General features: G+C 47.2%; 63 protein-coding genes and 1 pseudogene (2 of these 64 only partly in view). 29 read left to right on the top strand and 35 right to left on the bottom strand.

All coding sequences use genetic code 11. The features are described from left to right. From H8705_RS08220 to H8705_RS08210, 3 genes are all read left to right on the top strand, one after another. Window positions 1–435, top strand: the 3' portion of a protein-coding gene (locus H8705_RS08220; RefSeq protein WP_262395357.1) for an iron ABC transporter ATP-binding protein. 318 nt of this gene lie to the left of the window's left edge; 435 of the gene's 753 nt are visible here — the last part of the coding sequence; its start codon lies beyond the left edge, outside the window; its stop codon occupies window positions 433–435. A 46-nt stretch (window positions 436–481) separates the two neighbouring features. Then, complete coding sequence (locus H8705_RS08215; RefSeq protein ID WP_262395408.1) at window positions 482–1,501, top strand: siderophore ABC transporter substrate-binding protein; 1,020 nt, start codon at window positions 482–484, stop codon at window positions 1,499–1,501. Window positions 1,502–1,592: 91 nt separating this feature from the next. Next, on the top strand, window positions 1,593–2,264 hold the full coding sequence (locus tag H8705_RS08210) for a peroxiredoxin (RefSeq protein WP_262395356.1): 672 nt from the start codon (window positions 1,593–1,595) through the stop codon (window positions 2,262–2,264). A 227-nt stretch (window positions 2,265–2,491) separates the two neighbouring features. Here the strand turns inward: H8705_RS08210 and H8705_RS08205 are convergent, their stop codons facing one another. Further along, window positions 2,492–2,722 (bottom strand): helix-turn-helix domain-containing protein, encoded by a 231-nt coding sequence (locus H8705_RS08205; RefSeq protein WP_262395355.1) that lies wholly within the window; start codon window positions 2,720–2,722, stop codon window positions 2,492–2,494. A 622-nt stretch (window positions 2,723–3,344) separates the two neighbouring features. Here H8705_RS08205 and H8705_RS08200 point away from each other — a divergent pair. From H8705_RS08200 to H8705_RS08140, 14 genes and pseudogenes are all read left to right on the top strand, one after another. Beyond that, entirely contained in the window at window positions 3,345–3,632 is a 288-nt protein-coding gene (locus tag H8705_RS08200; protein ID WP_262395354.1) for a helix-turn-helix domain-containing protein, read from the top strand. 684 nt (window positions 3,633–4,316) lie between these two features. Continuing rightward, window positions 4,317–4,457, top strand: coding sequence for a hypothetical protein (locus tag H8705_RS08195; protein WP_156417376.1), 141 nt, complete (start codon window positions 4,317–4,319; stop codon window positions 4,455–4,457). A gap of 75 nt (window positions 4,458–4,532) precedes the next feature. Then, window positions 4,533–6,137 carry a recombinase family protein gene (locus tag H8705_RS08190; protein ID WP_262395353.1) on the top strand — a complete coding sequence of 535 codons (1,605 nt, stop codon included), beginning with the start codon at window positions 4,533–4,535 and terminating at the stop codon, window positions 6,135–6,137. Then, on the top strand, window positions 6,137–6,880 hold the full coding sequence (locus tag H8705_RS08185; RefSeq protein WP_262395352.1) for a recombinase family protein: 744 nt from the start codon (window positions 6,137–6,139) through the stop codon (window positions 6,878–6,880). Before H8705_RS08190 ends, H8705_RS08185 begins: the two co-directional genes overlap by 1 nt. Before the next feature lie 6 nt (window positions 6,881–6,886). Beyond that, a complete protein-coding gene (locus H8705_RS08180; protein WP_262395351.1) occupies window positions 6,887–8,512 on the top strand; it encodes a recombinase family protein in 1,626 nt (541 codons plus the stop codon). Window positions 8,513–8,535: 23 nt separating this feature from the next. Beyond that, window positions 8,536–9,282 carry a metallophosphoesterase family protein gene (locus H8705_RS08175; protein WP_262395350.1) on the top strand — a complete coding sequence of 249 codons (747 nt, stop codon included), beginning with the start codon at window positions 8,536–8,538 and terminating at the stop codon, window positions 9,280–9,282. 89 nt (window positions 9,283–9,371) lie between these two features. Continuing rightward, a pseudogene (locus H8705_RS13695) lies at window positions 9,372–9,764 on the top strand (DUF1016 N-terminal domain-containing protein); the annotation flags it as partial. A gap of 88 nt (window positions 9,765–9,852) precedes the next feature. Beyond that, window positions 9,853–10,317: a low molecular weight protein-tyrosine-phosphatase gene (locus H8705_RS08170; RefSeq protein WP_262395407.1), complete on the top strand. Its 465-nt coding sequence runs from the start codon at window positions 9,853–9,855 to the stop codon at window positions 10,315–10,317. A gap of 3 nt (window positions 10,318–10,320) precedes the next feature. Then, a complete protein-coding gene (locus H8705_RS08165; RefSeq protein WP_262395349.1) occupies window positions 10,321–11,163 on the top strand; it encodes a hypothetical protein in 843 nt (280 codons plus the stop codon). 620 nt (window positions 11,164–11,783) lie between these two features. Further along, complete coding sequence (locus H8705_RS08160; RefSeq protein WP_262395348.1) at window positions 11,784–12,620, top strand: anti-sigma-I factor RsgI family protein; 837 nt, start codon at window positions 11,784–11,786, stop codon at window positions 12,618–12,620. 148 nt (window positions 12,621–12,768) lie between these two features. Next, on the top strand, window positions 12,769–13,359 hold the full coding sequence (locus tag H8705_RS08155) for an RNA polymerase sigma factor (protein ID WP_262395347.1): 591 nt from the start codon (window positions 12,769–12,771) through the stop codon (window positions 13,357–13,359). Next, window positions 13,356–14,465, top strand: coding sequence for an anti-sigma-I factor RsgI family protein (locus tag H8705_RS08150; protein ID WP_262395346.1), 1,110 nt, complete (start codon window positions 13,356–13,358; stop codon window positions 14,463–14,465). The genes H8705_RS08155 and H8705_RS08150 overlap by 4 nt, the downstream gene beginning before the upstream one ends. 181 nt (window positions 14,466–14,646) lie before the next feature. Further along, window positions 14,647–14,808 (top strand): hypothetical protein, encoded by a 162-nt coding sequence (locus tag H8705_RS08145; protein ID WP_262395345.1) that lies wholly within the window; start codon window positions 14,647–14,649, stop codon window positions 14,806–14,808. Window positions 14,809–14,939: 131 nt separating this feature from the next. Continuing rightward, entirely contained in the window at window positions 14,940–15,458 is a 519-nt protein-coding gene (locus tag H8705_RS08140) for a ferritin-like domain-containing protein (RefSeq protein ID WP_262395344.1), read from the top strand. On the opposite strand, the gene H8705_RS08135 is transcribed toward H8705_RS08140, so the two are convergent. From H8705_RS08135 to H8705_RS08125, 3 genes are all read right to left on the bottom strand, one after another. After that, window positions 15,459–15,614, bottom strand: coding sequence for a hypothetical protein (locus H8705_RS08135; protein ID WP_262395343.1), 156 nt, complete (start codon window positions 15,612–15,614; stop codon window positions 15,459–15,461). A 13-nt stretch (window positions 15,615–15,627) separates the two neighbouring features. Beyond that, window positions 15,628–16,779, bottom strand: a complete 1,152-nt coding sequence (locus H8705_RS08130; protein ID WP_262395342.1) for a sodium ion-translocating decarboxylase subunit beta — start codon at window positions 16,777–16,779, stop codon at window positions 15,628–15,630. A 231-nt stretch (window positions 16,780–17,010) separates the two neighbouring features. Beyond that, window positions 17,011–17,355: a helix-turn-helix domain-containing protein gene (locus H8705_RS08125; protein ID WP_262395341.1), complete on the bottom strand. Its 345-nt coding sequence runs from the start codon at window positions 17,353–17,355 to the stop codon at window positions 17,011–17,013. A 156-nt stretch (window positions 17,356–17,511) separates the two neighbouring features. On the opposite strand from H8705_RS08125, the gene H8705_RS08120 reads away from it, so the two are divergent. From H8705_RS08120 to H8705_RS08105, 4 genes are all read left to right on the top strand, one after another. Further along, window positions 17,512–17,850 carry a hypothetical protein gene (locus tag H8705_RS08120; RefSeq protein ID WP_262395340.1) on the top strand — a complete coding sequence of 113 codons (339 nt, stop codon included), beginning with the start codon at window positions 17,512–17,514 and terminating at the stop codon, window positions 17,848–17,850. Further along, on the top strand, window positions 17,837–18,169 hold the full coding sequence (locus H8705_RS08115; protein ID WP_262395339.1) for a hypothetical protein: 333 nt from the start codon (window positions 17,837–17,839) through the stop codon (window positions 18,167–18,169). Before H8705_RS08120 ends, H8705_RS08115 begins: the two co-directional genes overlap by 14 nt. 53 nt (window positions 18,170–18,222) lie before the next feature. Then, entirely contained in the window at window positions 18,223–18,510 is a 288-nt protein-coding gene (locus H8705_RS08110; RefSeq protein ID WP_262395338.1) for a phage holin family protein, read from the top strand. Between the two features lie 100 nt (window positions 18,511–18,610). Then, window positions 18,611–18,751 carry a hypothetical protein gene (locus tag H8705_RS08105; protein ID WP_262395337.1) on the top strand — a complete coding sequence of 47 codons (141 nt, stop codon included), beginning with the start codon at window positions 18,611–18,613 and terminating at the stop codon, window positions 18,749–18,751. A gap of 35 nt (window positions 18,752–18,786) precedes the next feature. Here H8705_RS08105 and H8705_RS08100 read toward each other — a convergent pair whose 3' ends face one another. From H8705_RS08100 to H8705_RS08065, 8 genes are all read right to left on the bottom strand, one after another. Next, entirely contained in the window at window positions 18,787–19,305 is a 519-nt protein-coding gene (locus tag H8705_RS08100; RefSeq protein ID WP_262395336.1) for a YgjV family protein, read from the bottom strand. A 151-nt stretch (window positions 19,306–19,456) separates the two neighbouring features. After that, window positions 19,457–20,269, bottom strand: a complete 813-nt coding sequence (locus tag H8705_RS08095) for an RnfABCDGE type electron transport complex subunit B (RefSeq protein WP_262395335.1) — start codon at window positions 20,267–20,269, stop codon at window positions 19,457–19,459. Window positions 20,270–20,287: 18 nt separating this feature from the next. Further along, window positions 20,288–20,887 carry an electron transport complex protein RnfA gene (locus H8705_RS08090; RefSeq protein ID WP_262395334.1) on the bottom strand — a complete coding sequence of 200 codons (600 nt, stop codon included), beginning with the start codon at window positions 20,885–20,887 and terminating at the stop codon, window positions 20,288–20,290. Window positions 20,888–20,889: 2 nt separating this feature from the next. After that, window positions 20,890–21,558, bottom strand: coding sequence for an electron transport complex subunit RsxE (gene rsxE, locus H8705_RS08085; protein WP_392392081.1), 669 nt, complete (start codon window positions 21,556–21,558; stop codon window positions 20,890–20,892). Window positions 21,559–21,583: 25 nt separating this feature from the next. Continuing rightward, entirely contained in the window at window positions 21,584–22,150 is a 567-nt protein-coding gene (locus H8705_RS08080) for an RnfABCDGE type electron transport complex subunit G (RefSeq protein ID WP_262395332.1), read from the bottom strand. Next, the gene (locus tag H8705_RS08075) at window positions 22,147–23,085 is read right to left on the bottom strand and encodes an RnfABCDGE type electron transport complex subunit D (RefSeq protein WP_262395331.1); all 939 of its coding nucleotides are present in this window, start codon (window positions 23,083–23,085) and stop codon (window positions 22,147–22,149) included. The genes H8705_RS08080 and H8705_RS08075 overlap by 4 nt, the downstream gene beginning before the upstream one ends. 16 nt (window positions 23,086–23,101) lie before the next feature. Further along, complete coding sequence (gene rsxC, locus H8705_RS08070) at window positions 23,102–24,394, bottom strand: electron transport complex subunit RsxC (protein WP_262395406.1); 1,293 nt, start codon at window positions 24,392–24,394, stop codon at window positions 23,102–23,104. A gap of 243 nt (window positions 24,395–24,637) precedes the next feature. Further along, window positions 24,638–25,720, bottom strand: a complete 1,083-nt coding sequence (locus H8705_RS08065) for an FAD:protein FMN transferase (RefSeq protein ID WP_262395330.1) — start codon at window positions 25,718–25,720, stop codon at window positions 24,638–24,640. A gap of 260 nt (window positions 25,721–25,980) precedes the next feature. Here H8705_RS08065 and H8705_RS08060 point away from each other — a divergent pair, with 260 nt between their 5' ends. The 3 genes from H8705_RS08060 (at window position 25,981) to H8705_RS08050 (ending at window position 27,500) form a co-directional block, all read left to right on the top strand. Continuing rightward, window positions 25,981–26,418: an FMN-binding protein gene (locus H8705_RS08060; RefSeq protein ID WP_262395329.1), complete on the top strand. Its 438-nt coding sequence runs from the start codon at window positions 25,981–25,983 to the stop codon at window positions 26,416–26,418. A 98-nt stretch (window positions 26,419–26,516) separates the two neighbouring features. After that, entirely contained in the window at window positions 26,517–26,876 is a 360-nt protein-coding gene (locus H8705_RS08055) for a DUF1622 domain-containing protein (protein ID WP_262395328.1), read from the top strand. Then, window positions 26,877–27,500: a glycerol-3-phosphate acyltransferase gene (locus H8705_RS08050; protein WP_262395327.1), complete on the top strand. Its 624-nt coding sequence runs from the start codon at window positions 26,877–26,879 to the stop codon at window positions 27,498–27,500. A gap of 54 nt (window positions 27,501–27,554) precedes the next feature. Here the strand turns inward: H8705_RS08050 and H8705_RS08045 are convergent, their stop codons facing one another. Further along, window positions 27,555–28,553, bottom strand: coding sequence for a LacI family DNA-binding transcriptional regulator (locus tag H8705_RS08045; protein WP_262395326.1), 999 nt, complete (start codon window positions 28,551–28,553; stop codon window positions 27,555–27,557). A gap of 357 nt (window positions 28,554–28,910) precedes the next feature. On the opposite strand from H8705_RS08045, the gene H8705_RS08040 reads away from it, so the two are divergent. Both H8705_RS08040 and H8705_RS08035 read left to right on the top strand, forming a co-directional pair. Beyond that, complete coding sequence (locus H8705_RS08040; protein ID WP_262395325.1) at window positions 28,911–29,669, top strand: cupin domain-containing protein; 759 nt, start codon at window positions 28,911–28,913, stop codon at window positions 29,667–29,669. Between the two features lie 20 nt (window positions 29,670–29,689). After that, a complete protein-coding gene (locus H8705_RS08035) occupies window positions 29,690–30,433 on the top strand; it encodes a hypothetical protein (protein WP_262395324.1) in 744 nt (247 codons plus the stop codon). Window positions 30,434–30,486: 53 nt separating this feature from the next. Here H8705_RS08035 and spoIID read toward each other — a convergent pair whose 3' ends face one another. Then, window positions 30,487–31,551, bottom strand: a complete 1,065-nt coding sequence (gene spoIID / locus H8705_RS08030) for a stage II sporulation protein D (RefSeq protein WP_262395323.1) — start codon at window positions 31,549–31,551, stop codon at window positions 30,487–30,489. Window positions 31,552–31,711: 160 nt separating this feature from the next. Between spoIID and H8705_RS08025 the strand changes: the two genes are divergently transcribed. Together H8705_RS08025 and H8705_RS08020 are read left to right on the top strand one after the other, a co-directional pair. Continuing rightward, window positions 31,712–33,100, top strand: a complete 1,389-nt coding sequence (locus tag H8705_RS08025; protein WP_262395322.1) for a citrate/2-methylcitrate synthase — start codon at window positions 31,712–31,714, stop codon at window positions 33,098–33,100. Between the two features lie 95 nt (window positions 33,101–33,195). Further along, window positions 33,196–34,005: a hypothetical protein gene (locus tag H8705_RS08020; protein ID WP_262395321.1), complete on the top strand. Its 810-nt coding sequence runs from the start codon at window positions 33,196–33,198 to the stop codon at window positions 34,003–34,005. Between the two features lie 106 nt (window positions 34,006–34,111). Here H8705_RS08020 and H8705_RS08015 read toward each other — a convergent pair whose 3' ends face one another. The 12 genes from H8705_RS08015 to H8705_RS07960 all read right to left on the bottom strand — a co-directional run bounded on the left by H8705_RS08015 (window position 34,112) and on the right by H8705_RS07960 (window position 45,220). After that, window positions 34,112–34,384, bottom strand: coding sequence for an HPr family phosphocarrier protein (locus H8705_RS08015; protein WP_262395320.1), 273 nt, complete (start codon window positions 34,382–34,384; stop codon window positions 34,112–34,114). A gap of 29 nt (window positions 34,385–34,413) precedes the next feature. Continuing rightward, complete coding sequence (gene ptsP / locus H8705_RS08010; protein ID WP_262395319.1) at window positions 34,414–36,138, bottom strand: phosphoenolpyruvate--protein phosphotransferase; 1,725 nt, start codon at window positions 36,136–36,138, stop codon at window positions 34,414–34,416. After that, the gene (locus tag H8705_RS08005) at window positions 36,135–36,800 is read right to left on the bottom strand and encodes an HAD family hydrolase (protein WP_262395318.1); all 666 of its coding nucleotides are present in this window, start codon (window positions 36,798–36,800) and stop codon (window positions 36,135–36,137) included. Before H8705_RS08005 ends, ptsP begins: the two co-directional genes overlap by 4 nt. Beyond that, window positions 36,801–37,154 carry a hypothetical protein gene (locus H8705_RS08000; RefSeq protein ID WP_262395317.1) on the bottom strand — a complete coding sequence of 118 codons (354 nt, stop codon included), beginning with the start codon at window positions 37,152–37,154 and terminating at the stop codon, window positions 36,801–36,803. It abuts the gene before it with no gap. A gap of 13 nt (window positions 37,155–37,167) precedes the next feature. Then, entirely contained in the window at window positions 37,168–37,821 is a 654-nt protein-coding gene (locus H8705_RS07995) for a hypothetical protein (RefSeq protein ID WP_262395316.1), read from the bottom strand. Window positions 37,822–37,850: 29 nt separating this feature from the next. Next, window positions 37,851–39,005: an iron-containing alcohol dehydrogenase gene (locus H8705_RS07990; RefSeq protein WP_262395315.1), complete on the bottom strand. Its 1,155-nt coding sequence runs from the start codon at window positions 39,003–39,005 to the stop codon at window positions 37,851–37,853. A gap of 13 nt (window positions 39,006–39,018) precedes the next feature. Beyond that, window positions 39,019–39,672, bottom strand: a complete 654-nt coding sequence (locus tag H8705_RS07985; RefSeq protein WP_262395314.1) for an L-fuculose-phosphate aldolase — start codon at window positions 39,670–39,672, stop codon at window positions 39,019–39,021. Between the two features lie 9 nt (window positions 39,673–39,681). After that, window positions 39,682–40,761: a 2-hydroxyacid dehydrogenase gene (locus H8705_RS07980; protein WP_262395313.1), complete on the bottom strand. Its 1,080-nt coding sequence runs from the start codon at window positions 40,759–40,761 to the stop codon at window positions 39,682–39,684. Between the two features lie 72 nt (window positions 40,762–40,833). Continuing rightward, complete coding sequence (locus H8705_RS07975) at window positions 40,834–42,249, bottom strand: PTS galactitol transporter subunit IIC (protein WP_262395312.1); 1,416 nt, start codon at window positions 42,247–42,249, stop codon at window positions 40,834–40,836. A gap of 34 nt (window positions 42,250–42,283) precedes the next feature. After that, window positions 42,284–42,580: a PTS fructose transporter subunit IIB gene (locus tag H8705_RS07970; protein ID WP_262395311.1), complete on the bottom strand. Its 297-nt coding sequence runs from the start codon at window positions 42,578–42,580 to the stop codon at window positions 42,284–42,286. Between the two features lie 65 nt (window positions 42,581–42,645). After that, entirely contained in the window at window positions 42,646–43,116 is a 471-nt protein-coding gene (locus tag H8705_RS07965; protein WP_262395310.1) for a PTS sugar transporter subunit IIA, read from the bottom strand. After that, entirely contained in the window at window positions 43,109–45,220 is a 2,112-nt protein-coding gene (locus tag H8705_RS07960) for a BglG family transcription antiterminator (protein WP_262395309.1), read from the bottom strand. The genes H8705_RS07965 and H8705_RS07960 overlap by 8 nt, the downstream gene beginning before the upstream one ends. Window positions 45,221–45,618: 398 nt before the next feature. On the opposite strand from H8705_RS07960, the gene H8705_RS07955 reads away from it, so the two are divergent. Beyond that, window positions 45,619–46,980, top strand: coding sequence for an MATE family efflux transporter (locus H8705_RS07955; protein WP_262395308.1), 1,362 nt, complete (start codon window positions 45,619–45,621; stop codon window positions 46,978–46,980). 48 nt (window positions 46,981–47,028) lie between these two features. Here the strand turns inward: H8705_RS07955 and H8705_RS07950 are convergent, their stop codons facing one another. The 9 genes from H8705_RS07950 to H8705_RS07910 form a co-directional block, all read right to left on the bottom strand. Then, the gene (locus H8705_RS07950; protein WP_262395307.1) at window positions 47,029–47,775 is read right to left on the bottom strand and encodes a hypothetical protein; all 747 of its coding nucleotides are present in this window, start codon (window positions 47,773–47,775) and stop codon (window positions 47,029–47,031) included. Window positions 47,776–47,817: 42 nt separating this feature from the next. Beyond that, window positions 47,818–49,062 carry a glutamate-5-semialdehyde dehydrogenase gene (locus H8705_RS07945; protein ID WP_262395306.1) on the bottom strand — a complete coding sequence of 415 codons (1,245 nt, stop codon included), beginning with the start codon at window positions 49,060–49,062 and terminating at the stop codon, window positions 47,818–47,820. Window positions 49,063–49,080: 18 nt separating this feature from the next. Further along, window positions 49,081–49,878: a glutamate 5-kinase gene (gene proB, locus H8705_RS07940; protein ID WP_262395305.1), complete on the bottom strand. Its 798-nt coding sequence runs from the start codon at window positions 49,876–49,878 to the stop codon at window positions 49,081–49,083. Continuing rightward, entirely contained in the window at window positions 49,871–51,175 is a 1,305-nt protein-coding gene (locus H8705_RS07935) for a hemolysin family protein (protein ID WP_262395304.1), read from the bottom strand. Before H8705_RS07935 ends, proB begins: the two co-directional genes overlap by 8 nt. A 234-nt stretch (window positions 51,176–51,409) precedes the next feature. Next, on the bottom strand, window positions 51,410–53,539 hold the full coding sequence (locus H8705_RS07930) for a polyribonucleotide nucleotidyltransferase (RefSeq protein WP_262395303.1): 2,130 nt from the start codon (window positions 53,537–53,539) through the stop codon (window positions 51,410–51,412). 174 nt (window positions 53,540–53,713) lie between these two features. Next, on the bottom strand, window positions 53,714–53,980 hold the full coding sequence (gene rpsO, locus H8705_RS07925) for a 30S ribosomal protein S15 (protein ID WP_262395302.1): 267 nt from the start codon (window positions 53,978–53,980) through the stop codon (window positions 53,714–53,716). 169 nt (window positions 53,981–54,149) lie between these two features. Continuing rightward, on the bottom strand, window positions 54,150–55,091 hold the full coding sequence (ribF, locus tag H8705_RS07920) for a riboflavin biosynthesis protein RibF (RefSeq protein WP_262395301.1): 942 nt from the start codon (window positions 55,089–55,091) through the stop codon (window positions 54,150–54,152). Between the two features lie 124 nt (window positions 55,092–55,215). Next, entirely contained in the window at window positions 55,216–55,965 is a 750-nt protein-coding gene (locus H8705_RS07915) for a cupin domain-containing protein (protein ID WP_262395300.1), read from the bottom strand. 107 nt (window positions 55,966–56,072) lie between these two features. Beyond that, a protein-coding gene (locus H8705_RS07910) for a hypothetical protein (RefSeq protein ID WP_262395299.1) crosses the window boundary here: on the bottom strand, window positions 56,073–56,428 show its final stretch. It continues 418 nt past the right edge of the window; the window shows 356 of its 774 coding nt (coding positions 419–774); its start codon lies beyond the right edge, outside the window; its stop codon occupies window positions 56,073–56,075.

Raw genomic sequence — 56,428 nt, 5'->3', positions numbered from 1 at the left:
GTCACCCCAGAGGATCAGAAGATCATCGACCGGGCTATTCACTACATGGAACTGGAGGAGTTCCAGGATCGCTTCATCGACGAACTCTCCGGTGGCCAGCGGCAGCGGGCGCTGATTGCCATGGTCATCGCCCAGGACACCGAGTATGTGCTGCTGGATGAGCCCACCAACAACCTGGATATCTATCACGCCACCAACATGATGAAAATCGTCCGCCGCCTCTGCGACGAGCTGGGGAAGACGGTGATTTTGGTGCTGCATGAGATCAACTATGCGGCATTCTATTCCGACTATATCTGTGCCTTCAAGGACGGAAAAATCGCTAAGTTTGGCACTGTGGAGGAGGTGATGACGAAAGAGAACCTGTCGCAGATCTATCAGGTGGACTTCGAGATCCTGACCATTGCGGGCAAACCCCTGTCCATCTACTATTGACCCTTATTTTCAGTACTTTTTAGAAAAGGAGTATCCAAAAATGAACATGAAAAAGATGCTTTCTCTTGCCCTGGCCGGTGTGATGGCCCTGAGCCTCATGGCCTGCTCCGCTCAAAATGGCGGCGATTCTTCCGAGAATACCTCCTCGCCCAGCAGCAGCCAGTCCAGTGAGGAAACCCAGAACAACGAAACCCCTGAGTCTGTGACCATTACCAGCCTCAATGCCAACAAGGAGGCGGCGGAGCTGGAGGTGCCGTATGATCCCCAGCGCATTGCCATTCTGGATATGGCTTCCCTGGACATTCTGGACGCCCTGGGTGTGGGTGACCGGGTAGTGGGCACCGCCGATACCAGCCTTGAGTACCTCCAGGATTACATCAACGACGACATTGCCAACCTGGGCACCATCAAGGAGGCCGATTTGGAAGCAGTCATGGCCTGTGAGCCGGATGTCATCTTTATCGGTGGCCGTCTGGCTTCCAGTTATGACGTCCTCAGCGAAATCGCTCCTGTAGTCTATCTGGCCACGGATACCGAGCTTGGGGTCGTGGAGAGCGTGCGGCAGAATGCCACTACCATCGCCTCCATGTTTGGTCTGGAGGACAAGGTAGACGAGTTGATGGCTGACTTCGATGCCCGCATTACCGCCCTGTCCGAATTTGCCGCCGGTAAGACCGCCATCGTAGGACTGGTCACCAGCGGCAGCTACAATGTGCTGGGCAATGACGGCCGCTGCTCCATGATTGGACGCGAAATTGGTTTCGAAAATATTGGCGTGGACGCCAACATCGACACCTCCACCCATGGCAACGAAGCATCCTTTGAGTTCATCGTGGAGAAGGCACCCGACTATATCTTCGTTCTGGATCGTGATGCCGCCATCGGCACCGACGGGGCAAAGCTGGCCCAGGAGATCATGGAAAACGAGTTGGTGATGGGAACTGATGCCTACAAGAACGGCAACATCGTCTATCTGGCTCACCCCGCCGTGTGGTACACCGCCGAGGGCGGTATCTCCGCACTGGACATCATGCTGCAGGATCTGGAGAGCGAGCTGCTGGGTTAACGCTGTTTCAGATGGAGTATTACGGCCTTTCTCCAAAGAACCCATATATCATATTCATCGAACTTGACTACTAACGAAAGGAGCGCTTACCATGGATCAGGAAAACAGAATGCCTCTTATTGGCGACAAGGCCCCGTCCTTCGAGGCTGTCACCACCCAGGGCTCTATCAAATTCCCGGAGGATTACGCAGGCAAATGGGTGATCCTCTTCTCCCATCCTGCGGATTTCACCCCGGTCTGCACCACGGAGTTTATGACCTTCGGCTCCATGATCGACGAGTTCAAGGCTCTCAATACTGAGCTGGTGGGCCTTTCAGTGGACTCCATCTACTCCCACATCGCCTGGCTGCGGAAGATCCAGGAGCTGGAGTGGAACGGTAAGAAACACATCAATGTGACCTTCCCCCTCATCGAGGATATCCGCATGGAGGTGGCCAACAAGTACGGCATGATCCAGCCGGGACAGTCCAACACCCAGGCGGTACGGGCGGTGTTTGTCATCGACCCCAACGGCGTGGTGAGAACCATCTTGTACTATCCGTTGTCCACGGGCCGCAACTTTGACGAGATCAAGCGCATCATCCTGGCGCTCCAGAAAGCGGACGCCGATGCCTGCGCCACTCCGGCCGACTGGCGACCCGGCGATGATGTCATCGTACCCACCGCTGGCAGCTGCGGCGTAGCCAAGGAGCGGATGGACAACCAGAGCGAGAATCAGTATTGCCTGGATTGGTTCATGTGTTTCCGCAAAGAGGCGAAGTAATACTAAGTTAATTCCCCAATAACAGAAAACCGGTCGAGATTTCATGCACGAGATCTCGACCGGTTCTTTTTTGTTGTATTTCGGTGATTTTGCAAAGACTCTCGGTGATAACCAATAGAAAATGAGCTTCAGAATTTGCAACTGCGTTTATAATTAATTTGCCGTTCCCATTTGAAATGCCGACCGTCCAATATGCTGGAAAAGTATTGCTATGCCTCCTGCGAGCCTCATTTTTCTATCTTTTCTAGTGGTATAAATTCTAATAGATCGCCGATCCCACAATTCAACACCGTACAAAGCCTTGCGAGGACATCTATATCTAAACGAGTAATTTGGTTTTTACAATAATTGTTGATCTGCGTCCGCTGCATCTCAGCTCGATGGCTCAGCATGTTCTTGCTAAGACCAGATGCCTTCAACAGCTCGTCCAGCTTAATCCGAATCGTTCCATATTCCACTTGCCAACCCTCCGACCACAAGAAATATGTTGACAAGTTTAGTGTACCCTTGGTAGAATAGAAAAATAAGATATAGAAAGTCTTGTCAGACTAATTGCACATATATAATGCACAGTTTTGGCTTGTGCTTTTTAGCCAATATGAATATATAATAATACAAAAAGAGGATAATCTTCAAATTTCAGCAAAACTGCCTAAAACCTAAGCGATTTCTAAGAAACCCCTAAAAATTCCCTATTATAATACCCCCATCGAAACGGTGAGGGGAAACGCACTTTTTGTCTGTTATCCCCGCAAGGGGAGAATATGGCAGGAAATCGTATAGGGAGCAATGAACACCCGCCGGGGGTCAGGGAAAAAAGAACAACATTACATACCGCAATCCTCCAAGGGGTTGCGGTTCTTTTTTATTCGACACCATTTGTCCTTACTCACTATATACCGCTAAAGCTCGGCAAATATTTCTCTTCGTATGCACTCACCGCACGGTGGGTGCATTTTTTGTTTGTCGAAAAATGGCGCCCTCTGCTCAGCGTCCGGTGTGTCCGGTCGCTCCATTGCCGCGACCCACCGCTCCGAAATTTGGTTCGCATCCAAATTTCAGAAGACGGAGTAAATCACCATGTACTTTAATAGAGAGGACTATGGTTCAAGGATCAGGAGCTTGCGAAAAAAGCGTGGGCTCACACAGGAGCAGTTGGCAGAGAAGATGAATGTCAGCACTCCATACATCGCAAAAATCGAAACTGGAAAGCAGCCTGGCCCAGTCGAGCTGGCCGTAGAGTTTGCAGCATTCTTTGATGTTTCTCTGGATTATCTCCTGGTGGGAAAAGGAGATTTTGCAGAGGAACAGAAGCGCGGACTGCGGATGGCCATCGCTCTGCTGTCTGAATTGGAGGCATCCCTCTAAAAACTTTCCATTTTGGGTTGGTAAACTTTCCATTCTGTTTCTGTTGGAAGAATACGCTCGGAGTTACAATCTTCGTGAGATCAAAACATCTCAGCGGACCTTGAAAAACACCGCCCCAGGCGGTCATATCCGGCAACTTGAATACCTTAGCTGATCGGGAGAGCGTCAGACCGAGTGCGCGAAGACCACCTGTGCGGAGCATATCCGCATCAAAGGACGGCCAAATAAGGTGCAGAGCGACACCCACTCAGGCCAAGACAGCCTTGGCAAGCTGTCCCCGCCATGACCCCATCAGCCTACAATGATACTTCTGTTTACGCAGCTCGGAGAGATCCTCGGAGGGGTGAGAGTCCCATGATGTGCGCCAGCACAGTTCAAGTTGCCGCCCTGCCTGGGGAAGTAGTGTCGAATACAGGCGACTAAGCAGCATCAAGAAACAAAGGGCCGCTCCAGACTCGGAGCCTACACTCGCTCACCTGACCTTTGGGAGCGGCCCTCTGTTTTTCTTTTGATAGCAGAAATATGGGATCTGATCACAGTACATTCTCTTCTTCTCCTCAACCTCCGTTCCTCTGAGTTCTTCATCTTTCCCCCTCTACACTCCTCTTCCTTTTCTCCTCAAACTCCCTGATTGGGTCCCATATTTCTGTTATCAAAACAAATCCACGAAAGCGAGGAACCGAGATGACAAATATCGATTTGTGCGGCATTGCCCAACTGCTCCGCACGCTGATAGAGCAGAAGAAAACCACAGAAAGAGAGGCCCGCAAAATTTTGGCCAGAATTGCCGCACAGACCGGTGCGGACATTATCCTTTCTTTCTGAAATCGCATTCTTTTCAATAGCTATTTCAAAGGTGTTGTGGTATTGTTTGTGTTGCAAAAAAGGAGGTGAACTGACATGGCGGAAAAGCTGATGACCGACGGCAGCATGGCACTTCGAGAAAAGCAATACCGGGTCATCACCATTGAGGCAACTGAAAAGCCCCAAAACGCAAAATTGCGGGTTGCGGCATACGCCCGTGTCAGCTCCGCCTCTGATGACCAGCTCAACTCCTTCGCCGCCCAGAACCGTCACTACAGCGACCTGATCTCCAGCAAGGAAAACTGGAGAATGGTAGACATATACGCAGATGAGGGTATCACTGGGACATCGGCTGAAAAGCGTGAGGACTTCCAGCGGCTCCTGGCAGATTGCCGCAGAGGGCTGATCGACAGGGTGCTGGTAAAATCCATCTCCCGCTTTGCCCGCAATACCAAGGAATGCCTGGAAACCATCAGAGAGCTGAAATCGCTCGGTGTCGGCGTCTACTTCGAGAAAGAGAACATTGACACTGCGACGATGTCCGGCGAAATGATGACTGCGCTCTTCGCATCCTTCGCCCAGGCCGAGAGCGAATCCATTTCCGGCAATATGCGATGGAGCTATCAGAAGCGAATGCAAAGCGGAACATTCCTTCCATCATCCGTACCTTACGGTTACATCGTTCATAATCGGCAAATAGAAGTTGATGAACAAGAAGCACAAATCGTCCGCAAAATTTTCCGAGAGTATCTTGCGGGACAGAATATGGCTACAATTGCAGATTCACTTAATCTCGCAGGTATCCCTAAACGCAAAGGAAATTCAGCTATCAAATGGCACAAAACTTCTATTCGATACATTCTAACCAACGAGCGATATATCGGAGATTCCCTGTGGCAAAAAACATATATGACGGATGCATTTCCACCAATAATGGTACGCAACCATGGAGAAAAAGAAATGTATTATGCGGAATCCACGCATCCAGCTATTATTTCCAAGGAGGAATTCGATTCAGTACAAGTGCTTCTCCATCGTCGCGCCAAACGAGAAATCTCCAAGAGCCATGATTCGCCATTTGATCAAAAAATATTTTGTGGGCAATGCGGAACTTCATTTCGGAAAAAAGTCAGCCACGAAAAAATGTTCTGGAGCTGTAGAAAGCATAGCCAGAATACACAAAGTTGCCCTGTAACACAGGTGCTGGATTCCGAAATTCGAGAGACATTCGTGAGATTTTATTTCAAACTAAAGCAAAACAATGAGGATATTCTCTCGCAAATGCTTTTATCCCTCCAGGCCATCCGCAACCGCCGGATGCTCTGGAGCCTGGATGTCATTGAACTCAACATGCAAATATCCGATCTTACCAGTCAGAATCAAATGTTGGCCACGCTGAAACAACAGGGCCTCATTGATCCTGACATTTTTATATCCCAGAGCAATGAGTTGACCGAGCAGCTCCGCGCTGTAAAGCTGAAAAAGGAGCGTCTTCTGGCCGTCGATGGCGACAACACCATCGCCCAAACAAGAGAGCTGATGGAAATCTTGAATGATGGCCCGGACTTCCTTGACAGCTTTGACGCAGAGCTGTTCGGTGAGCTCGTTGAAACAATCATCGTGGAAAGCAATGAGCGAATCCGCTTCCGCCTGAAAAACGGGCTGGAGCTGACCGAAACCATAGAAAGGACGGTGCGCTGATGGGCAATCGGAAGCAGCCGTTTGGCTACAGGGTGGTTATGGGAGAAATTGCCCTCCATCCGCAGGAATCAAAGCTGGTAGAGTACATCTTCCAACAATACCTTGCTGGTGCCACCTACAACACCTTGGTAGAGGAGCTTCGGGAACAGGCAATTCCCTATGACGAGGGAAAGCTATGGAACAAAAACATGGTTGCCCGAATTCTGGAAGACAGCCGCTATACGGGAGAGCGCGGCTATCCGCCGGTCATTGATCGAGAAGCCCTGGAGAAAGCACTGGAAAAACGAAACACAAAACAGACGGCAGCTCCCAAAACGGACACGCAGAAGCTCCTCCGCCGCTTCAGCGGGCGGCCATCGACAGCGCGCATGGAGCGGCAGGTGCTGGATCTGCTCAACAGCCTGATCGTATCGCCGGAACAGCTCCGGCTTCCGGCAACAGCGCCGCCTGATCGATCCACTGAGCTGAATCTGCAGCATAAGCTGGACAGAGTGATGGAGTGCCAGCCAATCGATGAGGATGCCGCAAAGGTGTTGATCCTGTCCATCGCTGCGGCTCAGTACGGCGCCGTCGACTCCCGCGAATATGAAACGGTTCGTTTGCGCAGAGTGTTTTCCGGGCGTCAGCCCATGACTGCGTTGGATGCAGAACTGCTTCAAAGCGCAGTATCCGCCATCCATTGTCATAACGATGGAAGTCTGAATATCAAGCTGAAAAACGGTCAAGTAATTGGGAAGGAGTGAAACAGCATGAGAAAAAGCCCGCCCAAAGTCATCACCATACCCGCAAAGCCGGAGGTCGCAAGCCGGCAGGCGATCCAGCGCCAGCTTCGCGTGGCTGCCTACTGCCGGGTATCCACTGATGACGAGGAGCAGCTCACCAGCTATGAGGCGCAGCAGAACTACTACACCGACAAGATCATGACCAACTGGGAGTGGACCATGGCCGGGATCTTCGCAGACGAGGGCATCACAGGGACATCGGCTCGGAAGCGGCCCGAATTCCTGAAGATGATCCGGCTGTGCAAGCAGAAGAAGATCGACATCGTCCTGACCAAATCCATCTCCCGCTTCGCCAGAAATACGGTGGACTGCCTGAATTACATCCGGGCCCTGCGGGAATTGGGCATTGCGGTCATCTTCGAAAAGGAGAACATCAACACGCTGGAAGCCGACAGCGAGATCCTCATCACCATGCTTGGAGCCTTCGCTCAGGCAGAAAGCGAGAGCATCAGTGCCAATGTTCGCTGGGGTAAGCGGCAGGCCATGCGCGAGGGAAAGACAATCATACAGTATAACCGGCTGTACGCCTATGAAAAAGGCGAGGACGGCAAGCCGAAAATCATCCGGGAGCAAGCAGATGTGGTTCGTTCGATCTATGACCAGTATTTGAGCGGAGCCAGCCTTCGGATGATCAAAGACAGGCTGGAAGCGGAGCAGATCCCCAATGTGACCGGCGGCTCCCAATGGACGATCACGGCGATCCGAAGCATCCTGACCAATGAGAAGTATTGCGGAGATGTCCTCCTCCAGAAGACCTACATCAGCGACTGCATCAGCCGCAAGGTCATCCGCAACACGGGGCAGCTCCCCATGTATCTGGTGCAGAACCATCATGAGGGCATCGTGGAGCGCAAAACCTTCGATGCGGTACAGGCAGAGATGGCGCGGCGCAGTGCCGGGAAAAGCCCTTCCAAAAAGAATGCCCCCACGGGGATGACATCCTATGCCAGCAAATACGCCTTGTCGGAGCGCCTTATCTGCGGCGAATGCGGCACCCTGTACCGCCGCTGCACCTGGTCCAAGCAAGGCAGGAAGCGCATCGTGTGGCGCTGTGTCAGCCGGTTGGACTACGGCACCAAGTACTGCCACAACTCACCAACGCTGGACGAGGAACCGCTCCAGAAGGCAATCCTCGCCGCAATCAACTCCGTCATGAGTCAAAAGAGTACGCTGATCCGGCAAATCACCTCCGCCATGGAAATGGAGCTGGCTCCGGTTCCCGGCGAGAGCATGAGTCTTGCCGATATTGAAAGGCGGCTGGGCGAGCTGAACGACCAGACCCGTGAGCTGGTGGCAGAATCCGCCCGAGCTGAGGATGCCACCGCCTGCACCGCCCAACTGAGAGCTATCATGAATGAGGCTGCCGTACTAAAAGAAAAGCGAGCCCTGATTGAAGAACAGCGTCAGAGCAACGCTCAGGCTGTACGGCGCATTGAAGATGCGGCTGCCGCGATGGCTCAGGCGTCCACCCACATCAGCGAATGGGATGAAGCTCTCATCCGGCAGCTGGTGGATACGGTCAAGGTCAACTCAGCGGAGAAAATCACGGTGTTCCTCCGCGGCGGCATCCAGGTGGAACAGGATATGATATAATAGGCAAAAGAAGGTGAACCGAAATGATCTACGCAACCGGCGATACCCACGGCAACTTCCAGCGGTTTGCACCCGAACACTTCCCCGAGCAGGCCGGAATGACCAAGGAAGACCATATGATCATCTGCGGAGATTTTGGCGGCGTATGGGATGGGGGCAAGAAGGAGGAGCGGAATCTGGACTGGCTGGAGGATCTGCCCTTTACCACGCTGTTCATCAGCGGCAACCATGAAAACTTCGACCTGCTGAGAAAATACCCGACAGAGGAATGGAACGGCGGAAAGATTCAGCGAATCCGGCCTCATGTGATCCACCTGATGCGCGGGCAGGTCTTTGACCTGCAAGGATACTCCTTCTTTACCATGGGCGGTGCCAGAAGCCATGATATCGAGGACGGTATTCTGAACCCCAAAGCACCCGATTACGAAGAACAATACTGGGCCCTTCGCAGAATGGGCGCCCGATTCCGGGTCAACCACCACTCCTGGTGGAAACAAGAGCTTCCCGATAAATCCGAGTATGAGGAAGCTCGGCACAGCTTGGAAAGCATTCACTATGAGATGGACTATGTGATCACACACTGCGCCCCAAACAGCATCGTGGACATACTGGGAAACGGTGGATATGTTCACGACCACCTGACCGGCTTCCTGGAGGAAGTCAAAGAACGAGCCAAGTTCCACTACTGGCTGTTCGGACATTACCACGACAACAAAATCATCGACGACCGCTTCGTCCTGCTCTGGGAGCAGATGGTACAAGTGGTGTGAACAGGCCAAAGAGAAACGCAGGAGGCGCCTCCTGTGCTTCTCTTTGGCCTGTTTCTAAATAAGGCAGGTTCTGCCGGAAAGGAGAAGCCATGAACATCCGCAAAAATATCGATTATTCCGCCATGTTTGCAGCCCTGGACGCCGCGCTGAACGCTGAGCTGCCCCAGATGAAACTCTGCTGCGAACTGGGCCGCATTGTCTGTTCCCGGCCTGAGAAAGGCGCGGCTGTGGCCGCAGCCGAACACCTGCACAGCCGTTTCCCCGATGCTTCCGGCTTCTCCCCGCGCAACCTTCGCCGGATGCGGGAGTTCTATCGGATGTATGAGAACACCCCCGAATTGCTGGCCCTGGCCATGGAGATCAGTTGGACCCAGAATGTAGTCATTTTGGAAGCAGACATGGAGCCGGATGAGCGGCGCTGGTATCTTCGTGCCGCTGACCGTTTCGGCTGGTCAAAGGCAGAACTCCAGAGAAAAATCGATTCTGCCGCCCATCTGGAAATCCAACTCGACGAATCTGAGGTTCCGTGCTATACTGAGTGCGATAGTAATGAGTTGGAGTGTACGGAGCATGATCAGGATACTTTTTCTCTGCCACGGCAATATTTGCAGAAGCCCGATGGCCGAGTTTATCATGAAGGATCTGGTGAAGAAAGCCGGTCTGGAGCAGAGCATTCAAATCGAGTCGGCGGCTACCAGCACCGAGGAGATTGGCAATCCGGTGTATCCGCCGGCTCGCCGCAAGCTGTCCGAGCATGGCATCGACTGTTCCGGAAAACGAGCCCGGCAGCTTCTGAACAGCGATTACGAGAAGTACGACCTTCTGATTGGCATGGATCGAGCCAACCTGCGGAGTATGTACCGGATCTGCGGCGGCGATTTTGCCGACAAGATGCACCTGCTGATGGACTTTACCGACCGCCCCGGCGAGGTGGCCGATCCGTGGTATACCGACGATTTCGACACGACCTGGCGGGATGTGGAGGAAGGCTGCCGGGGACTTCTGCAGAAAATTATCAAGAAGGCAGTGGTGTAATTTATGAACGATAACTGTTGGGGAAATCCGGATGCTTTTTCAATGGTGTTGCGCTGTACAAAAATGCGATATGCGCGCACATTTTTGAACTGCGGCCAGATCAAATTTAGTACACCGAGTTCATGGGTTGAGTATGAAGAAAAATACGGTGATGGCAGAGGCGATCGCCTTGAAGGAACAATGGCGACTTTCAATATTTGGGATTTTGAGAATTCACTTCCTATTTTAAGAAAATACAGCTATTACACTGATCTTTTAAAGATTCAGAATGGCAATAGGATCTATTTAAAAAGAAGACGGGATATGCACTTGCCCTGCTTTTGCTTATATTATTTAAAAAACAGTATGTTCATATGTCCGAAAGAACCAGGTATTCAAAAGTTGAAAACATCTATTCCATACTCATATTTTAGAGACTTTGCTGATAATATGTCTCCAGAAGAAGTTCAAAAGTTGCCCGAAGATGAGAGACCAGTCCTCATTGTTATTGAAGACTACCCGGAGTTTAAGCGAAGATTAGTCCATAAACTTATAGAAATCGGTTTGCTTGACCGCGAAATTATAGAAACTAAAGTTAGTTATTTTGATTTTGATCAGTATGGTGAATTTGGTTGGTGGGACTTTGGGCAGAAAAGCCCTATGGAATTAGCTGTAAAACATATTCGGTTCAAAGACCAGAACGAAGGACGTTTTATCATTAATACAGATAACCAGAGAATCCTTCAATTATTGGACAAACCAATTGAGATTGGGCCCTTAGATGATATATGTATTTTGTGTGACCACTATTTGTATGATGGCATGGATATTGTTATGACAGCAAAAGTAGAACAAATAGAGGAATAAATAATTGAATTATGATTTGTGTTCTGGCACATGCTTAAAGAAAAGCGGCATCTATAGTGTTGCGATGTTCCACGTCGGAGCAAGCTCTGTATCGCTTGCTCCGACTTTTTTTACAAAAGTCAGAGCGCGCTCACGCCGCTGCTCCTCCTTTCCAAATCGAACCCGCTTCGCTGGGCTTCGATTTGGTTTTGGGTGCAAACCTGGAAGTTTCGGCATCCATAGTGTTACGATGTTCCACGTTGGAGCAAGCGATGTATCGCTTGCTCCAACTTTTTTTAGTTAGAGCGTGCTCACAACCCTTCGGCTTGCTCCCAACTTTTTGCAGGCACAACAGTATCTTTTATATATGGAATGTATTCTTTAAAAAAGGGACCGCCTAATAGACGGTCCCTTTTCTGTGGTATGAGACAAGATATAAAATCGATGCTAGTAAGTTTGAACACTTTGATCTATGGTTTCGCATCAAATGACAGCTATCCCCAAGTTTCCCCCGAATACAAAATACTGTTTTACAATTTTTTTATAAATTTTTATTTTTTGTGCGATAAAATCTTTTTTTCATGTGTTATATAAGTGTAAGGGCCCAAATCAATATCATTTTTATAGAGGAGTTTTGACTTATGACACATGTTATCACCACAAATAAAAAGCTTATTATCGCCATATCTGTTGTTTTAGGGGCTGTAATTTTGGCGGCTGGCATCGCCTGGTTTTATCTTTCGCCTTCCAATTATGTATCGTTGGATGTTAATCCAAGCTTTGAGTTAGAAACCAACCGTCTGGACAAGGTAGTTTCTATCACCGCTTCCAATGACGACGCCGCTAAAATATTGGAAAACTACCGGCCTGATGACAGGGATCTGGATGACGTCATTGAGGATTTGGTCGATCGTATGATCTTCGGCGGATATCTCACTGGAGAAAAGGATAATGATATCCTTATAACAGTCAGCGACAAAAATGTTTCCCAGGATACCCTTGATAAAGTAAACCACAGAATCGCCTCTTATTTGGACCAATGTAAAATTAAGGCAAATGTCATAGGCCAAGATATCCACATTGATGACAACCTGCGCAAATCCGCTAAGGAAAACCATATTTCCACAGGTAAAATGGCAATGATTGAACAGCTTTTGCTTGGAGATCAATCCCTGACGGCACAACAGTTGGCAGAGATGCGCGTCAGTGATTTGATAGATTATGCCAAAGAGCATAATCTATCTTTGGAAGCGTTGGAAGAGCAGCTGGATGATCTGGATGATATGTACCAAGACCCCCGTTATGAACAGCTGGAAGACCAACTGGATGATTATAATGACCAATATGACGATGACGACCGGTTCGACGATGATGACCGGTTCGACGATGACGATCGGTACGACGATGACGACCGGTACGACGATGATGACGACCGGTACGACGACGATGACGACCAGTACGATGATCACGATGATTGAGACAATAGCGACAATGGCTGCGTTTTTCTGAATGTAAAATTTAAGTAAAATATCGTGTCGCATCTTGAAAAATCAGGCCGCTTGCGCCATTATTAAAAGGATGGTTTCCTACGCTAAATTTTCCTGAAAACGGAAAGGATTGAAAAATATGCTATTCTTTATGGTGGCAGAGCAGGCCGCTCCTCCTGATCGTACAAGGCAACTTAAAATCGACGAAACCCTACTGCAGAAAATCGGGGAAGCAGATGACCCTCAGGCCTTCGAACAGCTTTATCTGTTAACAGAACGGGCGGTGTATTCCTATGTGCTTTCTATTGTAAAAAATCCGGAAGATACCCTGGATATCGTACAGGAAACATATTTGAAAGTTCGTTCGGCCGCCCACCTTTATAAACCTCTGGGAAAACCCTTGGCATGGATTTTTACAATTGCCAAAAATCTTTCCCGTAATTTTCTAAGACAAAAAAATCATTCGATTGTTACAGATGATTTTCTGGCAGTGGAAGAGGACGAGTTTCATTATGTTACTGACCGCACCGATCGAATGATACTGGAAGCGGCACTTGATATTTTGGAGGAAGAGGATCGCCAAATACTTCTTCTCCATGCAGTTTCCGGACTGCGTCATCGGGAGATTGCCGCCAGTCTTGGAGTTCCTCTTTCTACTGCCTTATCACGGTATCATCGAGCTTTAAAAAAACTAAAAATATATCTATTGGGACAGGGGGTGTCTTTATGAAGCAAAAAATAGAACAATCCTTAAAGCATTCAATAGAGCAGCTCCCCCATTCTTCCTTTGAGCAGCTGGCGCATCAGCCAGTAAACAAAATGACAGAACATGATTATATCACCCGTCAAGAGCTTCCCTCCCGAAGAAAAACTCAGAGCCGAATAGCAAAACTAACAATCGCTTTTGCCGCAGTGGTTCTTATGGCGGGAATCGGTTGGTTTATGCAGTATGGCATGATCGACAGCATTATCGCGTTGGATGTCAATCCCAGTTTTGAGATCACTTCCAACCGTCATGAACAGGTATTACAGGTAAAAGGGCTTAATGATGATGCCATTGCGCTTCTAGAAGGACGGAAATACCGGGGGTGGAATTTGGACGACGCTTTAAGCTCCCTTTTTTCCGATATGGCCAACGACGGATATATCAGCGCCCAGAACAAAGCGGTTTTACTCTCTGTCAACTGTCGGGATAACGTGCGGGGCGATCAGCTGAAAATCCGGCTCTCAGAAAGTATCAATAATACTTTGCTTGCCAAAGATATTCATCCCCGGATTGTGCATCAAAATCTCACAGTGGACGAAGCTTCCCGTCAGCGAGCGGCCCAGTATAGTGTTTCTGCGGGAAAGATGCAGCTGGTAGATTCTCTTTTGGAAAAAGAACCTTCCTTTTCGGAAAAATCTCTGAGTGAAATGCCGCTAGAAGATATCTTGACCATAGCCGCAAAACAGGGCCTTGTTTTTGATGAGCTAGATGATTTAGATGACCTGGAAGATGTAATCGAAGACGCTTTCGAGGGTGATGACGACGACGATGACTATGACGACTATGATGACGATGATGATCGCCAACAGCAGACCATGGCAGGAATAGCATCTTCCTTACCATCCACCTTGGTAAAGGAGAGCAGAGACGATGATCGTTTGAACGGCAATTATGATAGCGACGACGATGATCAAGATGACAATGACTGGGATGACGATGACCAGAATGACGACGACCAAGATGACGATAACCAGAATGACGATGACCAAGATGACGATGACCAAGATGACGATGACCAAGATGACGACCAAGATGATGACCAAGATGATGACCAAGATGACGACGATTAGAACGAGGATTGAGACCATGATAATAAAAAGGGAGACGGATGAAAAATTCATCCGTCTCTTTTTTTAAATAAAATTTACCAATTCATGGATAGCTAAACTTATCTTTTTTCGTTGATAAATTTGTAAATTCTCCCTGGAATAATTGCCGGTTTTCTACACACACTGTCAGCGAGGTGATAGTATGTCTGATGTTAATACTTTTTCTCAGAATTTGGATAGCAACCCCTTTTTTCAATCTCTGCCTATCTATGTACAGGAAAATATTAAACAAAGCGGTGTGAAGATTTCAAACGAGACAGACCTGCGTAAATGCGCCGAAAATCTTATGAATAGCGGCTGTTAAGCTATCCTCAGTATGAAAAAGGACGGAAACAGGATTTTTCCTGTTTCCGTCCTTTTTTGTGCTTTCTTAGTGCTATAGCCTTGCTGTATCGCATATAAATAAAGGTACTATCATCCGAAGGAGGTCATTTTATGCTGAGTTTTAATCCAGATTCCATTGCTGTCGCCCTTAAGGATCCTTATCCCCCTATTGCCGCTACCCGGCCAAACTCCGCTTACGCTCAAATGATGTCAAACAATTTGGCTGCAATAAACAGCGAAATGACAGCGATCAACCAGTATCTTTATCAAAGCTGGATTTTAAAGGAAAGCTGTCCCCAGCTCTCGACCCTTCTTCTGCGAATTTCCCAGGTGGAAATGAGACATTTTAATACATTCGGACAGCTGGTCTTCCTGCTGGGAAAGCTCCCAAAGTATCAAGTAAGCCAAAACTGCCAATGTGCTCCTTGGAATGCTAATATGATAAATTATACCCAGGATTTGCACAGTCTGCTGCATGCAAATTTATCCGCGGAAAAACACGCGGTGGAGATATATACCAAACAGGCTCAGTCTGTCCAAGACCCCTGTGTCAGCGCTTCCCTTGCTCGGATTGTTAAGGATGAGCAGCTTCATGTAAAAATTTTTGAGGACATCCTCTGTTCTCTTTGATTATTCCATTTGAGACGCTTTCTTATTCACTCCGCCGACCTTTGTCAGCAGTACTACCACCAGGGTGATGACCAGGATAACTACAAAGATGCCCAACATTCCTTTTCCCATTAATTCTAAGGCTTTATAAAAATTTTCCATTACTTGTGCACTCATTGTCATTTCCTCCTCACATCATCATCGGCACTAGGTACAGGATAATTCCCCCCGCTACTACCGATGCAATCTGGCCAGATACATTGGCGCCCACCGCATGCATCAGCAGGTGGTTCTGGCGGTCCTCTTTCTGCGCCATCTTCTGGATTACTCGAGCGGACATAGGAAAGGCTGAAATTCCTGCCGCACCGATCATCGGATTGATCTTTTCTTTCAGGAACAGGTTCATCAATTTGGCAAACAGCACGCCGCCAACAGAATCCATAACAAAAGCTACCAATCCCAGACACATAATCATAACTGTTTCCACCGCAACAAATTGTTCCGCCCTCATGCTGAAGGAAATGGTAATTCCCAAAAGGAGGGTAATCAGATTTGCAAGTTCATTTTGTGCAGTTTCAGAAAGCCGGGTTAAACAGCCGCATTCCCGCAGCAGATTTCCAAACATCAAAAATCCTACCAAGGACACGGACATAGGCGCCACTAATCCGGCAATAATAGAAACAATAATCGGGAATAAAATCCGGGTTGTTTTGCTTACGCTTTTAGGATTGTAAGGCATCCGGATCATCCGTTCTTTTTTGGTTGTCACCAGTTTAATCGCAAGGGGCTGGATAATTGGCACCAGCGCCATATACGAATAAGCGGCTACTGCAATCGCTCCCACATATTTTGATCCAAAAATTTGGGAAACCAAAATAGAAGTGGGGCCGTCCGCCGCGCCAATAATACCAATGGATGCCGCATCCTGCAAATCAAATCCGCACAGGGTAGCCGCCGCAATGGCAAAGAAGATACCGAACTGCGCCGCAGCGCCGAAAATAAACATTTTTGGATTGGAAAGCAAAGGCCCAAAATCGATCATCGCTCCAATACCGATAAACAACAAAATTGGCAGCGCCTCTGACGCTTCGATCCCCACTTCGAAAAGCCATTGGATAATCCCGTGAGCCTCCCCTATGGTTTCTCCCGTGGCAGAAACCATCAGCTGATCCAACACCCCAGACATGGGAAGATTGACTAAAATCGCCCCAAAGCCCATGGGCATCAGCAATGCCGGTTCAAAATCCTTGCAGATCGCAAGATAAATCAAAATTCCGCCGATTACATACATTACGATCTGCTGCCATGTAATCGACATGATACCGCTTAACAGAAACTCCATCTGTCATACTCCCTCTACTCAATTTTTACTTAATATCATTAAAAAACAAGGCCTGTGTTCCCCCAAAGAACACAGGTCTTGTCATTTAAAGCTAAACCAGGGCGGACATCCCACCGGGTAATGTTGATTTAACTGCTCGCAACGAGCCGACTACTCCCCCACGTTACACGGTCATGCTATCATATTCTTTATAGGTTTGTCAACCTTTCCCCACCCTTTCTTAACGAAACCTTAGCTCCCTTTGCGTCTGGCGAGCGAAAGCCCGGTCTCAACTGCGTCTAAAACGCTTTTTCTCTCCTGAGGCGTCATTGGAACCCCATCAAATAAAAGTCCTTCCACTGAAAGAAGGTCTTTTAAATCCGCTTTTGCAAAGGCGAGCACCGCCTCATTTCCCAAAAGATAATCGGTGCTTACCTCGAAATAATTTGCCATTTTTTTGAGCAGTTCCGGGTCCGGCTCTCTGCGGCCGGTTTCATAATGATTGTACCGTTTATACCCAAGTCCCAACTCCTGGGCAACCTGAGCCTGGCTCTTACCCTTTTCTCTGCGAAGCGCGCGCAGACGTTCTGAAATCATGTAACTTCCCCCTTTGGCATAATCCCTTTATCACAATCTACAAAATGTAGCAATTTAATAATATCTACAATTAGTCGAAAAGTCAATTGACAATCTACAATTTGTAGTTTACTTTTGAAGTAAGAGCACCCCATATTCCATAAAAGGAGGAAGTCTATGTTTCAAATTATTGCGGGCAGCGCCATGGAACTTACCCGTGGGGATACCGGCAGATTTACCGTTTCTGTGCAAAACCAGGACGGAAGTCCCTATTCCCCCGCATCTGGGGACGTTATGGTATTCAGCGTAAAAAAATCGGTGACCGATACAGAGTACCTCATCCACAAGACAATCACCGGCGGCCAGGTGATTATTGAGCCTGAGGATACTCAGAGCCTTCCCTTTGGAAATTATGTATACGATATCCAGCTGACACTGGAAAACGGGGATGTAAACACTATTGTTCCCCCGAGTACATTTACCGTTTGCGGCGAGGTGAGCTATGGAGAAGCTTAGTGGGGTTTTGCACTCGTGCGGACAGCTTTCCGCCCAGCTCAACAGCAGCGTTGTGCGTATCGGCGGAAGCGACAGTTCCAGTTTCTATGTAAAGACCTTTTCTCCCTCTGATTTTTCCCAAAATGGACTTCGTTTCCAGCTGCATCTACCCGCCGCAGCACATAATTTAGGATATCAGTGGATTGTTGCTGAAGTTGTAAGGGAGAAACAAGGCAAATACGGCACTATCGACTATCAGATCCACCGCCTTCCCAACGGGGACGCCCTTATGTATTCTCATGACGCTTTCCGTGGGCAAATCGTACTGCAGAGTATTTAAAAAAAACTTCTGCTCATATATATTTGACAGATGTGTGTTAAAGGGGGATTATTTTGAATATACAGGATTATATCAAACCGGAACTGCTTGTGCTGATTCCTGTCCTCTACATCACCGGACTGGCAGTAAAAGCCTCTAAGATCAAAGATAGCCTGATCCCTTCTATTTTAGGAGCAGTGAGCATTACCCTCGCGGCATTATGGGTATTCGCAACCACTCCGATGCGGCTGCCCCAGGATCTGGCAATGGGAATTTTTATTTCTATTACCCAAGGTATTCTGGCTGCCGGCGCCAGTGTTTTTTTCAACCAACTCAAAAAACAGGCTCAAAAGAATGACTAGCAACGCAAAAAGCGCCGTAAATTTACGGCGCTTTTTGGTTTTTCCTCATATTCCTGGTAAAACTAATCTCAAGAACCTAATTTTGTAAGAGGTGGTAAGTATGACACTGCGCAAACTGACAATTGGGCTTATCGCCATCCTTTTACTTACTAGCTCTCTGCTGGTAAACGCTGACACCCAGGGAAAAAACTCTCTTCGCCCAGCTTTGGCCGAAAGAGGGGAACCCATGAATGCAAAATAAAAAAGGCGGATACAAATACAGTCCGCCTTTTCGTTTTATTCTTCACTGAGCAGAGCCTTTTCACTGTGGTGCATCTTTACAATAGCCGCCAGATCTACTATCAGGATAATGGAATCGCTGATAGCTGTGGAGAAGTCTAAAATTAAAAATGAGTAAACAATCCAGATAGCCATGTTCACAAAGATACTGCATCTTATCGCTTTTATCCCGGTGATGTAGTAACAGCAGATGGTATATTCCACCGTAGCGATTACCGGCATTAGCCCCAATAACCCCCGGCTGTTAGCCAGGATACCGGCAACTATGGTAAGTACTAGGAATATGTACATCATTTGCTTGGTATAGCGCTCCCTTGCTACTATTAAATTGCGCACCGCACTAAGCAATAAGGTAGTCGTTCCCGCCAGAGATCCAAAAAGTACCGAAGAGATAGCCAGCAGGACGCATTCCATAAACTGGCAAAGAAAAATTCCCCGCTTGTTTTTAACAAGACAACTGGCGGCCAGAAACAATGCAGCGACAAGCGATATAATATTGCCAATAATAATCCTCACGCCCAAATCTCTCCTGCTTTATTTTTGTTCATTCCTCTAACAATCTTAATCACTATCTATTATAGCGTTTTCCCTATTTTCTGTGATCTTTTCCCTTAAGATAAAACCCCCGGAAGAAAAATTTCTTCCGGGGGTTTTTCAGCCTCTGTACTTATCTGCTTTCACAGGTGGGATGGAAATGGTCGATAACATGTACCGGGCACACTTCCATACATTTCCCACAGGAAATACATTTTTCCGGATCAATATAAGCCAGGTTGTCCTCTACTTTAACTGCTTCCGTAGGACATACGGAAACACATTTTCTGCACGCAATACAGCCATTGGTACAAACCTTGCGGGTTTTTGCACCCTTGTCCTTATTGCGGCAAGAAACATGGATTGGTTTTGTCAAAGGATATACCGAAATCAAACTCTTAGGGCAAACCTTTACGCAGATGGAGCAGCCGATACACTTTTCCGGACGCACCACCGCCACGCCATTGACTACATCAATCGCATGACTGGGGCAAGCCTGGGCACAGTCCCCATAACCAAGACAGCCATAACCACAGCTGGTTTCCCCGCCGAAGAGCTGGCTGGCGGCACGGCAGGTTTGTATCCCCTGATAATCCATTTTATCGCTGGTGACATCGCAATATCCTTTGCAGGCCACAAACGCCACTTTTTCCTCTACGTCCTGATAAGCTACGCCCAACACCTCGCTGATTTTGCGGGAGGTTTCGTCGCCGCCAGGAACACAGCGGTTGGTTTTCGCTCCGTCCTCAACAATCGCTTTTGCATACTGGTCACAGCCCGCATAGCCGCATACGCCGCAGTTTACTCCGGGCAGGCAGCCACGGACCTGCTCCAGTTTCTCATTTACCGGAACGCTCATAAATTTCGACGCCAGCGCCAGCATAATGCCGGCGGCCAGGCCGATACCTGTCAGTATAAGGACAGGGAGTATAATATCATTAAACATTCTTCTTCCCCGCCTTTCTTATTTGAAGATTCCATCGATTACGCCGCCAAATCCCAAAAAGGACAACGCCACAATCGACGCGGAAATCAAAGTGATGGGAAGGCCTTCAAACGCCTTGCGGATTTTACAGCCTTCAATACGGGTACGCACCCCGGCAAACAGAACCATAGCCAGTAAAAAGCCAAGTCCGCCGCCCAATGCGTTAACCAAGGATGCGATATAATCATGGCCGTCTTTGATGTTAAGCAAAGTAACGCCCAAAATCGCACAGTTGGTAGTAATCAGCGGCAGATAAACCCCTAAAGTATTGTACAGCACTGGAATATATCTTTTCAGTGCAAACTCCACCAACTGTACAAACGCCGCAATTACCAGGATAAAGGTGATCGTATCCAGATAGCCAAGCCCGTTAGGCGCCAGCAGGTAAGTATATACCGGCCAGGTAACCGCAGTGGCCATGACCATTACAAACGTTACCGCGCAGCTCATGCCGAAAGCAGAGCTAAGCTTTTTGGAGACCCCCAAAAAAGGGCAGATCCCCATAAATTTAGAAAGTACAAAGTTATCTACCAAGATAGCGCTGAACAATACAATACATAAATTTTTTGCAAGTTCCATAGTCAGCAGCCCTCCTGTCTGTTCTGGCAGGTACCCGCCGCCGGGCAGGAACCGCAGCCAAAGGATTTTCTCGGGGTTTTGCCCTGTTTTCTCAGCAAAATACCTACGAGGGCAATCAAAATACCAAAGACAAAGAATCCGCCCGCAGGAGTGGTAAAGAAACCGATAGGGTCAAACAGATTGGCTGTAACGGTAATTCCCATCCAAGTGCCCGCTCCCAGCAGTTCGCGTACGCTGCTGATAGCAAGCAGGGAAAGGGTGAAGCCAAGTCCCATACCAAGACCGTCAAAGAAGGACGCTCCTACGGTATTTTTACTGGCGAACACTTCCGCGCGTCCCAACAAAATACAGTTTACCACAATAAGGTCCAAAAACACACCCAAAGCTACGTACAGCGGCTGAACATACGCCATCATCAGCTGTTTGATAATCGTAACGAATCCCGCGATTACCACAATATAACACGGAATACGCACTGTCTTAGGGATAACGTTTTTAATCAGGGAGATTACTACATTGGAACCAATAAGCACAAAGGTCGTTGCCAGCCCCATGCCGATAGCGTTGCTTGCCATGGTAGTGACCGCCAAAGACGGGCAGGTTCCCAGCAGCAAAACCATTACCGGATTTTCTTTAATAATACCGTTGAGTAAAATGGATAAATTAGACATTTTCTGTGTGCCGTTCTTACTCATCTTACTGCGCCCCCTTTACTAAATTGACCGCTTCGAGAGCACAGTTCGCCGCGTTTGTCATAGCGGTGGAAGAGATTGTCGCCCCGGTCAGCGCAACAATATCATTCTCTCCCGACGCGCTCCCCTTTACCAGGTTTAGCGAACCGCTTTTTCCGATGAACTGGCCTTTAAAATCCACTGTGGCAATCCGGTCGCCCAGTCCCTGGGTTTCTCCATGCTCCAGCACTTCAACGCCTACGATCGCGCCTTCATTGTCAATGCCAAACATCACGGAAATATCCCCGCCATAACCAGAGGTTACTGCGGTAACAGCATACCCTGCGCCGTTATCCGCCTGATAAATCTCGGAAATCCCCAGTTCGCTCATAGCCATGCCTTCATAGACAACCTGAGTAAAACTATCCCCTTCAGGCAGCACTACCCGGCGGGATTCGTTGGCTTTTTCTACGGCCGCCTGAGCAATAATAGGGGCGGTAAAATAGTTGGTTACCGCCAATAAAGAAGTAACAATCAAACATACTAGTCCTAATACCACAACTGGCATCACAATTTCTTTTGTCTTACTCATGACTGTACTTCACCTCCCAACACCTTCGGGAAGGTAGCTTTTTCAATATACGGGGTCACAATATTCATCAAAAGAATGGAGAAAGAGACTCCTTCCGCATAAGAACCGAACAGTCGGATCACAATGGTAATAATTCCACAGCCCAACGCAAAGATCACTTTTCCCCAACGGGTAGTGGGAGAAGTAGTATAATCGGTGGCCATAAAAATTGCGCCTAAAAGCAAGCCGCCGCTGAGCACATGGAACATGACGTCCTGGCCGCCCAGCCAAGCTCCTACCGCTACAGTAGCCACATAAACCAACGGAATAGTCGGGCTGATCACCTTGCGTACCACCAGATAAACAAAGCCTAAAATCAGCGCGAAAGCACAAGTCTCGCCCAAACATCCGCCCACAGTGCCCAAAAACAGGTCACTGTATTCTGTCCAGCGCCCGCTGCGCATAAGGCCCAGGGGAGTAGCAGTGGTCATGATATCCGAAGTGGCATATTTCCACGAAAAAGGTTTTACCCAGGTAGTCATCGCGGAGGAAAAAGAAACAAACAGCACGATGCGCCCTACCAGCGCTGGATTGGCAAAGTTCTGGCCAATACCGCCGAACAGTTCCTTTACAATTACAATCGCAAAGAAGCAGCCCACCACCGCCATCCAAATCGGCAGAGTCGCCGGCAAGTTATAAGCCAGCAGAAGGCCGGTCACCACAGCGCTTAAATCGCCGATAGTATTCTCGTCCTTACAGATTTTGCACATTGCCCACTCAAAAAACACACAGGCAATTACACAGACCGCAGACAGAAGAAACGCTCGCGGCCCAAAGATGACGGTCGCCGCTACCAGCGCAGGAAGCAAAGCGATCACCACATCCAGCATAATGCTGCGCGTCGTCCTTCCCCCATGGATATGAGGCGACGGCGATACGATCAATTTATCATTCAAGTCAAACACCTCTTACTTATTTTTCTCTCAACAGCTTTTTGGCCATCCGGTTTACCTGCACCAATTTTCTATGGGCTGGACATGCATAAGAGCAGCAGCCGCATTCCATACACAGGTTTACTTTCAGCTCCGTCAAGCGTGTTTTGTTTTTTGCGTCGTAGGCTTTTTCGATCGCCGCCGGCATCAAATGGACCGGACATGCCGCTCCGCATTTTCCGCAACGGATACAGGCGGTCGTTTTTTGCTGTTTAGCCTGTTTTTCGTCAAAGAAGAGGATTGCATTGTTGTTTTTTACTACCGGTGTGTCCACATCAAACACCGAAACGCCCATCATTGGTCCGCCCATAAGCACTTTGCGCACAGTATCTTTCATTCCGCCGCAAAACTGAGCCACTTCGGAAATCGGAGTCCCCAGAGTAACGAAAACATTTTTCTTCTCATTAATTCCCGCTCCATCCACGGTGAGACGTTTGCTTACCAAAGGCATCCCTGTGCGCAGATAACCCCCTACAAACCCTACAGAAGCCACGTTCATAACAATCACGCCTACGTCGATGGGAAGCTTTCCTTCCGGAACCACGCGTCCTACCGTATCGTAGATAATCACTTTTTCCGCGCCTTTGGGGTATTTGCTTTGAAGTACATGGACTTCAAAATCCCCCTTGGCCGCCAGTTCCCGGTACATTTCAATGGCTTTAGGCTTATTATTCTCGACGCTTAAAATCACTTTACCTACGCCTATATACTCTTTTACCGCTTTCATGCCCGCTATAATATCGTCGGCGTTTTCCAGCATTTCCCGATAATCGGACGTGATATACGGCTCGCATTCTGCTGCATTGATAATCAGGTAATCCGCTTTCTGTTCCGGCTTGATATTCAGTTTAATCCAGGTAGGAAAACCGGCCCCTCCAAGGCCTACCAGACCAGACGCTTTGACCGCTTCAATAAAGCTCTCCTTTGAAGTTACTACCGGAGGCACCACCTGGGGGGAAACGCTCTGGGCTCCGTCCGTTTCGATCACTGCCATCTCACAGCTTTCTCCGCTCATCATGGTCATAGTTTCAATCGACTTGACCGTGCCGGAAACACTGGAGTGGATGGGTGCCGACAAAAACCCCTGACTTTCCCCGATAACTTGTCCCACCAATACCTGTTCTCCTGGCTTCACCACACATTTGCATGGAGCTCCCAGGTGCTGCGACATAGGAATGTATACTTTGCCAGGTACCGGCATTGTTACGGTTTCCATGTCTTCGGTATTCTTGTGATGGGCAATCCGGATGCCTTTTAATGTCTTTGCCCTCATTAGACTCACTTCTCACAACCTCCAACCCTATTTTATTTGCTTGTTTGCCACTTTTATTTAATCCCTTTATTACAGCGTGCCCGAAGGCAGGCTTTTCCATGCTCGTCTGTAAAAAATACTTCTCTCCCCTTTTTATAAAAAGGCCGACCTATAGTATACCATATTAAAATCCAGATTTCTACGGGTTTTGACGGGTTTTCTCCTGTTTAATTTTTAACATGTGAGCATAAGGTGTTTTCTCCATTATACTACAGGAACTAAAGTATATTCCTCGGATTTTTCGTCGAAAAATTCCACTTTATCCATCAAAGAAGGAGAAATATAGATATTCTGTTCCCGATCCACAATCACCAGATAAAACTCCGGCGTCTCTTTTAGTTCTTGCTGCCGGATCGCATCCAGCGCCGCATCCCGGCCCAGGATATAAAAGGTAGTGGATAAAAAGTCCGCCATCGCTCCGTCAGTACAAATAGCCGTAGCAGACAGAAGGTCGGAATCTACCGGGCGTCCAGTTTTTTTATCAATAATATGATGATAGGATACCCCTTCATACTCAAAAAAGCGCTCGTACGCTCCGGAGGTAGCCAACACACAATCAGTAAGCGTAATCGCCATCAGCGGATCGTTTTCCCCGCCTAAGGGATCTCTCACCCCAACGCGGTATCCCTCCTGTCCTTGGGGCGTTTTATAGGTATACACGTTTCCACCCAAGGAAATCGTCCCGGTAACCACCTTCTCCTGCTCGTAAATCTCTTTGACAATATCGCAGGCATATCCCTTGGCGATCCCGCCGACGTCAATCCCCATTCCTTTTTCCGCCAGCATCACCGAATTGTCCTCATCCCGAAAAAGCACCTTGCTCCAGTCCACCAGGGCAAGCTTTTCCTCAATGGCCTGCTGCGTGGGCGGAACGCCCTGCTTTTTTGCGTCGTGCCACAGCATAGTCACCGGCGCTATCGTAAAATCAAACGCATCGTCAGATTGCTGCGAAAGCTGGGCGGAGCGCTTCAGCAGATCATAGGTGCGCTTCGACACCTTTACATAGTCTTTCCCCGCGTGGGAATTAATCTCATTTATTTCGCTTTTCTCATCATAGAGGGACAACTCTTTGTCAAAAGCCAACAATGCCTGATAAACTTTTTCCATCGTTTTCTGAGGACGTTTTCCCACTACCGTCTGCTCGATAAAGGTATCCATTAAAAAATCTATTCTGTCTGCGGTTTCTACCTTTGGCAAAAAAGCGCAAACCCCTGCGACTATGAGCAAAATAATAATCCCAGCAGCACTGATCATCGCCGCTGTTTTCCGCCGCCCATTCAGCTTCATTATATATAAGCCCCCATCTTCCGATCAAATTTGCAATCCCGCCCGAAAACAGATAAGTACATACCAGTATTTCCTGAGTTATTATAACATAATTATCAGCAGGATAATGGTGTCTATTGTTTTCTTTATGTATATTCTACTGAAATTTTGCCCATAGATAATTTGGGCATACCTTTTATATTGACTATTTCCTATTTTCGTAATACAATATAGTCAAATAATTAACACACATTTTCAACACTATTAGGAGGATCTTGTAAATGAAAAAAGTTCTTGTGGCTCTTTTAGCACTTGTGTTGTGCCTGAGCTTGTTTGCTGGTTGTTCCAGTTCCATGAAGGATGGCTCTTACAAAGCGGAATTCAGCAGTTTTGATGATCATGGCTGGAAAGACTTTGTAGAACTGACCATCAAGGACGGCAAAATTACTGAAGTGAATTTTGACTCCATCAATGAGGAAGGCCTGCTTAAAAGCGAGGACGAATCCTATCAGGAAAATATGGAGCCCGTATCCGGAACTTATCCTGGAAAATTCTTCCCTGAGTTAGAAAATCAGCTTCTGGAAAAACAAGAGATTAAAAAAGTGGACACCGTAACCGGAGCTACCAATTCTTCTGACGCTTTCAAAATCCTGGTAACTGAAATTATGGATAAAGGCGCCAGCAAAGGCAACACGGATACTATTATCGTAGAAAGATAACCATCGGGAGCAATTAGCACTATAATGGCAGGAAGCATCAGGTTTCCTGCCATTGCTATATCCAGCCGTTTATTGGGATATTGTAAGGAGGGCTGCAAATGGATATTTTGCATGAACTGCTGAACTATATTGTAGACATCGCTATTTTATTGTTCGAATTTATGGGAGTGCTAGTGGTAATCGCCTCCGGGGTACGGGGGATTTACGATTATCTCCGGCGCAACCCCTTAACCCGCTTAAACCTTGCCAAAGGTCTTGCCATGGGGCTGGAATTTAAGCTGGGAAGCGAGATTTTGCGTACCGTTGTGGTACGGGATATTACAGAAATATTTACTGTAGCGGGAATTATCGCTTTGCGGGCCGCCTTAACCGTACTGATTCACTGGGAAATTAAAAATGAAGAGCCTGCCTTGTCCATTTTCCCCGAAAAAAAGGACGAGCCCGGGGGGAAAGAATAAATGGCAGAACGGCTCGCCTGTGTCATCGTGGGCTATTTTTTCGGCTGTCTGCTTACCGCTCAGCTTTTTGTCTGGCTGAAAACCGGCAGGAAATTGCCCTCGGAAAGCACCGGCAATCCCGGCACTGCTTATATCGCGGACACTTTCGGCGCCCGCTGGGGTGCGGCGGTGCTTTTGGGAGATCTAATGAAAACGGTCTTTGCCTGCGCGCTGTGCCAGTATGTTCTTTTCCCCGCCCTTGGGCGGCAGGCGGCACTGTATGCGGGGCTGGGCGCCTGTATCGGACACTGCTGGCCTTTCTGGAATAAATTTCATGGAGGAAAAGGGATCGCTGTAACCATCGCTGCCTCCCTGCTGTTCTCCCCGGCCGTTGGCCTCATCAGCGCGGCGGCGGCCGGGACGATCGTCGTTCTCTGCGGTTATCTGGCGGCAGGCTCCGCTGTACTAGCCGCCGCCTTTCCCATCGTTACCGCTCTGTTTGGATATCCTGTTTCAGCTGTATGGGGAGCGGCGGGAATGGGATTTATTATATTGGTGCGCCACCGGGCAAATTTCCGTAGAATAAAAGAGCACACGGAACCTCGCAAAAATTTCAGCCAGCGGATGAAAGGACTGAAAAAATAAGCGGCATAACACTTTTGTTATGCCGCTTATTTTTTTACTCCATTTGATAACTGCTCATTCGCGGCGATAGGTTTCCCGTTCTTCCAATTTAGCGGACACCACCAGTTTATCGATGGCATCTTTTCCCTGAAGGATATCCAACATGGTCTCCACAGCGATATTGCACTGAACATCGATCCGGTTGTCCATGCTGGTCAAAGCCGGGGTGCAGCACACGGCGTGCTCCGAATTATTAAAACCAATAATAGGAAACGACCGTCCAGCCTGCACCATAGCCTGCAAAGCGCCCACGGCCAAAATGTCGTCCGCGGCTAAAATGGCGTCTATCCTTTCCCCCGCCTCAAACAGCTGGGAAAAAATAGATTTTGTGCAAAACAGCTCCGACTGGACAAAAGGGTCTATCCGGATGTGAAGCTTCGGATTGGGGGCAAGCCCGCATAATTTGATCCCGTCCAGAAATCCCTGACGTTTTTGATAGGCGCTATAGGTATCGCTGTCCTCAATAAACGCCATGTTGCGGCAGCCCCGCTCAAACAATTCTTTTACCATATCGCACATAGCGGTGCGTTCATCGCACAGAACACAATATACTCCAGGCAGATCAAGATATCCGTTAACAATAATAAGCGGCACCCGTTTGCCCGATTTTTGGTATTCGGAAAGTTCTGGGTCTTCCTCCCCGGCACAGCCCACCATAAAGATTGCGTCCACCCGCTTATCGGAAAGCAGGTGGAGATATTCGTGGGTGGATTTACTCTGTCTGCCGGTACAACACAAAAGAACATCATAGCCTCTGTCGCGCAGGGAATGTTCCAAAGAAGAAACTGTTCTCGCGTGGTTTACATCTCCGATGTCCGGGCAGAGGATCCCTACTGTATTAATAGATTTCGTATTCAGACCCCGGGCGAAAAGGTTGGGCGTATAGTTGTTTTCCGCCATCACGCTAAGCACCTTTTCTTTGCTGGCGCTGCTTACATTGGGGTTATTATTAATGACGCGGGACACCGTGGCCACAGACACTCCGGCCAGTTTCGCGATTTCCTTGATATTCATCTTCGTCTCCTGCCGATTTCATAGATTACGATATTACAGATTATCATACCACATGAGTTTTAAAAATGCAAAGAATCTACTGCATTTTCATGTATTTCACTTAAAAATTTTTATATTTTTGTAACTAGTATCAACAAGTCTTTTATTCTCTATTAGCAAAATACCACAACAATTCCCCTATATATTAAGACCTATTCACAAAACTCAAAAATTGCCCTTGACTTTTCTTTCCAATAGCCCTATTATAATTGTAACTAGTAACAATAATTTCGAGAAACTAGTTCCAATTGTGGACCGTCGCCTGTTTTTCAGGCTGGAAATATTGTGAAAAATTTTTCTGAGAAGAGGAGTGCTACAATGAAAAAGACTGTTGTCAGCAGAAGAAAAGATCTGTCCCCCAAGTTCGAAAACGGCTTGTCCCGCACCGAAATACTGGCTGGTTCCTATGACCAGGTAAAACTGAATTACTGTGTCATGGAGGATAAAACCAGTTGGAAACCGGAACTGTATAAGTTTGAAGACAAATGCCAGATTTTCATTTTCGTGAAAGGTACCGGCTACATAACCACCAGCCAGCGCGCTTATAACATCACCGAAGCCGCTGTGTTTGTTCCTAAATTTGATACAGATGACTTTGTTATCTATGCGGGCAAAGACTTAGAGTTTGTTCAGATTATCGCTACTATGGGTAAATACGATCAGCTTGCTATTAAAGCCGGCGCGATCACCCTGCCTCGTTTCCGCCTCATGAGCGAAGGCTGGACCTATGACGAAGACTTTAAGGCTCCTGGCACCCAGTCCTGTTCTTTGGTAGAACACAGAAGCCTCGGTCGTTTCAGCGTAGGCGCTACCTTCGGCAAAGGCCCCAGCTGCAACGGAACCCATACCCACCCAGACCTGGAACAGTGGTATTTTGTTCTGCCTGGCTCCCGCTTTACTTACACTTCTGAAGGCGACACCGTCGTGATGGAAGAGGGAGACGTTTCTTACACCGGACATGGCGTTCCCCACAGCAGTGAATCCTTTGCAGGCGAACAGCTGGATTATATCTGGTTTGAACTTTGCGAGGACGGTTATCCCAACGAACTGCCAGAAGATGTCTGGCCAATGAAATAATTAAGAAAGAGGTTAGTGTTATGGCAATCGATATTATCAGCAGAAAAGACATCCCTATGGACTTTAACAAAGACGGATATGCCCAGACTGAGGTTCTCAAAGGCGTATATCCTTGGGTAAAAAGCTATCAGTGCATCCTGAAAGCTGGCTGCACTGTTCATCCTCAGCTGTTCGCTGACAAAATTCAGGTGTTCAGCTTTGTTTCAGGCAAAGGCTATGTTGGTGAAACCGGCAAGGCTTACAACATCACTGAACTGAGCTTTTATATTCCTGATTTTGACAACGAGCCTTTCTTTATTCATGCGTCGGAAGAATTAGTCATCCAACTGATGGTAGTAGATATGAACGACAACGACAAACTGGCGTATGAAGATACTCATATGGTACTGCCCAGCTTCAAAGCCTTCTCTCAGTTAGAGCCGTATGATCAGAGCTGCAAAGGCCCGCATACTAAGAGCTGGACGGTAATCCATTCCGGCAACCTGGCCCGTGTACTGATGGGCGTTGTCCGCGCGGAAGGCGAAGGCACCAAAGAAAAAGGTCATCCGGAAGTTGCTCAGTGGAGCTATGCTCTGCCTGGATCTGACTTTATCTATACCGTAGATAAAGAATCCGTTCCGCAGAAAGAGTTTGACTTAAGTTATGTAGAGGCTGGTCTGGACCATTCTCTGGTAGCGGAACCGGGCAAAACTGTGTTCTATATCTGGTTCGAACACATGGTAAAAGATGTTGATGTAAAACCCCAGTCTTACGAAAACTATTAATTCAAATTTAATCTACATAAAATCCCTCTCAGAGGCTTCTGAGGGGGATTTTTTTAGTTGACCAGCGCCGTCAGAGCCGCACCGGTATAATAATGGAGTAATATCTCGTCAAAGCTGCTCCCCTGACGTGCCATGTAATCCGCTCCATACTGGGAAAGCCCTACCCCATGTCCATAGCCCTTGACATTGAAGGTAAATTGGCTGCCGTCACAGGAGATGGTAAAATCTGCCGAACGCAGCTGCAATAGAGTTCGTAAATCTTTTCCTGCCAGCTCTACATCGCCGGCATACATTTTAGTAACATATCCTCCTTCTGAGCGCTGAACGATCTCAAACCATTGGGCTGGATCCTGGGGAAGCTGAATTTTTGGATATGCGTCTGTCAGTACCTGCTGTACCTGCTGCACTGAAAACACCGCGGCACTTTCATAATCCGGGGCCAGAGTATCCCCGTAACTTTCCACTGGTACCAGATAGGGGGCGCTTCCCGTCCACACATTGGAGGCGTCCTCGGTAGTACCGCTGCTCATGGAATGATACGCGGCCACAATCGGTTCATCCTCATAGGTAAGGATGTAACCGGCCGCTTCGTCCGCCGCCTCGCAGATCATTTTCCAATAGGCGTCCCCCAATTCCCCATATCTTTCCTTAAAAATTTCTTCGGTAGTATATACCTTCCAATTCTCTGGATCAGCAGAAAAGTCCGCTTCTTTTATCGTCTTGTCCGGTTCCTGTTCATGGTTCGCCTTTTGTACCAGAGCATATGTATGGGCCGCGACCGCTTGAGCCTTCAGCGCCTCCTTATGAAAAGTAGGCGGCATCTCCGCAGCCACAGCACCCCGCACAAAGGTGATATTATCCACATGGAATACCTTTTCGGAGGTCTGATCATAAATGTCAAACCCTGCATTTTTTTCTGGATAGACCTGCAAATCTTCCGCAGGCGCCTGTGGAGGTTTTTGTAGAGGCGTGTCTGCAGTCTGATTTTCTATTTCTTGCACCGGAACATTAGGTATAGGGAGTAACTGGACATCCGAGTTTGTCCCAAATAATGCCAACAATGGAATAGAGAACATTAATATAGCAAATAAAAGCCCTGTGGCCACTCGGTATCTCATTTTTATACCATCCTATTTATGAAAGATTATCCTTTCAAACTTTCATTTTTACATTGATTTAACATTGGAATCTATTGACATTCTTTACAACGTACAGTACAATAAAAAGTATCATATTGAAAGAGTGTTGTGTCGATCGCCCATTTTAGGAGAGAAGGAGATGCTGAAATTGAACTTGGAAACAACGGTAGCTCTCAATGAAGAGTTTAAAAAGGATATTAAATTATTATTCGAACAGTATCAGAAATATAACCGTTTTGACCAGTCCTATTATGACCGGTTCAATGTAAAACGCGGCCTTCGTAATGCTGACGGCACCGGTGTTCTGGCCGGACTTAGCCAGATTTGTAATGTACATGGCTATATGATCAATGAAGGCGAAAAAATGCCAATCGACGGCGAGTTGATTTACCGGGGGATTAATATCCACGATATTATCAATGGATGTGCCACAGACAATCGCTATAGCTTTGAGGAAACCGCCTGGCTGCTGCTGATGGGTTTTCTGCCTAACCAAAAACAGCTGGACCATTTTTCCGCTATGCTGTCCAGATACCGCGATCTGCCTGATAACTTCACAGAAGATATGATTATGAAAGCTCCCAGCACGAATATTATGAATGTTCTTTCCCGGTGTGTGCTGGCATTATATACTTATGACAACAATCCGGAGGATACCTCCATTGAAAATGTAATGCGGCAGTCGATCCAACTGATTGCCCGCATGCCATCTATTATGGTTGCCGCTTATCAAGTGAAAAAAAGAGTGTTCGATGGACGCAGCATGTACCTGCACAATCCCCGGCCGGATTTTTCTACCGCCCAGAATATTCTGCGTTTGCTTCGTTCGGATAAGCAGTTCACGGAAGAAGAGGCCCATCTGCTGGATTTGTGCCTGGTACTCCATGTGGAGCATGGCGGCGGAAACAACTCCACTTTTACTACCCGTGTTCTTACCTCTTCCGGTACGGATACCTATTCTGCTATTTCCGCAGGCATCGGTTCCTTAAAGGGGCCTCGCCATGGCGGCGCCAGCCATAAAGTAAGTGAAATGATGACCGCTATTAAGGAAGGGGTTTCTAACTGGGACGATGACAACGAAGTAAAAGATTTCTTAGTAAAAATCATTAATAAGCAAGCGGGTGACCATTCCGGTTTGATTTATGGGATGGGCCATGCCGTATATACAAAAAGCGATCCCCGTGCCACTATCCTAAAAGCCAATGCTATTAAATTGGCCACCGGCACTGAGTATGAAAAGGAATTTAAACTGCTGCATTCCGTAGAACGGTTAGCGCCGGATCTTCTGAGAGAAAAATGGGGCAACGACCGATCGGTGTGCGCCAACGTAGACTTGTATTCCGGGCTGGTTTACCGGATGTTGGGAATTCCGGAAGAGCTTCATACTCCTTTGTTCGCAACCGCCCGTACTGCCGGCTGGTGCGCTCACCGGATGGAGGAGATCAGCAGCGGCGGAAAGATTATCCGTCCCGCTTATAAGCCCATCGCTCAGGAACAAGAGTATATTCCTCTCTCGGAGAGACATTAATCTGATAAGCAAACGCGTACCGCTTGACTTCTATCGAAGTCAAGCGGTATAATATTATGTATGTTATTTTGCCGTCATCCGGCTTGGAGGTTCTAATGAACTATAAATTATCGAGAATTATCTTTCTTTTTTCGGCAATCGCCTGTATCATTATCCGGGCGGTGTTGAAAATATTTTCTGTGGACCCGGTCAGCGGGTTTTATGAAGGATACGATTTTGTGGTCGCCGTTTTTAATATCCTTATGTTGGCATCCTGTGCCGGTATCTTTATATGTGCCTATATAAAGCCGGAAAAGCGAATCCCGTCGGTCGGCCTTTCCCCGTCTTTGCGGGCCGCGGCTATTTTTACCGGCATCGCCATGGAGCTTGTATCTGTGACGGATATGATTAGTGTTTTTCGGGAAACTTTTAATTTTGGCGCGCCGTTTAATATTGCCTTGCTGCTATTTAGCCTGTGCGGAATCGCCTCCGGCGTAGTTTTCCTCCTGCTGGGAATGCGCTGCCAAGAGGACGGTTCCCTTGTCCCGGTAAATGGAATTGCCATGCTGCTGCCGCTGGTTTGGCAGTTGTACCACCTGCTGGCTTCTTTTATGGAATATACCGCAATTCAAAGCGTTTCCGACCAGTTGCTTTGCTCTCTCTCCTTAATTGCGCTGGTGGTTTTCCTGTTCGTTCATGCTAGAGTAGCGGCAAATTTATCCACTGCGAAAACCTACCGCCAGTTATTTGCCTTTGGCCTTATTTTTTCTCTTCTAGCTTTTACCACCTGCGCCGGATACGTAGCGGGTTATCTTACGCAGAAAAATAATGATCTGGCGTTTAATGGCTATGAAGTATTTTTACTCTTTTGTTTGGCCTTTTACGCTATGGCCTTTGTGTTCGCATCTAAGCCCTCAGAAAAATAATAACTAACAAAGCCGAAAGGCCCTTTGCTTTTGCAAAGGGCCTTTCGGCTTTCTTGGGGGAGATGTTTCTTTGAGTGGGGTAATATCTTTTAGAGAGAGTATGGGCTTATAATTCGCCAAACCCAGAATGGATCAGATCCACCAGGGTATCCACCGCCTGAGTCTCGTCCTCACCGTCGGCGCTGATCTGGACAAGCTCTCCCTGTCCTGCTCCCAATGAAAGGAGCATAACGATGGATTTGGCGTTTACTTCCTCCCCGCTGGAAAGAAGTTTTATCAATAGTTTGGATTTAAACTGCTTCGCACAGGCGATAAATTCCGAGGCCGGTCGGGCATGAAGCCCGGTTTCATTTTTCACAGTAGCTGTTTTTGTATACATATGCTTTCTCCTGTTCCTAAGATTCGTGATTATAATAGCTGTTGTAATTCTTCTTGTAATAGCCTCCGGACATCTTGCGCCAGCGCCGTATGCTGCACCTTCTGCGCAATTTCCTTTGCCCGTTCATAGGACAGTCCCGTGATCAGTTTTTTAATATGCGGCACCGAGGACGCTCCCATGCTCAACCGGGTGATTCCAAGTCCAATAAGTACTGCGGCGCTCAATGGATCGCCGCCCATTTCTCCGCATACGCCAATCTCCTTCCCTTCTGAAAGAAACGGCTGGGCCGCATATCCAATCAGTCGGAACATGGCGGGATGAAAACTTCGATAATATTCTGCTACAGCCGGGTTCATTCGGTCGGTAGCGGTAAGATACTGGCACAAATCGTTGGAACCAATGCTGGCGAAATCCACTTCTTTGGCAATCTGATCCGCCATCAGGGCAATGGCCGGAATTTCTATCATAACCCCCAGTTTCATGTCTTCGCTATAGGGGATGCCTTCCATTTCCAATTCATTTTTTGCTTCCTGTACGGCTGCTTTCGCCTGGTGAATATCCTCCATACTGCTTACCATAGGAAACATCATCCATAAATTACCATACACCGAAGCCCGCAGCGCCGCCCGCAGCTGGGTCTTAAACATTTGAGGGTGGGAAAGGCACAGCCGCAGTGCCCGGTTGCCTAAAAATGGATTTTCTTCTTTGGGAAGCGCCAGACAATCCAGCTTTTTATCCCCGCCGATATCCAGCGTGCGCAGGGTAACTGGCCGTCCTTGAAATGCCTCTAATACTTTACGATATACTTGAAACTGCTCTTCTTCCGTGGGAAGCCGATCCCTTCCCATATATAAAAACTCAGTTCGGAATAAACCCACTCCATCGGTGTAAGCCGCTCCCGCCAGCTCTTGGGGAGTAGCGCAGGCAATATTCAATTCCACTTCTATGCGCCGACCATCCGGCGTTACCGGTTCCACATTGAGATATTTTTTTACCTGGGACATATGAAGCAGGTATTCCTCTCGGCGGCGGGAATACTGTTCTATTTCCTGCGGGGTTGGGTCGCAGTACAGCCTGCCCTCTACCGCATCTACAATTACCGTCTGATCTTCCTGCAGCCGCTCGGTTATTCCCGCTACTCCTAAAAGCGCTGGAATTTCAAAGCTTCGGGCGATAATCGCCGAATGAGAAGTTGCCCCTCCTACTTCTGTTACAATTGCTAATACCTTCTCCCGATCCAGCGTAGCCGTATCCGAAGGAAATAAATCCTTTGCTACCACGACTACAGGTTTGGGAAGGGAAGAAAGATTTTTTTCTTCTTTCCCCGCCCAACATCTTAAAAGACGGCTTCGCACATCTCTTAAATCTGCCGCCCGTTCTCTGATCAAAGGGTCCTTGGTTTTTTCCAGCAGATGGATATAGGCGCCGTATATTTCATCCACCGCCCGATCAGGCGGTGTCAGATCATCCTGGATCAGGCCGAGAATTTCTTCTTCCATTACCTCGTCAAAAAGCACATCCAGGTGAGCGGTAAAAATTTTTCCTTTTTCAGGATCTGTTGTTGAAAACGCTTCTATCATCCGCTCCAGCTCTTTTTTCGCTTTTTGTTTCGCCTGTTGATAACGCAGGACCATATCTTCCGTCTCGTCGGGGGAAATTTCTCCCTGCGAGGTTTCCCAGGAAAATGGTTCATAAATTATTACCGGCCCTACTCCAATCCCATTGGATACTGGATTCCCCTGTAAACTGGTCATAAACTTCCCCCTCCGATTAAAAATGAAGCCAATTCTTCCGGCGTATGCGCCTGAAAAACACAATCAAATCCCTCAAAAGGGCTTGCTCCCTGGGAAAATCCAAACCCATACATTTGGGCGATAAAAGCAATCCCTGCCTCTTTTGCCCCAAAGCCGTCATAATGGGTATCCCCCACCAGCACGGCCTGGGATTTATCATCACACGCAAGCGCCTGCAGCACTTGCAAAATCAATGTCTTTTTATCAATATGCTCCCCATGATTGGAGGCAATATAGTCAAATTCATCCCAGAGCCCCAATTCCTGTAAGGTGAGCTCGGTCATTCTGGCGTTTTTTACAGTGGCTACCCCAATCTTTCCGCCAAGTTTTTTTATTTCTTTGAGCAGCCGGTGAATCCCCGGATAAGGCTTCGTCTGCTTGTAACCCTGCTGCGCATAATTTTTTCGAAAAACCTCAATCATCCTCGGAACCTGTTCTTCCGTCACATGATAATACTCCTTTAATGCCTCGCTGAAGACTGGGCCCACAAATTTACGCAGGGTTTCCTGGGGCAGCCCGGCGAGCCCCAACTCTTTCTCCATCGCTTTCAAAGAATGGATAATTCCAAAGGAGGTATCTGCCAATGTTCCATCCAAATCAAATATTACAACGGGATACTTCATCTAGTTCTCCATTTCCAATCCCAACGCCTGCTGCGCGTTCTTTTTATAAACAGATAACTGGAACATAAATTCCTTGATCCGTTTTCCTTGGGACGGCCAACGTTTCTTTTCCGAAAAAATCTCACTCATTCTGGTTTCTTCTGAAATTAATTCCTGGAACAGCCTGATCTTTTCTTGGGAAGGATTTTCAGGGTCTTTCATCTGCGCCAATAGACATGCGCATTTTTCTTTGGACCTGTCAATAATTTCTACCGCCTGATGATATGCCCGGCTGAAAATAATATTACGGTAGACCGCAATTCCTACGGCGATCATTCCTGCGGCAATCCAAATAGCAGCTTCCATTGTGGACATTGCAATTCCTCCTTTACCCTAGGCTGGCCTCTTTTTTTCTCAGCTGCTCCGGCTCTCTGTGCGCCTTTTTTGTTCTATCTTCTTCGCCTGCAGCCAACATATTATACCTATAGTATTCTTTTCCAGCATAAAAACTTAAAGTAAATTTTGTTTTGTGTTCCCAAAAACCATTTACTACCAAGTAGCGAACTTCTTTTTCCGCTTTTATCTCTTTTTTCTTAGGCGACATCCATACCGCGGACATGGCTTCCCCTAATTTTCCCAATACTGCCGTCCGGGATACCCGGGCCAAATCCATAGCCTGTTCTACGGTATACACATGGATACTTTCCACATATTCCATAGGGACAATAAGAGAACTTTGCTTTTTCTCCCCATAAGTGATCTCCAAACAGTCCTCTTTAAAAAGGATCAGGCACTCTTCATTTTTGCGAAGTTCTCCCCGACCCTCGAAGCAGTCCCCCTTCATACATTTTCGAGCATTGTGTTCCTGCAAAAAGCAAGCGATTTCCTCTTTTTCCCGAGACATTCTCCACCGGCAGTAAATTGCCAGCGGAAGCGCTATCAAAAGTAAAATAAGAGATCCCAACAAACCGCTTACCAAAGCGCATAATACTCCGATGGAACAAACTACCGCTATGATACGCGCACATTTCTGAGTATCCATTTGATCACGCCTCCGCTTTCTATTTTTTGTCAGCCTTTGTATATTTTTAAAATGAGCTGCCTGAGCTCTTCCTGAGTGGGACGAATGGGGTTCCCGCCAATGGAGAGGTCTGTCATGGCCATAGAAGCGATCTTATCCACCTTATCCAAGAACGCCCCGTTATCCTTAAGATAATTGCTCAGGGAACTAGGAATATCCACTTGGCGGTTTAAATCCAAGATTGCCTGCTGGAAATTACCATACCCTACCATAGAAGCAAGCGTCTGATAACGCGCTTTGGCCTTTTCATCCCTAGAATTAAATTCCACCACAAAAGGCAGAACGATGGCGTTGGCAATCCCATGAGGGACCCCCAGCTCGCCGCCCAGGGAGTGGGCGATACTGTGTGTAATTCCCAGATTGCTGTTGGCAAACGCCATTCCGCCCAGACAGGCGGCTCCCAGCATTTTCTCCCGATAGGCCAGATTTTTCAGATCATGGTAGGATTTTGGCAGTGTCTCATAAGCCGCTGTAAATGCCGCCGTCGCCAGTGCATCGGAAAATAGATTGGCGTCTTTACACACATAAGCTTCCACCGCATGGGTAATAGCGTCCAGTCCGGACGCCGCCGTCAGGGACGCCGGCATGGAAATGGTCATAATCGGATCCAAAATTGCCATATCCGGGATCAGCCTGCGCTGCATATCCCGCACCGGAACCTTCAGATGCCGTTTTGTGTCCTTTACTACCGCCGATTTTGTGACTTCGCTTCCCGTCCCGCTGCTGGTTGGAATACAGATCAGTTTGGCTTTTTCCCGTAGTTTTGGGATAACGTTGGGGAAAGTAATATCTTCTAAGGTAGTCAGCTGCGGATTTTCGTAAAACGCCCACATCACCTTGGCCGCGTCCATAGCGCTGCCGCCGCCGAAGCCGATGATCCAGTCCGGCTCAAAGGCAATCATTTTTTTCGCACCCTCATAGATACATTCAAAGCTAGGTTCCGGTTCCACTCCAGTATAGGTCTCCCATTGGTACCCTCCCGCTTCCAAAGGCCGGGTAATTTTTTCCAGAAATCCCAGTTCTTCCATAATCTTTCCGGACTGAACGATAAATGCTCGTTTTCTTGTTCCCGGCAGGCTTTCCAGAACTGATAAGGCTCCTTCTCCAAAATGAATCAGGTCGGCTCCTAATTTTATAGAGTACATAATATTTCCCCTCTTAGGCCTTGGACGGCTGGCCGTAGGATTTAGCCCGCTCCCGTACCCTGCTCATCTCTTCGTCATCCAGGATAACCGGGTCTCCCACGCTGCGGGTCCTCAGGTAAATTCCAGCGATCCATTCCACCTTTTCCGCCAGAGCGAGAGCCTTTTTCAAGTTTACATCGCACACTAAAAGTCCATGGTTCGCTAAAAAGCAGGCTTTTTGGGGTCCCATTGCCTTAACCGCATTGATCCCCAGCTCAAGACTGCCGAAAGTAGCGTACTGTGCGCAATGCACGGTAGTGCCGCCAATCGCTCCCAGCATATAGTGTACCGAAGGCAGCTCCCAGCGCAAACATCCCATAACGGTAGAATTATCTGAGTGGGTGTGTACTACTGCATTCACATCTTCTTTGTTGCGGTATACTTCACTGTGGAGGTGGACTTCGCTGGACGGCTTAAACTTTCCATCTACAATATTGCCATCCAAATCCATAACTACTACATCTTCCGGTTTCGTTTCAAAGTAGCCTACACCGCTGGGGCTGATGGCCATCAGTTTTTTCTCCCGGTTATATACGCTGATGTTTCCAGAGGTTCCGTTTGTAAGCCCCTTAGAAAACATCTCTTTTCCATATTCTACTACGTCGATTCTTTCTTGTTCGAGAAGCATATTCATCCCTCATTTCCTATTTACTATCATATCGCTGGTCCCTGTTTCAAAGTATCGGTTTATAGTTTTTACCAGCAGTTTCGGTGATTTTGGCAGGGCATCCACTACATTTCCCGCAATATGGGAAGTCATAGTGATGTTGTCCAGGGCCAGCAAAGGATCATTTTCCTGCAGTGGTTCGTCCCAAAATACATCCAGCCCCGCCCCGCCGATCGTTTTATTTTGCAGCGCCTCTACCAGATCTTCTTTATTGAGCACCCTTGCCCGGGAAGTATTGATCAGATATGCCGTCGGCTTCATTAAAGAAATCAGGGACTTATTGATCATTCCTTCGGTTTCCTTGGTTACCCGCATATGTAAGGACACAATGTCCGACACCTTAAAAAGTTCTTCTAGCGGAATTAGTTCCACCTTATCCAGCCCGGCAGTTTCCAACACCTCCTGGGTGACATAAGGATCATAGGCGATGACCTTCATTCCAATTCCCAAAAGCTTTTGGGCTACCAGTTTTCCAATATGTCCCAGCCCCACAAGTCCAACTGTCATATCCCGCATAGAGGTGGTATAATCGGAGTTTACAAATTCTTTGCGCCATACTCCCTGACGAATAGCCGCATGGCTTCTGGCAATATTGCGGGTTTCCGCAAACATCAAACCAACCGCAAAATCGGAGGTGGCCTCCGCATTTCGGATCACATGCATCACCGGGATTCCCAATTCTGTAGCGGCGGCAACGTCGATCTGCTCCAGTCCGCCCCGGCAGGTTCCGATGAGCTTTAGCTTCTTGGCTTTTTCCAAGACGGTTCTGGGGATTGTCCCCAGGTGGGAAAGCAGATAATCCGCATCGGCGATTTCCTCTTCCAACCCTTGGGCCGGCGGTTCTGCCGTACTTCCGTTGGTCTCCACATTTAAAAGCTGTTTTTGCATTTCCGAACGGTTGTGGGCGCCCCACCACAGTTTCTTAATCTCAATTTGTGCATCCAAGTGGAGATCCCTTGCCGCCTCCTCCAGCATTTCCGGGGAAATGGATTGATCCCCTACCACAACAATTTTTACCGCTTCTCCCATATAAGTTCTCCTATCCGTCATCCAAATTCCTTCATCTACACACTTTGTGTTTAAACACAAAGTGTGTAGATAGAGTTTTAGTTTGTTAAGCCGCTATACCGCAGCTCCTTTGGCAGCCAATTTTTCTTTATAAGCATAAACGTTTTTCTCAAGGAACTCATCCATAACCGGTTTATTTTTTCTATACCAGAAATAAAGAGCAAAGTAAACTACAACACTGATCCCTATCCAAATGGGATTTTGGGAAAGGAACGCCCGATAGATCAAATGCATAAAGATGTTTGCGGCGATCATTCCAATTACCAGCAGAGCGCCTTCCGGAAGATCAATTCCTACGGACTTAGCCACCTGGGTATAAAATTCTGCGTTGGCAGAAGCGATGTACAAAGAACCGCAGAAAATAATAGAATAAGCGATAACAGACTTGAATATGTTTCCATCGCTCAGGCAGATGTTGATCTCAACACGATAAGCCAAAGCAGTAAAGGACATTACCGGCAAAACGATATTTCCGGGAAGAATAAAGGAAAGAACCAGGGTAATCGGGATCAGCAGAAGGCCGGTGGTCAAAGTCGCGGTTTCCCCATAACCCAAGGCGTCGTTTACCGCCAGATACCATTCACGCTGTTTTGTAGAACCCTTTACCGCTTTTTTAGAAGCATCGGTAATCGCGGTAAATGCGGAAGCGAAAATCGCGGCGATTTTCGGGAAAATTGCCATAACCGCTGCGGTTGCTACCGCGAACTGGCAAGTCTGGCCCCAAGCGGCAAGCTCGGTAAGATGATACATATTTCCGCAGATACCAATGATCGCGCCTACGATAAGGCCGATGGTCATAGGTTCGCCTAAAAATCCTAATTTTTTCTGAATGGGTTCTGGGCGAAGGTTAATCCTATCCGCGCCCAGCTTATTGAGCAGCCAGTCAAGAAGAATGCAGAATGGCACATGACCGATATGATGCGGTGCGGTCATAACAGTGCCGGGGTAGCCGTAATAGCTGGCCCAACGTTTTTGAATCACTTCTGCAAACAGCAGGATATATAAATTTTGTAAAACCATGCAGCCGATTGCCAGCCAGGTATTCCCGGTAGCTACATAGATCAGGGAGCCCCAAACAATAAAGGAGTAGTTATTCCACAGATCTGACGGCATAAATACATTGGTCCATTTACATAAGAAAAGCAAGAACTGGAGTAAAATCGCTACGCCGATAAAGATCATACCAATATCGGTAGAGTAAGCGATGGTCGCCGTGGACTGCCAGCCCAAATCCATCGCGGGGAGGTTGATGTTTGCTTCCTGCACCAGTTTATTTACTACCGGGGCAAGAATAGCACCATAGCTGCCGGTAATCATATTGAACCCCACTAATCCGACGCCAGCCAGAAGCCCAGACATAAATGCTTTTTTCACCGGTGTTTTCAGACACAACGCTACGATAAACAACATTACCGGGACAAAAATAGTAGATCCAAAAGCATCCAAGACACTTTTAAGTGTTTGCCACATAAAATATCCTCCTCTTTCTTTAATTTATAACCTTCTATTGCAGTGATTTCGCCACCTCTAATACCGCTTCAATGACACCTTCTTCATCCATACCCGTCAGCAACCCGATGGCATTGATACAGGGGATGTCAAAATCACCATGAACCGGGCTGGCATAACAGATGCAGTCGTATTTGGCCGCCGCCAAGGCATTTTGTATCTGCCCGTTGTTTACTTCTACCGCATCCATTTCATACCCCTCAGCCCGCAAGGCCTCCGCCAGCTTTTGTGAAATCATGGCAGAGCTGATGGTTCCGGAACCACACACTGATAAAATTCTGATTTTTTTCATTACTCTTTTCCTCCTCCATAATTGAAATATTTTCAAAGAACGCGCATTCTTTAAAGCCGAATAATTTACTCCTCTTCCAGACAGGAAAGCAGCTGCAATATTTCCTGTTTGTCTGTGGCCTGCCGTATTTTTTCCAGCCGCTTGGTATCCTTTAAAAGAGCCATCATTTTGCGCAGCATACTCAACTGCATCTTATTATCTTTTACCACCATGGGCATCAGGACCTGCGCTTTTATCTCCTCATCTGTGGTCCCCATCATCATAAAAGGGATCGGTTGTTTTGGAATTAATACACATACTGCAGGCTTTACCGCATAATCGGATGTGGTATGAGGAATTGCAATACCAATTCCCTTGCCGATCAACCCGGTGGGATACTGTTTTTCCCGTTCAATCACCCGCTGGGCATACCCTTCCTTTACATAGCCTTTTTTGTAAAGAATATCCGAAATATATTCAATAGCCTGGTCCGCCGTAGAAACGTCAACCCCTATGTGGATTAAGTCCTCGTCAAGCACACGCATCTCATTAATCATCCTCTTTCCCGTAAAGTTCATAAAATTTAATGATATCCAGAATCTCTCTTTTTGATTTTGCTTCTAAAATACACTTAAGAATATTTTTATCTGCGATCAGTTTTACCAGATGGAAGAACGCCAGCAAATGACTTCGGCCATTTTCCACGCTGAAACAAGCTACCAAGCGCACTGGATCGTTGGTTTCATGATGAAAACATACCGGTTCGTCCAACCGTATTAAACTGACGCTTAAATTCAGGCTCCCATCCAAAAATCCCGCATGAGCTACTGCCACCCCTGGAATGAATACAATATATGGTCCGTATTCTTTGACAAGCTGGATCATCTTGTCAATATATCTAGGCTGGATATCCTTATGCTGTAACAGCAGCTGGCCGGAGATCCGGATTGCTTCCTGCCAGTCCTGGGCGTGTACGTCCAGTTGGATAGTATCCTCGCATAATAATTCATGCAGATATTTTCCTTTCATTTCCGGGGATGATTTCCTTGTATACTTTTGATTGAGCTCCATCAAAAGTCTGCGGTATTCCTGGTTATCCTGGGAATCCGACTGCCCTACAATCTGATGATATTCCTGCACATAATTAAGAATCAAATCGCTTACAGGGTTCTGATTTTCTTCCTGCATCTTTTTGTGCATCACATCTCGTTTAATCACATTGCGCAGCAGTTCGATATCCTTTTCCGTTAACATGGGGCTGATATGAACCGACGGTATTTCCGGGTGTTCAATCCAAACGGTGGAAATTACCAGGTCCACATTGTCCAGATCATAGCCCATAAATTTATGTAAAGAAAGAATATCCTCAATCTCAATATTAAAATTCTGTTTCAGTTTCGCCTGAAGCAAAAGGGCCGTACACATCCCTGAAGAACATACAAGCACGGCTGAGATTGGCTTTTTCTGCTGGCGGGAGGTTTCCATAACCGCGATCAAATACATTACAATGTAAGAAATTTCATCCCGGTTGATCGTTTCCCCCAACAGTTTGTTCAGCGGTTTAATCTTTTCCTCCACCACAGAAAAAATATGAGGATAGGCCTCTTCCAACTCTTGAAGAAGTGGGTTTTTTACTGTCGGCTGACCGGAGCCCAGCCGCTGCAGAGAGGAATCGATATGATTGAGCAGGGAAGTATATTTAGCGAAAGAGATCTGATCCGCTATTTTAAGCGCTCCGCACACATCATAAACAAAGGCGGCCGCCTGCATCTGAAGATTTATCAAGTCCTTATCGCTTTGAATTTCATTTCTGATATATTTGCACCGCTCCAATAAACTGCACAGCGCATCTGTTTCTTTCTGGGAAAGGGGCAATGGCAGCTCCAATTCCTCAAACAATCGGTCCAATATCTCCTTTGCCATTTGAGAGAGCCCTTTTCCTGCCGCCGCAGGCGCTTTTCCCTGCATCCTGCCAGCGTTCCAGCGATTGGATACCGCGACTAGATAGTTCTCTACATCTTTAAACGAGCCGTCGGTAAGTTCAACATGATAGGCATGCTCCTGTTCTAAAAGAATATGCCGTACTCTTTCCCGGCTGCATCCGCGGCCGATCTCCTGTTCTACTAGGGAGGTGTAAGTAGAACTGAAATATTCTTTATTTCCGCTGTTTGGAATCAATTGAAGCAAAAAAGACCGAACAAGGTACTCCTCCCCCACCACCTCAAAACCAAATTTTGTTTTGGGACGGAGCTGGAGGCCGTGATCCTCAAAAAGTTCTTTGAGCTCTTTTATTTCGCTTACAATCGTGCTTTTGCTCACCGAAAGCCGCTCGGCCAGAGAAGATGTGGTCGTATAGCTATTGCTGCACAACATGATCAAAGCTTCTATCGCTTTCCGCTCCTCCATGGAAAGTTTATACTGATAGTAGTCGCTTTGCCCCATCAGCTCAGACACGGTTTTGGCAAATTCGGTTTCGCTTGCCACACTTACTTTTTTCGCTGCAATACGAATAACTGCTTTCCCCTCCAACAACTCATTGAGTACCTGGATATCCCCGCGGATGGTTCTCTCCGATACTTCAAATTCCTGGGCCAGTTGAATAAGATCCAGCTGTTTTTTCTCCTGCAGTCTGCTTAAAATATCACTTTGTCTCTTTTTCATGTTATGAACCAAGTATAGCACCCCCATTAGATAGAATAAATCTCAACTTTAGGTGTGTATTTGGAAATTTATTGAGCTTTTTGTTGTGTTTTCACCTATATAGTTGAATATTTTTATATATAATATACAATCATTTTATCTCCCATAAGAGGGACAATCCTTATTTATGATAATATATGGAGCTATTAATAGAAATAGGTCGTAAGCCTAAAACAAAAATTCACTAAAAATAAACCAATATATTTAGTAAAAACAACAATCTCCTTTTCCCATCGCAAATGATTTATAGTTCTTTTACCAAAATATCTTTCTTTATAAAAAATCTGAAAATTTTGCTTTGCAATTTAAGAAATGGCAATTTATAATTAAAACAGTAAAAGGAAAAGAGGCGTAACTCATTGACTACTGATTTAACCCAAGGCCCTCCTGGGAGACTGTTGTGGAAATTTTCTCTTCCTCTTCTTTGGAGCATTATCTTTCAACAGCTTTACAATATTGCGGACAGTGTCATTGCCGGACAATTTGTAGGGGAAAGCGCCCTAGCCGCTATTGGCGCGTCCTATCCGATTACCATGATTTTTATCGCCATCGCCACCGGCTCTAATATTGGCTGTTCTGTGGTGATTTCCCAACTGTTTGGAGCAAAGGATTACAAGGGGATGCAAACCGCGGTTTATACCTGTCTGATTTCTATTTTGGCATTAAGCGCTTTGCTGACTGTGGGCGGGCTGCTGGCCTGTAAACCTATGATGGCCCTTCTGAATACGCCGAAAAATATCTTTTCAGACGCCGCCCTTTATCTAAATATTTATATCGGCGGACTGATTTTTCTATTTAGTTACAATATCTGTACCGGTATTTTTACCGCCCTGGGGGATTCCAAGACGCCGCTTTATTTTTTAATTGCGTCCTCCCTGGGGAATATCGCTCTTGATCTTATTTTCGTTATCTATTTTCAGCTGGGTGTAGCGGGCGTTGCCTGGGCCACGTTCTTAGCTCAAGGGGCGGCTTCTGTATTAGCGCTGATCACCGTACTGCAGAGATTGAAGAAAATAGAAAAACCGCTTAATCCGAAAGATACCGAAGGAAAAAGTACTTCTTTTTTCTCTCTTTCCATGCTGGGGCGTATCGGAAAGATTGCGGTCCCCAGTATTTTACAACAGAGTTTTATCTCCGTAGGCAACCTGGCAATTCAGGGATTGATCAACACCTACGGTTCCAGTGTGATCGCCGGTTACTCGGCGGCAATAAAACTAAATACTTTCGCTTTAACCTCTTTTACCACCTTGGCTAACGGAGTTTCCAGCTTTACCGCCCAAAATATCGGCGCCGGCAAACTGGAACGGATTTCCAAAGGCACCCGCGCCGGACTGGTGATGTCTTTATGCGTAGCGGTGCCATTTATCGCCGTATTTTTCGGTTTCGGACATGCTATGATGGGAATATTTCTAGACGCTTCTACCGCAAGTCCGGAATCTTTCGCAGTTGGAGAAGAGTTTTTAAAAATAGTCTCCCCCTTTTATTTGGTTATTTCTATTAAACTAATCTGTGACGGTGTTCTCCGCGGTTCCGGCGCTATGATGGCATTTATGATTGGTACCTTTGCCGATTTGATATTGCGTGTGATCCTGTCCTTTGTCCTATCTGTCCCCCTAGGGGAAAGCGGAATTTGGCTTTCTTGGCCCATTGGCTGGACCATCGCTGCGGTATTATCCGGCTGGTTTTATCTAACGGGCGTTTGGAAACGGCATGTTGTATAAGGTAAAATAAAAAGCCCTCTGCCTTTAGGCAGAGGGCTTTTTTCCGTTTTATTCACTTTGTGAGTTCGTCTGTACTGTAGCGGGTATCCCTTGGAGAGCTTCCGCCCCGCTGGCAGTTTCATCCCTTGGCACGTCTCGGATTGCGGTGAGCTGATAATGATCTTTTACTTTAAGCAGTTCATAAATCATATACTTATCCGGGTTAGCGGCCTTGGTCTCGCCCCCAAAGCCCTGGGTCCAAGCGGTAGCCGGCGGTACATATCCTACCGTCAGGGACAAAACATCCCCCTTTTTGACCACCTTGACCACACTGGGGGTGTACAGTCCCCCCTGACTGGTTACCGGAACATAATAGGTTTTGGTTTCCTCGTCATAGTAATAGTTGGTTTCATAGTCGCCAAACGTCTTATGTTCCAATTTAATTTCTGGTCCAAACAGCTGTGCGCAAGCCACGTCTACATCCGAGGCGGGAACCATCAGCTGATTAAGGGAGTCAAATTCATAGGTATCCCGTTTTTCCCCCAGCAAGGTGCTCCACAAGGAGGCCCGAAGCAAAAGCACCGGATCCAAATCCGCAGCATTTTCAAACGGCGGAGGGTCAAACATTAATACCGGTCCGATAATCTGCTCAAACTTTTGTTTCTCCTTGGTATTATCCAGCATCCCACGGGTAAAGTTGATACAGACGATCACCACAGCGATCAGGCCGATCACCGATAATATCAGGAAAATCCCTCCTACCGGCGCGGCATATTTATTTTTTCGATAATGAATTTTGTTTTCCGCAGTGCTCATATTTTTTCCTTTCCGGCCACAAAACGCCATGGACAATTGCTATTATCTGATCTGGCCTTCTCCTGCCACTACAAACTTACAGGTGGTTAATTCTTCCAAGCCCATAGGTCCCCTGGCATGGAGCTTTTGGGTGGAAATTCCAATTTCCGCCCCCAGCCCAAATTCCCCTCCATCGGTAAAGCGGGTGGACGCATTGACATAGACTGCCGCCGCGTCAACTTGAGAAATAAACATCTGACTGCTTTGATAGCTGTCGGTGACTATTGCTTCGGAATGTCCGGTGGAATAGGCCTGAATATGTTCAATCGCCTGCTGAATTGTATCCACTATCCGCACAGCCAAAATATAATCTCCAAATTCTGTTTCCCAATCCTGTTGACTGGCAGGCGTGATCCCTGCAAGCAGGGCCATTGTCCGAACGCAGCCGCGGATTTCTACCTGATGCCGGTCCAGCGCCTGTTTCATTTTAGGCAGAAATTGGGGTGCAATCTGGCGATGCACCAACACCGTCTCAATCGCATTGCACACCGAAGGTCGGGAAGTTTTTGCGTTATCTACGATACGCACCGCCATCTCCAGATCAGCGGTTTCATCCACATATAAATGACAGTTTCCAACGCCTGTTTCAATCACCGGCACCGTAGCGTTCTGGAGCACAGCCTGAATCAGCCCTGCCCCTCCCCGAGGAATGAGAACATCCAGATAGCCGTTTAATTTCATCATATCGTTGGCACTCTGCCGGGACGTATCTTCCACCAACTGAATACAGTCTGCAGGCAGCCCCGCTTCATGGATAGCCTCCCGCATCAGGCCCGCCAGCATTTTATTTGAGTGGATCGCTTCTTTTCCGCCCCGTAAAATACAGGCGTTTCCTGCTTTCAAACAAAGTACCGCCGCATCCACCGTTACATTGGGTCTGGCCTCAAAAATCATTCCCACTACCCCTAGAGGCACACGGACTTTTGTAATCTTCAAGCCATTAGGGCGGGTTCCGCCGCCAATCACCTGGCCCACCGGATCCTCAAGAGAAATCACCTGCTCCACCGCGCTGGCAATCCCCAGGATACGCTCTTCGCTCAGGCGCAGCCGATCCTGCAGCGACTTGGACATTCCATTTTCCTGGGCGCTGTCTAAATCCTTCTGGTTTGCGCGCATAATGATCTCGGTGTTTTCCCGCAAAGTATCGGCGATCTTTTGGAGCGCCTCATCCTTGTGTCCTGTACAAACACAAGACAGGATACGGGATGCCGCTTTCGCTCTTTTCCCTATCTCCAATAAGCTATTCATTGCGCTTCACATCCTCTTTTATGTATCAGAGTGTTTTCCTCTAAAATAGGTACCAACCTTTTTTCCATCCAAAAAGTCATATAAATTATTGGGGTTGGCGCCATTTAAAATTACCATATCAATCCCATGCTCCCCCGCGTACTGCGCTGCATGAAGTTTGGTGATCATTCCGCCGGTTCCCCGGTTGCTTCCTGCGCCCGCCGCCGCCAGAACGATCTCATCGGTAATCTCTTCCACATATTCAATCAATTTCGCATCCGGATTGGTTTTCGGGTTGCTGTCATACAACCCGTCAATATCGGACAGCACGATCAGCAGGTCCGCCTCTGTCATCACCGCTACCATAGCGGACAGGGCATCGTTATCGCCAAACTCTATTTCTTCTGTAGATACTGTATCGTTTTCATTAACAATGGGGATGGCCCCCATTTCCAGCAAACGCCGGAAGGTATTCTGGACGTTTCGCTTACGGTCTGCGTTATCCACTACATCCCGGGTAAGCAGAATTTGTGCGGTAGTATGATTAAATTCGCTGAACATCTTATCATAAGTATACATCAGCTCACACTGACCTACCGCCGCCACCGCCTGTTTTGACGGCATATCCCTGGGCTTCTCCTTCATCCCCAACTTGCCGAACCCCACAGCGCCGGCGCCGGAGGAAACCATTACCAATTCCCTGCCGCTGTTTTTAATATCCGCCAGCACTTTTACCAGCTGTTCCACCCGTCGGATGTTAAGCATGCCGCTTTCGTGAGTCAGCGTGGACGAACCAATTTTTACTACGATCCGCTTTATCTGTTCTACCTTATTCATCGTCTTTTCGTCTCCTGCCGCCGTCGGCCGCGGCATCCTCGGTCTTTTGGGGAGTAACCTCCACCCTTAAGCTGAGGATTCGTTGTTCTTCCACAACCATAACGGTAATTTTCATATTTTTATAAGTAAACAACTCGTCTGCCACTGGGATGTGTCCCAACATTTCCAGCGCCCAGCCGCCTACCGTATTATACTCGCTTTTAAAATCTTTATCACTGATATCTAGTTGATCAAACAGCTCAAAAATATTCATATCCCCGTTGACCAGATAGGTATTCTTATCCGTCTGCACCAGCTCATGGATGACCTCATCCGTCTCATCCCATATTTCGCCCACCAGTTCTTCCAGAATATCCTCCATAGTAACAATTCCCATGGTGCCGCCATAGTCGTCGCTGACCACCGCAAACTGGAGCTTTTTGGCTTTCATCTCGCTGAGCAGCGAGGAAATTTTCATAGTTTTATGCACATACAGACAATCCGTAACCAAATTTTTCAAAGGGGACTGTTTTTTTCGGACCACTACTTCCAGTAAATCCCGGATTTTCACAATACCAATAATATTGTCAATCGTTCCCCGGTACACAGGGATACGGGAATAGTGTTCCTCCAATACTGTTTGGGTGGCCTCCTCCAAACTGTCATCTACATTTACCGCTACTACGTCCACACGCGGCACCAAAATCTCCTGAACTGTAATCTCATCGAAATCCAGCGCAGACTGGACCAAGTCGCTTTCCTGCTCCTCCAAAACGCCTTCCTCTTCGATGGATTCAATAATATATTTCAGTTCCTCTTCCGTTACGCTGGGCTGTTCTTCCCGATGGGAAAGGAAATGTGTTGCCACCTCCTTGATCTTCAAGAACACAAACACTACCGGAGAAAGCAGCTTAATCAGAAAGGCCAGCAGTCCGCCTACAGACAACGCCACCTTCTCGCTGTTTTCCATAGCGAAGCTTTTGGGAAGGATTTCACCAAAAATCAGCACCAGCGCCGTCATCACAAAGGTAGCGATGGCCGCGCCAGAGGCCCCGAACAAAGCGGTCGCTAAAACCGTAGCGATGGATGCGGACGCCATATTTACCACATTGTTTCCCACCAAAATTGTGGAAAGGGTCTTATCAAAATCTTCCGCGATCCCCAAGGCCCGTTTTGCTTTTCTATCTCCGTCCTGCGCATAATTTTTCATGCGGATTTTGTTCAAAGAAGAAAAGGCGGTTTCTGAAGCGGAGAAAAACGCCGACAAACATAATAGTACCAGCAGGGATGCCCCCAATAGCCAGCCTGTACTGTCCAAAAAAACTTCACACTCCATATACTATATGTATAATTTTAATTAAAATATAATACTTTTAGGAATAATACAACCTATTTAATCATAGCAAAATTATTGACCACTAACAAGAGATTATAACATGATTTAACATTAAATTCAAATAATACCCATGTTTTCCCCTCGCAGCGGCCAAACAAAAAAGCAAAATGCCGCCGCAAAGTAAAAACCCTTGCAGCGGCTTTGTTTTATTTGGTTTTAGGCTTCCTGCTGCTTGGCGGCATTTTTCTTCGCTTCCATAGCAAGCAGCGCGTCTTTCCGGGAAAGATTGATCCTTCCCTGGGAGTCGATTTCAGTTACCTTCACCAAGATCTCATCCCCTACCGCTACCACGTCTTCTACCTTTTCAACACGGTTCACATCCAGCTTAGAGATATGAACCAGCCCTTCTTTTCCGGGAGCCAGCTCTACAAAGGCGCCAAAGTTCATCAAACGGGTCACCTTTCCTTTATAGAACGCTCCTACTTCGGGATCGTTGACAATGGTTTCAATAATCATAATCGCGCGGTTAACGTCGTCCGCATTGATAGCGGAAACAAATACGTTGCCGTCGTCGTCAATGTCAATCTTAACGTTGCAGTCAGCGCAGATCTTTTGGATAACCTTACCGCCGGAACCAATCACCTCACGGATCTTATCCGGATGAATTTTAATATTTTTCATCTTTGGCGCATATTTGGACAATTCCTCTCTCGGGGCGCCGATCGCTTTGAGCATAATCTCATCCAAAATATACAAACGAGCTTTGTAGGTTTTCTCAAAAGCTTCTTTGATCATATCGTAGGTCAGTCCGTCGATCTTCAGGTCCATCTGGATGGCGGTAATACCCTTATGGGTACCGCCAACCTTAAAGTCCATATCTCCGAAGAAATCTTCCAGCCCCTGGATATCCACCATGGTCATCCAGCGGTCGCCCTCAGTGATCAGGCCGCAGGAAATTCCCGCAACCGGAGCTTTAATAGGAACCCCCGCATCCATCAACGCCAGGGTAGAACCGCAGATAGAACCCTGGGAGGTGGAACCATTGGACGAAAGAACTTCCGAAACCAAACGAATAGTATACGGGAACTGCTCAACCGAAGGGATCACCGGCTCCAGCGCGCGTTCCGCCAAAGCGCCATGTCCGATCTCACGGCGGCCCGGACCTCTGCTCGGACGGGTTTCCCCTACCGAGTAGGACGGGAAGTTATAGTGATGCAGATACCGTTTTTCTTCCTGGCTGTCAATTCCATCCAGTCTCTGCGCTTCGCTGACTGTCCCCAGCGTCGCTATAGTAAGCACCTGGGTCTGGCCGCGGGTAAACATACCCGAACCATGAACTCTCGGCAGAAGGCCAACTTCGGCTGCCAGAGGACGGATTTCATCAATAGCACGACCATCTACGCGCTTGCCATCATCCAAAAGCCATCTTCTTACTACATATTTTTGCAGTTTGTAAATCGCCTCGTCGATTACTGCTTCCTGTTCCGGATATTTTTCATCAAATTTGGCGTGTATTTCGTCTATAATCGGAGCCAGCCGAGCGTCACGAACCGTTTTGTCATCGGTGTCCAGCGCTTCTCTCACCTGATCGATGGCAAACGCTTTAATCTCTTCAAACATATCGTGATCGACTTCCTGAGATTCGAATTGGAATTTCGGTTTGCCGATCTCTTCCTGCACCTTTTTAATAAAAGCAACCATCTTTTTAATCTCATCATGGGCTTTGATGATTGCGTCCAGCATAACTTCGTTGCTGACTTCATTGGCGCCCGCCTCGATCATACAGATCTTGTCCGCATTGGCGGCAACCGTCAGGTTTAAATCACTTTTTGCTCTCTGCTCCGCATTGGGGCAAACAATAATCTCACCGTCAACCAAACCGACGTTAGCCCCGGCAATCGGTCCATTCCAGGGGATATCTGAAATAGACAGAGCAAAAGAAGTACCAATCATGCCTGCGATTTCCGGCAGGCAATCAGGGTCTACCGACATTACTGTCATTACTACCGAACAGTCGTTTCTCATATCTTTAGGGAAGAGAGGACGAATAGGCCGGTCCACCAAACGGGAAGCCAGAATAGCCTTGTCCGAGGGACGGGCTTCTCTCTTCAGAAAAGAGCCGGGGATTTTACCTACAGAATACAGTTTTTCTTCAAAGTCTACCGACAAGGGGAAGAAATCGATTCCTTCTCTTGGCTTGAGAGATGCGGTTACATTTACCAAAACAACCGTTTCACCATAGCGTACCAACACCGACCCGTTGGACAGGCAGCACATTTTACCGGTTTCAAAGACCATCTTTTTTCCGGCAAACTCTGTTTCATAAACCTTATAGTTTTCAAACATTGTGGTTCCTCCATATTTTTATTTTATTCTTAAGCGGAGCAACCAACATTTTAGCAATAACTTGAAGGTTTGAAGCTCTTCAAGCATTCAAGTAACTGCTAAAAAGCCGCTGGTCTCCGCTGAATTACGTGCGGGAAGGCAGACGGAACCCCGTCTGCCTCCCTCAAATCATACTTACTTACGCAGGCCTAATTTCGCTACCAGAGCACGATAACGCTCAACATCCTTTTTCGCCAGGTAGTTAAGCAGGTTTCTTCTTTTACCAACCATTTTCAGCAGTCCGCGACGGCTGTGATGGTCTTTCTTATGAACCTTGAAATGCTCCTGCAGATCGTTAATTCTTTTAGTCAGAATAGCAATCTGGACTTCCGGAGATCCGGTATCATTTTCATGGGTTTTGTTCGCCAGGATAACTTCCTGTTTTTCTTCTTTTCTCATCATAGTTTCTAATCACCTCATAAATATTTACGCCTTTATCTCAGGGACAGGCGGGTGATCTCCCCGCAAGCTGAAGCACAGCTGTTCCGGGCAAATATCCTGTCTCCGTGAAAAAGGTCATATCGATTTTTTATTATACCATAGCTAAATTTATTTGTAAAGTTTTCATGGATTATTTTTCGTTATTTTTTGCAATATATTCCTGCGCGATTGGCAAAGAAGCTAAAATATCCCGCTGTATCTGTTCTTTGAGCTCTTTTACACTGGGATATTTCTTTTCTGGGCGCAGAAAATGAAGCAGCCGTACGTCCACCTGTTTACCGTACAAATTTCCCTGATAACCGTAAATATAAGTTTCCGATATCACTCTAGGGTCCTGATCCACCGTTGGGCGCAGCCCAACGTTGGTCACTGAAGGGAGCCAGCCCTTTTCCACCTTCGTAATAGATGTATACACCCCATGCTTTAATGCTACAAAATTTGCCGGCATACACTGGTTAATCGTAGGGCTGTCTATGGTGCGGCCTAACTGTTTTCCTTTGGTCACTTTAAAATTGTACCCAAACGCCCGGCCCAGCAGTCGGTTTGCCTGCTCCACCTGTCCTTCCTTCAAAAGGGTGCGTATCCTGGTGGAACTGATAGGACGCCCCTCCATCTCTACCGCGTCTACCACCTCTACCGAAATTCCATAAGGCGCGCACAGCTCTTTTAACTCCTCAGGCCCGGCGACAGCGCCTTTTCCAAAATGAAAATCATACCCACAGCATACCCATTTTGCATGGAGCAAATCTACTAGAACCTGTTTTACATAATCCGCAGGAGACATTTCTTTAAATTCGTCAAACTCCGGGCAGAGCATCATCCGCACGCCCCAGCTTTTGAGCAGTTCTTCCTTCTGGGCCTCAGTAAGCAGTTCCCCCGCCCCTAATTTGGACTTCGGATGGCTGCCTGACATCGTAAAAGTAAATACACACGAGCATATTCCGTCGCCCTCATAGCTTAGCGCCCTGCGGATGACCGCTTCATGCCCCAGATGCAGGCCGTCGAAAAAGCCCAGCGCTACGGCGGTATGACGACAGTTCACCTGCCCGTCCAATTCATGGATTACCAGCACGCCATCCTGCCTCCTATCCCACAACAAAATTGCATATCAACTATACTATATCTTTATTCTTTCCCATCGTCAATCATTTTTCCATAAAAAAGGCGGCGTATACACGCCGCTCTTTTTTTAAATTTTATTGGAAATCATAGAAAGGACAGCATTCCATCCCAGGAACCACCATTTCAAACCAAATATAATCAATATGCTTTTCCGGATCCGTGAGAACAATATGTTCCGCATTGTTGGGAATACAGATCCAATCCCCCTCGTTTACCTCTACCTCTTCGTCATCCGCACGGAAATGGAAAGGATCGGTCCCAGGCAGAGCACAGAACCACTGATAAAGTTCCGGATGAGAATGGGGCTCCAAGCGCGCTTCGCCAGGGCCTACCACTTCGCCTAAGCTCATACGGCTTACATAATACTGGGGAAGAACAGAATAAGTGCGCAGCGCTTCATCACGGAAACCTTCCACATAAATATGCCAGTTGCTCAAAGTGTTAAACCAAGGCAATACTATATGATATTTTTCAAAGTTTGCTTTATCCTTTTCCGACAGAGTCTGTACCAACTGAAGATATACTAATTCCGTATCCGCTTCAAAGGTGTAGTCCTGTTCGTCCATACGTGGGCAAAATACGCACCGCTCGGTGATTTCAAAAGTTTTTTTAGGTGTAACTATCCGGCCTGTACCGCTGATGAAAAAGAATACATGCAAACGCTGCGATTCCTTTTCCGGATGGATTTTACTGCCCGCCTTTAAAATACAGCGGTAAGTGCTGACTCCTTCCATAGAGCCCGGCAGCATTTCGCCCCGCTGCAAGCCGTTTCCTTCGTCTTTAAAGGGAATATCGGATTTTTTCAGGAATTTGATTTTTTCCATCTTCACACATCTCCATTTCTTTAATTGCATTGATAAAGCCACTTATATTTTTCCACTTAAAAGGAACCTGTAAAAAACCCTCTTCCTACAGGTTCCTTTCATTTACATCAGCTCAATTCAGAGAAGCTTCCGTTATAAATCTGGTGCATATAGTATTTCTGAAGATCCTCTTCGGTGAAATACTCAACCCATACATAGAACACTTCTTTGCCGGGTTTCGCCAGCAGTTTGTGATCTTTTCCAGCAAAAATGAAGCTCCAGTCGCCGGGCTTTTGTGCCACAGTAACATTATCCACCGTAAGATCAAAATCAGAATCGCCCAAGCAGTAGTTCCACTGATGAAGAAGCTTATGCCCTTTTTCATCGGTACCTTCGCCGATCGCCCGCACTACACCGATGGACACATGGCCGATCTGGAAAGGCTGAATGATGCTCCAGGAACAGGTATGAGGACCTTTGCAGT

The sequence above is a fragment of the Youxingia wuxianensis genome (genome assembly GCF_014385085.1).
GTDB lineage: Bacteria > Bacillota > Clostridia > Oscillospirales > Ruminococcaceae > Youxingia > Youxingia wuxianensis.
The sequence above is the reverse complement of the archived record's forward strand: the minus strand, read 5'-3'. Positions and strand labels throughout refer to the sequence as shown.

What these genes read in the sequence shown, in the direction of transcription:
- H8705_RS08040 (WP_262395325.1), top strand. Translation starts at nt 28,911, where the DNA reads ATGAAAAAGACTGTTGTCAGCAGAAGAAAAGATCTGTCCCCCAAGTTC.
- H8705_RS08155 (WP_262395347.1), top strand. Translation starts at nt 12,769, where the DNA reads ATGCTATTCTTTATGGTGGCAGAGCAGGCCGCTCCTCCTGATCGTACA.
- H8705_RS08170 (WP_262395407.1), top strand. Translation starts at nt 9,853, where the DNA reads ATGATCAGGATACTTTTTCTCTGCCACGGCAATATTTGCAGAAGCCCG.
- H8705_RS08120 (WP_262395340.1), top strand. Translation starts at nt 17,512, where the DNA reads ATGTTTCAAATTATTGCGGGCAGCGCCATGGAACTTACCCGTGGGGAT.
- H8705_RS08115 (WP_262395339.1), top strand. Translation starts at nt 17,837, where the DNA reads ATGGAGAAGCTTAGTGGGGTTTTGCACTCGTGCGGACAGCTTTCCGCC.
- spoIID (WP_262395323.1), bottom strand. Translation starts at nt 31,551, where the DNA reads ATGAGATACCGAGTGGCCACAGGGCTTTTATTTGCTATATTAATGTTC.
- H8705_RS08175 (WP_262395350.1), top strand. Translation starts at nt 8,536, where the DNA reads ATGATCTACGCAACCGGCGATACCCACGGCAACTTCCAGCGGTTTGCA.
- H8705_RS08135 (WP_262395343.1), bottom strand. Translation starts at nt 15,614, where the DNA reads ATGAGTGCACAAGTAATGGAAAATTTTTATAAAGCCTTAGAATTAATG.
- H8705_RS08185 (WP_262395352.1), top strand. Translation starts at nt 6,137, where the DNA reads ATGGGCAATCGGAAGCAGCCGTTTGGCTACAGGGTGGTTATGGGAGAA.
- H8705_RS08105 (WP_262395337.1), top strand. Translation starts at nt 18,611, where the DNA reads ATGACACTGCGCAAACTGACAATTGGGCTTATCGCCATCCTTTTACTT.
- H8705_RS08005 (WP_262395318.1), bottom strand. Translation starts at nt 36,800, where the DNA reads ATGAAGTATCCCGTTGTAATATTTGATTTGGATGGAACATTGGCAGAT.
- H8705_RS08130 (WP_262395342.1), bottom strand. Translation starts at nt 16,779, where the DNA reads ATGGAGTTTCTGTTAAGCGGTATCATGTCGATTACATGGCAGCAGATC.
- H8705_RS08020 (WP_262395321.1), top strand. Translation starts at nt 33,196, where the DNA reads ATGAACTATAAATTATCGAGAATTATCTTTCTTTTTTCGGCAATCGCC.
- H8705_RS08210 (WP_262395356.1), top strand. Translation starts at nt 1,593, where the DNA reads ATGGATCAGGAAAACAGAATGCCTCTTATTGGCGACAAGGCCCCGTCC.
- H8705_RS08080 (WP_262395332.1), bottom strand. Translation starts at nt 22,150, where the DNA reads ATGAGTAAGACAAAAGAAATTGTGATGCCAGTTGTGGTATTAGGACTA.
- H8705_RS08015 (WP_262395320.1), bottom strand. Translation starts at nt 34,384, where the DNA reads ATGTATACAAAAACAGCTACTGTGAAAAATGAAACCGGGCTTCATGCC.
- H8705_RS08095 (WP_262395335.1), bottom strand. Translation starts at nt 20,269, where the DNA reads ATGTTTAATGATATTATACTCCCTGTCCTTATACTGACAGGTATCGGC.
- H8705_RS08000 (WP_262395317.1), bottom strand. Translation starts at nt 37,154, where the DNA reads ATGTCCACAATGGAAGCTGCTATTTGGATTGCCGCAGGAATGATCGCC.
- H8705_RS08195 (WP_156417376.1), top strand. Translation starts at nt 4,317, where the DNA reads ATGACAAATATCGATTTGTGCGGCATTGCCCAACTGCTCCGCACGCTG.
- H8705_RS08145 (WP_262395345.1), top strand. Translation starts at nt 14,647, where the DNA reads ATGTCTGATGTTAATACTTTTTCTCAGAATTTGGATAGCAACCCCTTT.
- H8705_RS08065 (WP_262395330.1), bottom strand. Translation starts at nt 25,720, where the DNA reads ATGAAGCTGAATGGGCGGCGGAAAACAGCGGCGATGATCAGTGCTGCT.
- H8705_RS08215 (WP_262395408.1), top strand. Translation starts at nt 482, where the DNA reads ATGAAAAAGATGCTTTCTCTTGCCCTGGCCGGTGTGATGGCCCTGAGC.
- H8705_RS08090 (WP_262395334.1), bottom strand. Translation starts at nt 20,887, where the DNA reads ATGGAACTTGCAAAAAATTTATGTATTGTATTGTTCAGCGCTATCTTG.
- H8705_RS08055 (WP_262395328.1), top strand. Translation starts at nt 26,517, where the DNA reads ATGGATATTTTGCATGAACTGCTGAACTATATTGTAGACATCGCTATT.
- H8705_RS07965 (WP_262395310.1), bottom strand. Translation starts at nt 43,116, where the DNA reads ATGATTAATGAGATGCGTGTGCTTGACGAGGACTTAATCCACATAGGG.
- H8705_RS07945 (WP_262395306.1), bottom strand. Translation starts at nt 49,062, where the DNA reads ATGAATAGCTTATTGGAGATAGGGAAAAGAGCGAAAGCGGCATCCCGT.
- H8705_RS07980 (WP_262395313.1), bottom strand. Translation starts at nt 40,761, where the DNA reads ATGACGGATAGGAGAACTTATATGGGAGAAGCGGTAAAAATTGTTGTG.
- H8705_RS07930 (WP_262395303.1), bottom strand. Translation starts at nt 53,539, where the DNA reads ATGTTTGAAAACTATAAGGTTTATGAAACAGAGTTTGCCGGAAAAAAG.
- H8705_RS08035 (WP_262395324.1), top strand. Translation starts at nt 29,690, where the DNA reads ATGGCAATCGATATTATCAGCAGAAAAGACATCCCTATGGACTTTAAC.
- H8705_RS08165 (WP_262395349.1), top strand. Translation starts at nt 10,321, where the DNA reads ATGAACGATAACTGTTGGGGAAATCCGGATGCTTTTTCAATGGTGTTG.
- H8705_RS07915 (WP_262395300.1), bottom strand. Translation starts at nt 55,965, where the DNA reads ATGGAAAAAATCAAATTCCTGAAAAAATCCGATATTCCCTTTAAAGAC.
- ptsP (WP_262395319.1), bottom strand. Translation starts at nt 36,138, where the DNA reads ATGACCAGTTTACAGGGGAATCCAGTATCCAATGGGATTGGAGTAGGG.
- H8705_RS08050 (WP_262395327.1), top strand. Translation starts at nt 26,877, where the DNA reads ATGGCAGAACGGCTCGCCTGTGTCATCGTGGGCTATTTTTTCGGCTGT.
- H8705_RS08190 (WP_262395353.1), top strand. Translation starts at nt 4,533, where the DNA reads ATGGCGGAAAAGCTGATGACCGACGGCAGCATGGCACTTCGAGAAAAG.
- H8705_RS07995 (WP_262395316.1), bottom strand. Translation starts at nt 37,821, where the DNA reads ATGGATACTCAGAAATGTGCGCGTATCATAGCGGTAGTTTGTTCCATC.
- H8705_RS07990 (WP_262395315.1), bottom strand. Translation starts at nt 39,005, where the DNA reads ATGTACTCTATAAAATTAGGAGCCGACCTGATTCATTTTGGAGAAGGA.
- H8705_RS07975 (WP_262395312.1), bottom strand. Translation starts at nt 42,249, where the DNA reads ATGTGGCAAACACTTAAAAGTGTCTTGGATGCTTTTGGATCTACTATT.
- H8705_RS08025 (WP_262395322.1), top strand. Translation starts at nt 31,712, where the DNA reads ATGCTGAAATTGAACTTGGAAACAACGGTAGCTCTCAATGAAGAGTTT.
- H8705_RS08125 (WP_262395341.1), bottom strand. Translation starts at nt 17,355, where the DNA reads ATGATTTCAGAACGTCTGCGCGCGCTTCGCAGAGAAAAGGGTAAGAGC.
- rpsO (WP_262395302.1), bottom strand. Translation starts at nt 53,980, where the DNA reads ATGATGAGAAAAGAAGAAAAACAGGAAGTTATCCTGGCGAACAAAACC.
- rsxE (WP_392392081.1), bottom strand. Translation starts at nt 21,558, where the DNA reads ATGTCTAATTTATCCATTTTACTCAACGGTATTATTAAAGAAAATCCG.
- H8705_RS07960 (WP_262395309.1), bottom strand. Translation starts at nt 45,220, where the DNA reads ATGAAAAAGAGACAAAGTGATATTTTAAGCAGACTGCAGGAGAAAAAA.
- proB (WP_262395305.1), bottom strand. Translation starts at nt 49,878, where the DNA reads ATGAATAAGGTAGAACAGATAAAGCGGATCGTAGTAAAAATTGGTTCG.
- H8705_RS08160 (WP_262395348.1), top strand. Translation starts at nt 11,784, where the DNA reads ATGACACATGTTATCACCACAAATAAAAAGCTTATTATCGCCATATCT.
- H8705_RS08045 (WP_262395326.1), bottom strand. Translation starts at nt 28,553, where the DNA reads ATGAATATCAAGGAAATCGCGAAACTGGCCGGAGTGTCTGTGGCCACG.
- H8705_RS08140 (WP_262395344.1), top strand. Translation starts at nt 14,940, where the DNA reads ATGCTGAGTTTTAATCCAGATTCCATTGCTGTCGCCCTTAAGGATCCT.
- H8705_RS07950 (WP_262395307.1), bottom strand. Translation starts at nt 47,775, where the DNA reads ATGAGCACTGCGGAAAACAAAATTCATTATCGAAAAAATAAATATGCC.
- H8705_RS08060 (WP_262395329.1), top strand. Translation starts at nt 25,981, where the DNA reads ATGAAAAAAGTTCTTGTGGCTCTTTTAGCACTTGTGTTGTGCCTGAGC.
- H8705_RS08180 (WP_262395351.1), top strand. Translation starts at nt 6,887, where the DNA reads ATGAGAAAAAGCCCGCCCAAAGTCATCACCATACCCGCAAAGCCGGAG.
- rsxC (WP_262395406.1), bottom strand. Translation starts at nt 24,394, where the DNA reads ATGAGGGCAAAGACATTAAAAGGCATCCGGATTGCCCATCACAAGAAT.
- H8705_RS08150 (WP_262395346.1), top strand. Translation starts at nt 13,356, where the DNA reads ATGAAGCAAAAAATAGAACAATCCTTAAAGCATTCAATAGAGCAGCTC.
- H8705_RS07985 (WP_262395314.1), bottom strand. Translation starts at nt 39,672, where the DNA reads ATGCTTCTCGAACAAGAAAGAATCGACGTAGTAGAATATGGAAAAGAG.
- H8705_RS08200 (WP_262395354.1), top strand. Translation starts at nt 3,345, where the DNA reads ATGTACTTTAATAGAGAGGACTATGGTTCAAGGATCAGGAGCTTGCGA.
- H8705_RS07970 (WP_262395311.1), bottom strand. Translation starts at nt 42,580, where the DNA reads ATGAAAAAAATCAGAATTTTATCAGTGTGTGGTTCCGGAACCATCAGC.